Source organism: Allobosea sp. LC85, assembly GCF_000735605.1.
Lineage (GTDB): Bacteria > Pseudomonadota > Alphaproteobacteria > Rhizobiales > Beijerinckiaceae > Allobosea.
Genome location: NZ_JPKG01000028.1, coordinates 225,258 through 282,928, shown reverse-complemented (window position 1 = coordinate 282,928; position 57,671 = coordinate 225,258). Strand labels below are relative to the sequence as shown.

Genomic DNA, 57,671 nt, shown 5'->3' with positions numbered 1-57,671 from the left:
TCGCACAAAGCAGCGTGAAGCGTTTCAACGCGATCGTCCACATTCACGCGCCCCTTCCGTCCATGCGCCAGGCGGCAAGACCAATGATCTTGCCCCTGACCCCAATGTCGATCCGAACCGTCTCCGCCCAAGCGCAAACCACAGCATTAGCAAGGAACAGGCCACGGCATTCGGGCGCGGCGCGCATTCCAGCACAGCAGTGATCGCTCGACGCGTGTCAGGCGTAATTCCTGAAGTGTAGGTCGCAGCGATGGCGGCCGATGTCGTTCTCGATGACAGACCGACAACACCGTGCCGTTTTTACCCCTCGGCATGGCAGGCCATGCCGTCATCTGCGGCTCGCAGGATCGCACGGGCATTCCGATCGGGGGCGATGATCGCGGCAGGGCGACTGCCTCCGATGGGGCGATGATGCTGATGTGCCCCTCAGCGATGAAATAATGCAGAAACCCGCCGTGGAGGGGCCCTGCGTCAGAGCGCGCGGGCGCTGATCGCTGTGCCGAGCAGGGAGAGGTACTCAGCAGATCATGCCGTCTCGATCCGCTTCAGGCCCAGCGGAGGCGCTTTCCGGCCCCTCGCTTCGGCCAACCCTCCGGGGGGACCGGTGCGTGCGGCCGATCAAGGACCGGGGCGGAAGCGGGCAACCGGAAAGATGGTCCAATCCCGATGACGGCTTTGGCTCTAGCTTTGGACCTGTCGCAAGAACGTCTGGACGGCTCCACAGATGACATCGCCCGCCATCATACTGCTTCACCGCGCCAATGGTGCGCAGCCTGCCATCAGCCCCGGCACGGCGAGGCTAAGTGCCGCCGACCCATTTGCCGCAAGCCGCGAAATCGCCTGGACCGGCCCCGAATCCATGGCGGCGGGCCGCGCGGCATTCGAAGGGGCTTGCGAAAGCGCTTCGTTTCCTCACATCGAATTCGTGGTTGTGGTCGCTGGGCTGCTGCGTCTTGCCGAGACCGGCAAGACCGCCCTGGAGTTGACGCCTGGGCGCGGCGCCGTGATCGCGCGCGGGACCTCGCTGAAGATCGAGGCGGCGCCAGGCACTCGCTTCGTCTTCTGCGCCATGACCGGTGCGACCTCGGCTACGCCTGGCTTGCAGGAAATTCTGGCCGACGCGCCGCTCTCGCCCTCGGCGGCGCCGCCGGTCGAGATGCTCATCGGCCCGACGCCACAGTGCCGCAGCTTCAACGCCTTTACCGACGAGGCCTCGCGCTTCCGGGCGGGCACCTGGGATTCGACGCCCTATCACCGCATCTCGCGCCCGCATCGCGTCAATGAGCTGATGCACCTGGTCGCTGGCAGCGTCGAACTCACGGGAGCCGATGGCAGTATCACCCGTGTCGAGCAAGGCGACAGCGTCTTTGTTGTCCAGGATGCACCCTGCGCCTGGGAGAGCAGCGTTCATGTCGCCAAATTCTACGTCGTGCAGGAGGTCAGCGGCTAGATCATCGGACCGGATATCGTATCCGGTCCGATGATCTAGCCTTTTGTGTTTGCATCAGCTTTGCCCCGAAAACCGCAATCCACTTTTCGGGCCGATGCTTTAAGCCCGCGACCGTCCTGCCGATGCCCCTGACCATGGAACCGATGATGTCCGCTACCGCCCCTCAAGAGACGCTGCTTCTGCGCGAGATCTCGAAGGCCGACGCAATGGCCTGCCATGCATTGTCGCGCGCCGTGAACTGGCCGCACCGGGCAGCAGATTGGGAGATGGTGATCGGCCTTGGTCACGGCGTCGTCGCGACCCTCGGCGAGGAGATCGTCGCAACGGCGCTGTGGTGGCCTTATGGCGAGACCCATGCCACGCTCGGCATGATCATTGTTTCGCCCGCCCATCAGGGTGGAGGCATCGGCAAACGGCTGATGCAGGCGTTGTTCGAGCAGGCTCAGGGGCGCTCGCTGATGCTCAACGCCACCGCCGCTGGGGAGCCGCTCTATGCGAAGCTCGGCTTCGTTCCCTGCGGTGGGGTGCAACAATATCAGGGTGAGGCGCTGGCGATCGCGGCGCCAGTCCTGCAAGCGGGCATGTCGCTTCGCCTTGGTCGCCCAGCGGATCTGGCCCTGTTGGAGCGGCTTGATCTGCAGGCCACCGGACTGGCGCGCAAACCGGCGTTGGCAGTGCTGGTCGCCTGCGGCGAGTGCATCGTGCTGGAGCGGGACGGCCAGCCTGTGGGCTTCAGCATCCTGCGCCGCTTCGGTCGTGGCCTTGTGATCGGACCCGTCGTCGCCATGAAGCGCGAGGATGCGCAAACCCTGATCGCGCATTGGCTGCATGAACAGCGCGGCCAGTTCCTGCGCGTCGATATCCAGGCGGATTCCGAGCTCGAGGACTGGCTGACGGAATGCGGGCTGAAGCCTTCGGGGCTGGTTACGTCGATGGTGCTTGGCGAGACGCCAGACCGACCGGGGCCCATGCGCCTCTACGCGTTGGCCAACCAGGCACTTGGCTGATTTCCGGAGCAGGCAGGTACCATGACGCTGCTTTACAAGTCCGATCCCGCACGCGGCGCCGAATGGGCCAGACTCCTGGCGGCAAAGGCGCCGGATCTGGCGTTCCGCATCTGGCCGGATGTCGGCAATCCCACCGATATCCGTTATCTCGCTGCCTGGATGGCGCCCGACGACATCATGGCACAGTTCCCCAATCTGGAGCTGCTGATCTCGGTCGGGGCCGGCGTCGACCAATTCGATTTCTCGAAGCTGCCGCCGGAGCTTCCGGTCGTGCGCATGGTCGAACCCGGCATCGTCGATGGCATGGTCGAATATGTCACGATGTCGGTGCTGGCGCTGCATCGCGACCTCGTGCCGTATATTGCACAGCAGCGCGACCAGATCTGGCGTCAGATCAGGGTGTGGCCGGCTTCGACCCGTCGCGTCGGGGTTCTCGGGCTCGGCATGCTGGGGGAGGCCGCGTGTCGAAAGCTCGCAGGATTCGGCTTCCAGGTCGCGGGGTGGAGCCGTTCGTGCCGTGAGATCGAGGGCGTCATCTGTTATGCCGGCCCGGACGAAATGACCGATTTCCTCGGCCGCACCGATATCCTGGTCTGCCTGCTGCCCCTGACCGATGAGACGCGCGGCGTGCTGAATGCCGATCTCTTCGCGAAACTGCCGCGCGGGGCGAGGCTGGTGAGTTCCGGGCGTGGCGGCCATCTCGACCAGGATGCACTGCTCGCCGCGCTCGATAGCGGCCAGATCTCGGCGGCGGTGCTGGATGTCACCTCGCCCGAGCCGCTACCCACCGGCCACGTGCTGTGGAACGACCCGCGCGTGCTGATCACCCCGCATATCGCCAGCATGACCCAGCCGGAGACGGCGGTCGACGTTGTGCTCGACAATCTGAGACGCCATCGCGCCGGCGAACCGCTGCTTGGCCTGGTGGACCGCAAACGCGGTTATTGAGGAGAGATCAGTCCATGCTTATGGAACAGCTGAAGGATCGTGGCCTGTTCGTCCAGCGCGCGCTGATCGGTGGCGAGTGGGTCGAGGCCGCGTCAGGCGCGGTGCTGGCGGTGAGCGATCCCGCCGACGGTTCCGAACTCGGTACGATCCCGGCCTGCGGCGAAGCCGAGACGCAGGCCGCCATCGCTGCCGCGGAAGCCGCCTTCCCGGCGTGGCGCGCGCGCCCGGCAGCTGAGCGAGCCGCCTTGCTGGAGCGCTGGCACGATCTCTTGCTGTCGCATGCCGGTGATCTCGCCCGGATCATGACCGCAGAACAGGGCAAGCCGCTGGCGGAAGCCGAGGGCGAGGTGCGCTATGGCGCCGGTTTCATCAAATGGTTCGCCGAGGAGGCCCGGCGCATCTATGGCGGCATCGTGCCGGCTCCGACCGCTGACCGGCGCATCCTTGTGCTCAAGGAGCCGGTCGGCGTCTCCGCTGCGATTACGCCGTGGAACTTTCCCAATGCGATGATCACCCGCAAATGCGCGCCGGCGCTGGCGGCAGGCTGTACCGTCGTGGTCAAGCCATCGGAGCTGACGCCCTATTCGGCATTGGCACTCGGCGTGCTGGCGGCGCGTGCCGGCATCCCCGAGGGCGTGATCAATATCGTCACGGGCCTACCCCATGCGATCGGCGAGACGCTGACCGGCAGCACTAGCGTGCGGAAGCTCTCCTTCACCGGCTCGACGCGGGTCGGTGCGCTGCTGATGCGCCAGTCCTCGGACACGCTGAAGCGGCTCAGCCTCGAACTTGGCGGCAATGCCCCGTTCATCGTCTTCGACGATGCCGATCTCGACATGGCGGTTGCGGGGGCGATCGCCAGCAAGTTCCGCAATGCCGGCCAGACCTGTGTCTGCGCCAATCGCATCCTGGTGCAGGACGGTATTCATGACGCCTTTGCCGCGCGTCTTGCCCGGGCGGTATCGGCAATGCAGGTCGGCGATGGTCGCAAGGATGGGGTCAGTATCGGTCCGCTGATCAATGCTGCTGCGGTGGAAAAAGTCCGGGCGCATGTCGAGGATGCACTATCGCTTGGCGCAAAGCGGGTCGTCGGCGGGGAGGCTGGCTTCGATCCTGCCCGTTTCGTCGCGCCGACCGTGCTGACCGGGGCAAATACACGGATGCGCCTTGCCAATGAGGAGACATTCGGCCCGGTCGCACCGCTGTTCCGGTTCAGGCATGAGGCTGAGGCGATCGAGATCGCCAATGGCACGCCCTATGGCCTGGCAGCCTATTTCTACACCGAGAACCTGCATCGTGCCTGGCGCGTCGGGGAGCGGCTCGAGTTCGGCATGGTCGGGCTCAATACCGGCTCGGTCTCGATGGAGGTTGCGCCCTTCGGCGGCATCAAGCAGTCCGGAATTGGACGCGAAGGCGGCGCGACCGGTATCGAGGAGTATCTGGAGACCAAGAGTTTCCATATGGGCGGGCTGAAGCAAGCCTGAGCAGCGGCGCCTCTCTGAACGCGGAAAGCATGATGTGCTGTCGCTACGTTGCAAATGCGCAGGGGATACCATGTCGGCCCCTTCGCTGAGGCCGACATCATGGCGGCCCGGACCTAGGCTTCTGGCAAGGCGGCAATGCCGTCAGCAGGGAAGAGCCAGTCCATGCATGAGCCAGTTTCCAACGCCGGTGCAGCGCTTTCGGGTCGCATCAGCCCGGGTATCCAGCGTGCTCTCAGCCATATCGAGCGGCACTTCACCGACGCAGTCTATCTTGAGGATATCGCGGTTCTCGCCGGCCTGAGCGTCTGCCGCTTCGTGACGGTATTTCGCCGGCAGGTCGGGCTCACGCCACATCGCTTCATCTGCCACCGGCGTATCCGTTACGCAAAATCGTTGCTGCGCGATGGCGTACCCTTGGCGCTGGCGGCTTCCGAGGCCGGGTTCTTCGACCAGAGCCACCTGTCGCGCCATTTCAAGAGCATATGTGGGGTCACTCCGGGCCGCTACCTGCGCGAGCAGGCGCATGCTACGCGACTGAGGTCCGAGCCTGCTGCCTATGTGCAGGCCGGCGCTGCCTGACCCCTCATCCGCCTCTCGATCTAGAGATCCCCCAGCAAGGCCTGTCTCCATGACCGTCAATTCGCTCGAAGCCCTCGACCGCATGCATTGGGTCCACCCCGTCGCCAACTGGGCCGGGCACGAGAAGCGCGGCGTCACCATCCTGAAGTCGGCACGTGGAGCCTTCATCACCGACGCCGATGGTCACGAGCTGATCGATGGTTTTGCGGGGCTCTGGTGCGTCAATGTCGGCTATGGCCATGACAGCATCGTCGAGGCGGCTGCCGCGCAGATGCGTGAACTGCCCTATGCGACGGGCTATTTCGGCTTCGGCAGCGAACCCGCGATCCGGCTGGCCGCCAAGCTTGCGGAGATCACTCCCGGCGATCTCAACCACATCTATTTCTCCCTCGGCGGTTCGGACGCCGTCGACAGCGCGCTGCGCCTGATCCGCTACTACTACAACGTCACCGGACGACCGGCGAAGAAGCAGATCATCTCGCTGGAGCGGGGCTATCACGGCTCGAGCTCGACTGGAGCGGGCGTCACTGCGCTACCGGCGTTCCATGCCAATTTCGACCTGCCAGCCGAGGGGCAGCACTATATCGCCTCGCCCTATCCCTATCGTAACCCGGCGGGCTCCGACGATGCGGCCGTCATCGCAGCCAGCGTCGCGTCTCTGCGGGCCAAGGTCGAGGAGCTCGGCGCCGACACCGTTGCCGCCTTCTTCTGCGAGCCGGTGCAAGGGTCGGGCGGCGTCGTCGTTCCGCCGAAAGGCTGGCTGAAAGCGATGCGCGATGCTGCGGCCGAACTCGACATCCTCTTCGTCGCCGATGAGGTCATCACCGGCTTCGGCCGCACCGGTCCGATGTTCGCCTGCGAGGCGGAGGGCGTCGTGCCGGACATGATGAGCATGGCCAAGGGCCTGACCTCGGGTTACGCCCCGCTCGGAGCGCTCGCGATCGGCGAGAAGGTCTATCGCGCCATCGCCGACAATGCGCCCGCCGGCGGGCCGGTCGGGCATGGCTATACCTATTCGGGCCATCCCGTCAGCGCCGCTGTCGCGCTCGAGGTGCTGCGCCTCTATGACGAGGGCGGCATCCTCGCCAATGGCCAGCGCGTCGGCGCCTATTTCGAGGGGCGCCTCGCCACGCTCGCCGACCATCCCCTGGTCGGAGAAGTCCGGGCGCGCGGCCTGCTCGCCGGTGTCGAGATCGTTGCCGACAAGGTCACCAGGGAGAAGTTTTCGCGCGCGGTGAAGCTGCCCGACCATCTCTTTGCGCGTGGCTATGCCAATGGCGTGATCTTCCGCGCCTTCGCCGATGACATCATCGGGCTCGCCCCGCCGCTCTGCTGCAGCGAGACGGAGATTGATCTGATCGTCTCTCGGCTGCGCCAGACGCTGGACGACATGCTGGCGCTCCCTGAGGTCAAAGCCGAGTTGAAACTGGTTGAGCTGGCATGATCCTCGCTTTGCTCGGATAGAACGACGTGTTTAGTTTCACGCCACCGGAGTGGTGGCTCGACGTTCGGGTTTGCGCGGGGAGGGCTGGGGTGAGGCTTTCGTGGTGACTCCGGGCGTGCGGCTCGACCGCATCGACATGAAGATTCTGATCGAGCTCCAGAACAACGGCCGCGTGACGAATGTCACGCTGGCCGATGCGGTCGGCTTGTCTCCGAGTCCCTGTCTGCTGAGGGTGAAGCGGCTTGAACAGGCCGGCTTCATTTCTGGCTATGGTGCCACCATCAATCTGCAGAAGCTCGGCGAGACGATCACGGTCTTTACCGAGATCACGCTAGCTGACCATACGAAGGAATATTTCATCCGCTTCGAGACTGGCTTGCGCCGCGTCGACGAGGTGGTGGAGTGCCATATGGTCAGCGGCGGCTATGACTATCTGGTCAAGTTCGTCACCCGCGGGCTGACGCATTATCAGTCGCTGATCGAGACGCTGCTCGATCGCAATCTCGGCATCTCGAAATACTTCAGCTACATCGTCATCAAGACGCCGATCCAGAAATCCGGCTATCCGCTGCCTGTGCTGTTCGACGTTTAGCGGTCAACCCAGGGCCTGGTTGATCAGCCCGAAGGTGTGCATCGTGCCACGCGCAGCATGATTGTTGCCGCGGATCATCGTCGTCACGGTGTCGTGGATCATCATGCCGCAGGATTCGAGGAAACCGCCGAACAGACCCTGCTCCATGGCGGTATCGACCCGGAGGAACTCGCCCTCATGGGCCTGGACATGTGGCCGGGTCAGAGCGATCGCAGCCATATCGTCCTCCGCCACGATCGGCCCGACGACATGGCCGCGCCCGAAGCGGCGGCAAAGCGCGAACCCGACGGCCTCTCCGTTGCGTTCATGGATCGTCCCGATCGATTGCGGCATCAGGGCCTTGATCACCCGCGTCCGATCCGCGCCATAGGCCATCGCATCGAGACGGGCGATGGCGTCGAGATCGTCCACAACCACTGGCCGTACCGTGATCGTGGAATCGGTTGCGGGGCCCGCATCCTCGACGCGGCCCTGATGCTGAAAGACGCGGCCGATCGGCTCGAAGCCGAGCGAGCGGTAGAGCCGGTAGCCTTCACGCGTGGAGTTCAGGCGCAGATCGCGCTGCCCGGATTGTTCGAAGATCGTGTCCATCAGCCGCCGGCCGGCGCCTCGCGCCTGGAGGCGGGGCGAGGTGATCACCATGCCGATCGTGGCGAAATGTTCGCCAAAGGGCCACCACATCGCTGTCCCGAGCGCGCGGCCGATCCGGTCGCAGGCGATGAGGCCGTATCCGACCTCGAACACCAGCCGCCAGTCTTCTGGGCGGTGCGGCCAGGCGACGGCGATCGAGAGTTGGTGTGCCTGGCCGAGATCGGCCTCGGTCATCGCGCGGATATCGATCGCATAGTCGAGTGGGCGCTTGGCCGTTTTGTAATCCACCCTTGCGAGCCTCATCTGGAATGAAACCCAAGTATAGGTGCGCCGCTGGCTTTCGAGAATAGTAAAATTCATACAATACATAGGCTTAGAATGCCGCATGATCGGGCTTCCAAATCGGGCCGCGTCTGGGCAATAGCTTGCGCTGGCCGGTTCGGAACGCCTCTCTGGCCCTGATAGCTGACGCTGACCCGCGGACCGATCGCTGATGAAATTCGAACCCTATTGGCTTGCGACGGCGCCGCGTTTCGGCGCAGGTGCCACAGGTCCGCTGGCGGGCAGTGTCGATGTCGCCATCGTCGGTGGTGGTTTCACCGGGCTCTCCGCGGCCCTGGCCCTGGCAAAATCCGGCGCGAGCGTTGCGGTTCTGGAGGCTGGCCGTGTGATTGGCGAGGCATCCGGCCGCAATGGCGGACACTGCAATAACGGCCTCGCCCATGATCTCGGCGGTCTCGCCGCCAGCCTTGGCCAGGACCGTGCCGTGGCGCTCTACCGGGTCTTCGATGACGCGGTCGATGAGGTCGAGAGGCTGGTCGCGAGCGAGGCGATCGATTGCGATTTTGCCCGTACCGGCAAGATCAAGCTCGCGGCCAAGCCCGAGCATTTCGCCAAGTTGCAGAAGAGCGCCGAGCTGCTGTCGCGCACTGTCGAGCCCGATCTCACCGTGGTTCGGCCGGAGCATATCCGGCAGGAGATCGGCTCCGACGGATTCCATGGCGGACTGGTCTTCCCGCGCAGTGCCCATATGCATATGGGCCGGTTCGGTGTCGGCCTGGCCGATGCGGCTGCGCGGCGTGGCGCGAGCATCTACGAGAATGCCGCCGTGACGGAGCTTCATCGCCTCAATGGTCGTGCGCACAGGGTCGTGACGAGCCGCGGCGAGATCGAGGCCGGGCAGGTGCTGCTTGCGACCGGTGCCTCCCGGCAGGGGCCTTTCGCCTGGCTCAGGCGGCGCATCGTGCCGGTGGGCAGCTTCATCATCGCCACAGCGCCGCTTTCTACCGAGCTCGCCGCGTCGATCCTTCCGATGCGGCGCACCGCGACGACGACGAAGAACATCGGCAACTATTTCCGCCTCACACCGGATAATCGCCTGCTCTTCGGCGGACGCGCTCGTTTCGCACTGTCGAGCCCGAAATCCGACGCGAAGAGCGGCGCGATTCTGCAGGCGCGGATGATTGAACTCTTTCCGCAGCTTTCCGGCGTCCGCATCGACTATTGCTGGGGTGGTCTGGTCGACATGACCTCTGACCGGTTGCCGCGCGCCGGCGAGCGTGGCGGCGTGTTCTATGCGCTGGGTTACAGCGGCCATGGCACCCAGATGTCGGTGCATATGGGGCAGATCATGGCCCGCGTCATGGCCGGGGACGTGAATGCGAATCCACTCGCGGGGCTCGCCTGGTCGGCCGTGCCAGGCCATTTCGGTCCGCCCTGGTTCCTGCCCTTCGTCGGTGCCTATTACCGCTACCAGGACTGGCGCCACTGAGGATGCGTGACACTGGCGAGCCCCATCCTCATTCCGGCTCTCCGCTTCGCGGCTTGTCCGGAATGATGATGGGGCGCGGTGATGATGATGGCGCGCGGTGATTCAGCCGGTATGCTTCAACATCGCTCAAGCAGAACGGAAACTGCCGTCAGCACGGACCGGAATCGAGGCGATCGATCGGCTCTATCCCGATCGCGGCCTGCCGCGTGCGAGGGGCCCATAAGCCCTACGCACCGATGTCGATCAGCACCGTCTTGTGCCGCAGATTGGCCTCGACGGCTTGCCTTCCGAGATCCTTGCCGATGCCTGAGCTTTTGTACCCGCCGGTCGGCAGGATGAAGTCGAGCGTGCGGTTATAGCGATTGATCCAGACCGTGCCCGCCTTGATCTGGCGTACGGCCCGCAGGCCGCGGCCGAGATCGGAGGTGTAGACACCGGCTGCGAGCCCGTATTCGGGGTGGTCGGCGAGGGCGAAGCCTTCCTCCTCGGTTTCGAAGCTCTGGATCGTCAGCACCGGGCCAAAGACCTCCTCACGCACGGCTGCGGTGTCCGCATCGACGCCAGCGAGCAAGGTCGGCTGGTAGAAAGCGCCGCCATGGCCCTCGATCCTGCCGCCACCCATCAGCACCTCGGCGCCCTGGGCGCGGCTGCGGGCAAGGATCGCATCGATGCGCCGGGCCTGAATTTCGGAGATGATCGGCGCAAAGCTCGTCGACGATTTCCAGGTCGGGCCTGGCGCGATGCGCGAGAGACGCGCCAACAGAGCCGAGACCAGGGCGTCGGCGGCCTCCCGCTGAACGATCAGTCGCGAACCCGCCACGCAGGCCTGGCCGGCATTGGCGAGCAGCGAGCTGGCTATGCAGTCCGCTGCCTTGTCGAGATCGGCGTCTGCGAAGACGAGCTGCGGGCTCTTGCCGCCGAGCTCCAGCGTTACCGGCTTGATCCCGGTCTCGGCGGCGGCCTTCATCACGGCGATGCCCGTGCGGGTGGAGCCGGTGAAGGAGAGTTTGGCGATGCCGGGGTGACGGCTGAGTGCGTCGCCCGTCACCGCACCCGTGCCCTGCACGACGTTGAAGATACCAGCCGGAATTCCGGCCTCGACGGCGAGCTCAGCAAGCCTCACGGTCGAGAACGGCGTCAGTTCGGATGGTTTCAGGACGATCGCATTGCCGGCGGCCAGCGCCGGGCCGACCTTCCAGCTCGCCATGCTGAGCGGGAAGTTCCAGGGCGTGATCGCCCCCACCACACCATAGGGCTCGGAGACGATCATGCCGAAATGGTCGGCCCGCGTGGCGGCGACGTCGCCGCCGAGCTTGTCCGCCCATTCGGCGAAGAAGCGGATACCTTCGGCTGTGCCGGCGACGTCGCCGGTCACAGCCTGGGCGATCGGGCGTGTCGACCCCAGCGCCTCCAGCCGGCCGAGTTCCTCGCCCTTCGCCTCGATCAACTCGGCCCAGCGCCGCATGGCACGCGCCCGGTCGCGCGGCGGCTGCGTTGCCCAGCCACTGCGTTTGACCGCAAGCGTTGCATCCTCGACCGCCCGATCAACGACTGCCGCCGATGCGACCGGCAGATCGGCATAGGTTACGGCGTCGGATGGTCGGGCGACGCTGATCCTTTCACCGGGGCCATCGAGGTTGCTGCCGGCGATGAAATGGCCCGTGGCGAAGGTGATGGCGTCAGGGTCGAAATCGCGCATCGGCGTCAGAGCCCGAGCAGGCCTGGCAGGCCGCCGATGTCCTTGATTTCGTGGTAGCCGTAAGCGGGAATGCCGGGCTCATGACCGCGATTGACGAAGACCCGCTGACCGATCTTCAGGTCGTAGGCGCTCATCAGGTCGTAGCGCAGGCTGGACGAGCAGTGCACGACGTCTTCAGGTCCGCAGCCCAGCATGTCGAACATGTATTCGAAGGCCTGCAGGCGGGGCTTGTAGGCCTGTGCCTCCTCTGCGGTATAGGCCGCGTGGAAGGGAGCGCCGAGCTTGACGACCGAGTGCGGGATCAGCTCCTTCATCGAATTCGAGAGGATGACGAGGGGGAATTCCCTGGCGACCTTGGCGAGGCCTGCCGGCACATCCGGATGCGGGCTCCAACTTGGGATCTCGTCGTAGATCGCCTGGGCGTCGGCCGGGTCGAACGTGATCTTCCAGGCCTTGCAACTGCGCTCCACCGAATTGTGGACCACCTCGATGAACGGCTTCCAGGCGCCAAGGACCTCGTCCAGGCGAAACCCCCTGAAGCTCTCGCAGAAACCGTTCATGACCTCGGGGGACAGGCGTGCGCCATAGACGCGCCGCGCCGCCGGGCCCATTTCGAAATTGATCAGCGTGCCATAGCAATCGAAGGTCACGAATTTCGGCCGCAGGGTGCTCATCGCGTCTCCCATCATCAGAAGTTGTCGCGCCAGCACGATCTGCCGCGTTGCATCCAAGACTAGTGCCGACGGGCAGGCACGGACTTGGAATTGCGTCCGGCCGAACAAAGATTCTGCCGATCACCTACCCCGGATCAGCATGTATTGCCGCCGGCTGCGAGCGGGTCATTCCACTCTGATTGGCGCCTGCCATGACGGGCGGGGGCGTCTCGAGCATCGCAACGGTGGGGCAAACTGGGGCGGCCAAGCGGCGTTCAGAATTCGCCGATCTCGCCCCGCGAGCCATCGATCAGGCGCGAATGCCGGAAGGGTCGCGGGTCGACGATGGGCCTGTCCCCCACGGCGAGATCGGCAGCCAGATGGCCGGCCGCGGGCCCGAGTCCAAAGCCGTGCCCACTGAAGCCGGCCGCCAGCACGAAGCCCTGCAGACCCGCGACAGGCGAGATCACCGGCACGGCGTCTGGCGTTGAATCGATATAGCTGCCCCAGCTCTCGCGCACGGCGATGTTTTGAAGTGCGGGGTAGAGCGCCCGCGCCCGTGCCAGGGTCAGCGCAACGGACTTGCGGCTCGGCACGGGGTCGAGCACCCGGATGCGTTCGAAGGGTGTCTCCCTGTCGAAAGCCCAGCTTCCGAACGCTTCCGGCCCCTTGAAGAAGGAGGCGCCGAGGCCGAACTCGACCGCCTTCAGCCGTTTGATGAACATCGGCAGGAACTCGCGCGCATAGCGCAATCCCTGCGGCGTGACTTCAAGAGTGCCCTTGCCGCTGATGGCGATCGTGTAGCTGCCGTCGAGCCGACGCGTCAGGGCGCAATCGGGGGTGTAGAGCGCATCGAGCAACTGGGGCGCGACTTCCGTCCGCAAAATGGTCGAGCGGATGCTCGCCTGCGGAAACCGAATGCCATGGCGCCGGCAGAAGGCTGATGCCCAGGCGCCGCCGGAAAGGATCACCGAGCGCGTTCGAATCAACCCCTTCTCGGTGATCACGCCGGAGACCGCACCATTCGTGATGTCGAGGCCGCGCGCAGCACAATCCTGGTGGATGCTCGCGCCGTGCGAGCGGGCGCCTTCTGCGAGTACAGGTGCGGCGCGTGCGGGCTCTGCCGTGCCGTCGCTGACCGAATGGACCCCACCGAGCCAGGAGTGGCCCGTACCGCCCGTCATGGCCGCTGCCTCGCTGCCGGAAAGCATGCGGGTATCGATGCCGAACTGCCGCGCCGTTTCGCGCCACATTTCCCATTGCGCGATCTGGCCGGCGTCATTGCTGGCATAGATGAGTCCGCTGCGCCTGAAGCCGATATCACTGCCGATTTCGTGGCTGAATTTGGCCCAAAGCTCCATCGCGCGCATGGCAAGGGGCAGTTCGCGGGCGTCGCGGTTCTGCTGGCGGCACCAGCCCCAGTTCCGGCTCGACTGTTCGCCGCCGACGACACCCTTCTCGACGAGGGCTACGCTGTGCCCACGCTTCGCCAGGAAATAGGCTGCCGCGCTGCCGACGATTCCGGCGCCGATCACGACGATATCGGCCTCGGTGGGCAGGCGCGCATTGCTGGCGATGCGTTCAAGGGTCGGTGACATAAATGGGGAACTCCGGCAGGTTTCGTCGGAAGGTTAGCGACCGCGCTGCCGGCGGCATTGGATCATCTTTGCATCGATACCGGGCGCAATGCCGCAGTGCGGTCTCGATGCCGAACGCCGGATGCACCTGCGGCGAGATCTGCACGCGATGCCGTGGTTTGCCTTCAAGACATTGCAGGGCGCGGACGCGTCACATCATGCCGGGCTCGCCGAGATCGGTCCCATCGATCATACGGCTGTAGCGATAGGGGCGTGGGTCGACGATCGGGGTGTCGTTGGCCACGATGTCGGCGGCAAGGCGCCCTGCGGCCGGGCCGATCCCGAAGCCATGACCGCTATAGCCCGTCGAGATATAGAAGCCGGGCAGGGCGGCGACGCCGGATATGACCGGAATCCAGTCCGGGGTGAAATCGACCAGCCCGCCATATTTATGCGCGACCTTCACATTGGCGAGCTGCGGATAGAGTTGCCCGAGCCGCCTCAGGGCAAAGCTGATCAGCTCCTCCTGTGCTGGCGGATCGAAGGTGCGGATCCGCTCGAAGGGAGAGATGCCATCATTGCTCCAGCGGGAGATCGCCTCCGGCCCGGCGAAGAAGGACCGGCCGGCGCGGATGGTGAGGCCCCCGCGCCGCTTCTTGAAGGTGCGCCAGAACTGCTGGGCGTAGAGCATGCCCTGCGGGGTGAGTTCGAGCAGGCCGCGTCCACTAATGCCGACCGTATAACCGCCATCGAGCCGGCGGCGAAAGGTGAGGTCGGGCATCGACAGCCCGCCCTCGATCACCTGCGGTGCGGCCTCCGTGAAAAAGGAGGTTGAGCGCACGCCGGCCTGAGGCAGCTTGATGCCGTGGTGGCGGCAGAACATCGAGCTCCAGGCCCCGCCGGCGCAGAGCACTGCACTGGTCCGGATCGTGCCCTTTTCGGTGACGACGGCCGAAACCTTGCCGCCCTCGGTCTCCAGTCCACGTGCGGCACAGTTCTGATGAATGGTCGCGCCACGCTTGCGTGCCCCTTCGGCGATGGCGGGGGTCGCAAGCGCGGGCTCGGCCCGCCCGTCGGTCGGCGAATGCACTCCGCCGATCCAGTTCTCCGCGCTGCCCGGCGACATGGCCTTGGCCTCGGCAGCAGTCAGCATCCGGCTATGCATCTGATACTCGCGCGCGCGGTCGGCCCAGTTCGACCATAGGTCGAGATCGGATTGTTTGGTCGTGACATAGAGCAGCCCGGTGCGGCGGAAGCCCGTCTCGGCCCCGAGCTCCTTGTTCAGCCCGTTCCACATCTCGACGGCGCGCTGCGCCAGCGGCAATTCGCGCAGGTCGCGGTTCTGCTGGCGGCACCAGCCCCAGTTCCGGCTCGATTGCTCGCCGGCGAGGTGCCCCTTCTCGACCAGTGCGACCGAGTGCCCCTTCTTTGCCAGCTCATAGGCCGCGCTGGTGCCGGCGATGCCACCGCCAATCACCACCACATCGGCGGATTTCGGCAGCGTCTCGTTGCTGCGAACGCGCGTGACCGGAGGAGACATAGGCTGGCTTTCCTTGCGATGCGGGGCAGCGCCGCGCGGCCGACGACCAATCCCTCCGCACGGCTGATCCGAATTTGGTCGGTTCGATAAGACCCGATCCAGTGCAGAACCCTGTGCCAAAGACGATGGTTGAATCGGCAGATTCTACCTGGTCGACCGGCGTGATCGGCATCCGAAGCCGGTGGTCGAGGGCGTACCCTGGGTACGCGGTTGAGGGATCGGCCGCGCCCGCGAATGACTCGCCGGATGAAGCGGGCGGCGTGGATGCGCGATCGATTCCGCCTGAGCTGCCCGGATCGCCCGGGACTTCCGCAAAACAAGCAAAGAGGGGTTACCGGATGACCAAGCACTCCGACGGAACGACCGGTTCGGCCTTCCCGATGCCGGCATTGCATCGCCGGCATATTCTCGCGCTCGGAGCGGGTGGCCTTCTCGCCGCCTCGGGATTTGGCGCCAGCGCCCAGACCAAGCCTGCTCCGCCGCCGCCCGCCAAACCGACCGGCCAGGTCGTCGTCGGCTTGTCGCAGGAGCCGACCGCATTCAACCCGCTGATGCCCGGCATCGAGGTCGACGAGACCGTCTGGATGCAGGTCTTCAACACGATGTGGCTCGCCGACCCTCAGGGCAACCTGATGCCCGATCTCGCAACCGAGGTGCCGAGCGAGGCCAATGGCGGCATCTCGGAAGGAGGCCTGGCCTGGAAGGTCAAACTGCGCGAGGGCATCACCTGGCATGACGGGACGCCCTTCACCGCCGAGGACGTGAAATACACGCTCGAGCTGATCAATGCGCCGGGCTTCAAGAGCCGCACCCGCGTTGGCCATGCGCTGGTCAAGGATATCGTGGTCAAGGGACCGCACGAAATCTCATGGCGCATGGAGAAGGCCTACGCGCCCTATCTCGCGCTGCTCTCCAATACCTTCATCGTGCCCAAGCATCTGCTCGAGAAGGCCAGCGACCCGAATACCGCACCCTTCAACGGAGCTCCGGTCGGTACTGGGCCCTTCAAATGGGGGCAGCGCACGCCGGGCGACAACATCACGCTCGTCGCGAATGAGCGCTATCACGGCAAGGGGCCCTATCTGGAGAAGGCCGTCCTCAAATATGTGCCGGACCAGACGGCGCTCTATGCGCAGTTCCGCACGGGGCAAGTCGATCTCATCATCGGCACCGGCATCCCGGCGAATTTCTATGCCGAGGCCGTGAAGCTGCCTGGCCGCAAGATCGTGAAGATCCCGAACGCCTCGCTCGAAATCCTGATGCCCAATCTGGAGCATCCGGCCTTGTCCGAGAAGGCGGTCCGCCAAGCGCTCTACGCCTCGATCAACAAGCAGGCGATCATCGACGTCATCTTCTATGGCCTGCACAAGCCGACCGAGTCCTTCGCCCCTCAGGAATCCTGGGCCTACAATCCCAATTTGCCGCAGCAGAGCTACGACCTCGCCAAGGCCAACAAGCTGCTCGACGATGCTGGCTGGAAGCGCTCCGGCTCGGGCACGCGCATGAAGAACGGCGTGCCGCTCGAATTCGCGGTCTCGACGACCACCGGCGCCTCGCTACGCGAGCAGTGCCAGCAACTTATGATGCAGGACTGGCAGCAGGTCGGCGTCTCGATGAAGATCAACAACATGCCGGCTGCGGTGATCTGGGGGGAGTTCTATACGCGCTCGAAGTTCCAGTCGCTCCTGGTCGGCACCGCCTTTCGCACCGTGATCGATCCCGATCCCGCCTCGCGTTTCGCCTCTGATGCGATCCCCGCCAAGAGCGGCAGCGGCGCCAACCAGATGCAGTGGCAGAATGCCGAAGTCGACAAGTTGCTGAAGGAGGGGCAGGAAACTTTCGACCAGGAGAAGCGCAAGGCGGTCTACTGGAAATTGCAGGAGATTGTCCGCGAGGAACTGCCGATCCTGCCGATCTATCAATACGTTCCGGTCGAGGGCTACAAGGAAGGGCTCATCGGCTATGAACCCAATATCAATGCCCGCCAGAACACCTGGAACATGGGCAGCTGGTACTGGGCGCGCTGAGACCATGAACAGACCCGCCCGGAACACCGCGCCATGAGCACCTTTCTCGTGCGAAGGCTGCTGCAGGCGCTCGTCCTGCTGCTGATCGTCTCGATGATCGGTTTCGCGATCCTGCATCTCGCTCCGGGCGGGCCGCTCTCGCAATTCGCCGCCGGCGGCGACATGACCCAGGCCGATCTCGACCGCATCGCCGAACAGCTTGGCCTCAACCGCCCGCTGCCGGTGCAATATGCGGAATGGCTCTGGCGCATGCTGCGCGGCGACTGGGGGCTATCCTATCGCGACCATCAGCCGGTGCTGCACATCATCGCCTCCCATATCGGCGCGACGCTGGAGCTGATGCTGACCTCGACGCTGCTCGCCATGCTGCTCGGCGCCTGGGTCGGCATCCTCGGCGCGGTCAAGCGCTATTCGGTCTTCGACTCGCTGGCGACGATCGGCGCCATGATCGCGCTCTCGATCCCGACCTTCTGGTTCGGCCTCGTCATCATCTATGTCTTCTCGGTCGGGCTCGGCTGGCTGCCCGCCGGCAACCGCTACACGGTCGGCGATGGTTCGGTGCTCAACCGCATCCATCACCTGATCGGACCATGCATCGTGCTCGCGCTGGTCTCGACGGCGGTGTGGAGCCGCTACATGCGTTCCTCGATGCTTGAGGTCGTCAATCAGGACTATATCCGCACCGCCCGGGCCAAGGGCGTGCCGGAGCGCCAGGTTCTGCTACGGCACGCCTTTCGCAATGCGCTGCTGCCGATGATCACGATCACCGGCCTGCATGTGCCGACACTACTCTCGGGTGCGCTGGTGACCGAGACGGTCTTCACCTGGCCGGGAATGGGGAGGCTCTTCCTCGACTCGATCAGTTACCGCGACTACCCGACCGTGATGGGCATCCTGATGTTCACCGCCGTGCTGGTGCTGCTCGGTAGCCTGATCGCCGACCTGCTCTATGGGCTCGCCGATCCGCGCATTGCGAGGAATGGCTGATGAGCGCTGATCTCACCGGTGTCGCCGAAATCCGGACGGCAGCTTCGCCCTTCTTCTGGAACAGCCCAGGCTTTCGCCGTTTCCGCCAGCACCGGCTGGCGGTTTTCGGCGCCGTGGCAATCGTGGCGATGACGCTCGCCTGCATCTTCGGACCGATGCTGCTGCCCTATAGCGACACGTTCATCGACATCCGGCAGCGCTTCGCGCCGCCCTTCTCGGGCCCGCATGTGCTCGGCACCGATCCGCTCGGGCGAGATATCCTGGCGCGGCTACTGATGGCCGGGCGGATTTCACTCGCAGTCGGGTTTTCCGCCATGTTGATCAGCATGGCGACCGGCATCTGCATCGGCATGATCGCCGGATTCTACGAAGGTGCGGTCGGTGCCGCCCTGATGCGCTTCGTCGACGCGATGCTCTGCTTCCCCTCGATCTTCCTGCTGCTTGCGATTTCGGCCCTGATTTCACCGTCGGTGCCCTCGATCGTCATGCTGATCGCGATGACCTCGTGGATGGAGGTGGCGCGGGTCGTCGAGGCCCAGATAAAATCGCTCCGTACGCGCGATTACGTGGTTGCAGCGGTCGCGATGGGCGCCAGCAACGGCCGCATCATGTTTCGTCAGTTGCTGCCGAACGCGATTGCACCGATCGTCGTCGCCGCGACGCTGAACGTCGCCCATGCGATCCTGGCCGAGAGCTATATCAGCTTCCTCGGCTACGGCATCCAGCCGCCGACGCCGAGCTGGGGCAACATGCTGGAGAACGCCCAAAGCTATCTCACCAGCGCGCCCTGGCTTGCGATCCTGCCCGGCGCCGCAATCACGCTCGCCGTTACGAGCTTCAACTTCGTTGGTGACGGCTTGCGCGACGCGCTCGATCCCAGAATGGACCTGCCGTGACCTCGCAGGCTGGCGGTCTCGAAGGGGAGGCGCATCGCTGCGGGCTGCTCGTGCCACTCGATTGGATCATCGGACCGGATATCGTATCCGGTCCGATGATCCAATCTTCTGTGACTGCATCGGCTTTCCCAAAAACCGCGATCCACTTTTCGGGCCGATGCTTTGGGCCGCACGTTTCCCAAATGCGTTCCCGGCGTGCCTCTGTGCTGAGATGACGCGCGGATTTTGCTTGCTTGGCGTCGTGAAGGAGCGCTCATTGCATTGCCGCTTCCGTTCAATCTGAACCGAGGGCGGGCCGCGGTGCCAGGTTGGTACCGGTCAAGGCTGGAATTCTCGCCGTGCAAAGCGAACGCCAGGTCACCTGGCTTCAGGGCAAGGGCCAGATCATCTGGCGCGACGGCACACGCCAGCCTGTATCTTACAGTTTCGAAACATCCCGGAATGCAAACGGCGGGTGCCGTGGGCATTTCGAGCTCGATCTGCGCCGGATCCCAACCTTGCTGCTCTCCTATGAAATCAGGCTGATCTGCGAGGACGGGCATGTCGTGAACCTCGCGATCACCGACCATTGCAGCGATGGGGCTACCTTCGTTGGGAGCCTGCTCGATGAGCGCTGCGAGAGCGAGGAGTTGCTCCATGACCAGTGACTATAAGGAAGGTGATGTGATCAGCCTGAGTTTGGGCTTCCGCGACAGATCCGGCGTCGGAAACTACCAGATCATCCGGGTGCTGCCGGCCAGCGAAAACGGACAGCGACAATACCGGGTGCGAGGCTCCGATGGCCATGAGCGGGCGATCGAAGAGCACCAGATCCGGGCCGGCGTCACGCAGAAGAGCCTTTTCGGCAATCTGAAATAATCGGAAGAGCCGGGGCCGGCCGCGGAGAACGGCTGAAGGCCCTGGCGCTAAGCGCGGTTGCCCCCTTGCCTTCAGAAGCACGCAGCCCTGGCGTGACGGGCATAATGCCAGCGAGCGCGTCCTGCTCTGCGGCAGGCCCTTTCGTGGCGACATGCCCGAAACAGGGCCTGAGCGCGATGGTCGCGCTCAAACAATCTCGGAAACGAGCTTGGCGATCAGGCTGTTGGAGAGGATCACGGGCAACTTCGCCGCTTCCGTTCAACCTGAGCCGACGTGGGGGTAAGATGTTGGCGGTGGAAGGCTGCGTTGATCGGGTCAAGATCGCCTTCGACGAGCCAGGCATCCGGGAGCGGCACCTCGATCTCGAAGGACTGGCCGTGAGAAAGCCTGTCTACAACGCATTGATCCAAAGCACCCGCGTCCGGCCTTCCACCCCATTGGCGAAGCGGTGTGGGCGCGAGGACAGGAAGCGAAAGCTGTCGCCCTCCTGCAGCGTCCAGCTTTCGCTCTCGACGTTGAGCACCATGGCACCCTGCGTAACAAGTCCGGCTTCCTCGCCGTGATGGGTGTAGGGTTCTTCGCCGGTGCTGGCGCCGGGCTCCATCTCGACCAAATAGACGTTCAGTTTCGAGCCCTCTGAATGGGGCGTCAGCAGCTGCTTGCGGATGCCTGAACGCCAGAGTTGGAGTTCGCTGCGCTCCGAGCCGCGCACGATCGTCGCCGCCTGACCGTCGGGCGTTCCCATGGCCGGAAAGAGAGTGCCGAGGCTGACGCCGAGTGCGTCCGCTATGCCAGCGAGTACGCGCAAGGTCGGTGAGGAAAGGCCACGCTCGATCTGGCTCAGGAAGCCGATCGATAGATTGGTGCGGGCCGCCAGATCCACGAGGGAGAGCCGGCGCGCGCGCCTGAGTCTGCGCAAGCCCGCGCCGATCTCCTGATCGACTGGTTGGCTGTTTCCGGTAGCGGCTGGGGCGCTCATGATTTCTCCATCTTCGCCCATATTTCATGCACATGAAATTACTTGCGAGCAAGATCATCCTATGCTCGTATCTTCACGCACGTGAAAATTACGGCCGGACGCGCAGCAAGCACACCGAAAACGAGGGGATATCGTGATGGAACGTCGGACCTTTCTGTCGATCCTGGCCGGAAGCGCGCTGGTCGGCGCCTTCTCGCCAGCCCGGGCACAAGCCGTTCTGAAAGTGGGCTCGACCCCGACCGGAAGCCCCTTCACCTTCCTCGACACCAAGACAAACACGATCGAGGGCGTGATGGTCGATCTCATCAAGGAGATCGCCAAGACCGCCGATTTGAAAATCGAGGTCGAGGGCATGCAGTTCTCCACGCTGATCGCGTCGCTGACCAGCAACAAGATAGATCTGATCTCGGCAGCGATGTACATCACCGCCGCCCGCAAGGAGGTCATCGACTTCTCCGATCCGATCTACACCTATGGTGAAGGCCTGCTGGTGCCGAGCTCCGACACCAAGGACTACAAGGAATTCGCCGACATGAAGGGCTATACGGTCGGTGCCCAGATCGGTACCGCCTATGTCGATGCGCTGCAGAAGACCGGCCTTTTCGCCGAGGTGAAACTCTACAAGACCTCGCCCGACATTCTGGCCGATGTGAACGCCGGCCGTATCCAGGCCGCCTTCGCCGACCAGCCGATCATGGCCTACACCTTGAAACAGGGACAGTTCCCGCAAGTGCGGCTGGTGAAGTCCTACAAGCCGATGATCACCGGCTCGGTCGGCATCGGCGTGCGCAAGAGCGACGGTGAACTGCTGAAGAAGATCAACACAGCGCTTGCCAAGCTCAAGGCGGATGGCAGCGTCGACAAGATCCTGGCGAAATGGGGCCTCGAATAGGCCCGGGCCGCGACCGGCGTCACAGGGCGCCATTTCGTTCTGCGAGCCGCCGCTTGCGGCTTGCCCTGCTCAGTTTCTGACCCGTTCGAGCCCCATGCAGAACTTCATGCGGGACGCCGCACAATTCATGCCTCTCCTGCTGCAGGGGCTGAAATTCACGATTCTTGTCACGGCAGGCTCGCTGCTGCTGTCGTCGCTGCTTGGCCTCGTCTGGGCGCTGATGCGCGTCTCCGGCATCGCCTGGCTGGCCATGATCGCCAAGCTCGTCGTCAACACGCTACGCGGCATCCCGATCCTGGTGCAGCTCTTCTATCTTTATTTCGTCATGCCGGAGTTTGGCCTCAGGCTGACCGCGTTGGAGGCCGCGATCCTGGGGCTCGGGATCGCCTATTCGGCCTATCAGTCCGAGAATTTCCGTGCCGGTATCGAGGCCGTCGACCACGGACAGATCGAGGCGGCACAATCCATCGGCATGGGCTGGGGCCTGATGATGCGCCGTGTCGTGCTGCCGCAGGCGATCAAGATCATCCTGCCGCCCTACGGCAACATCATGATCATGATGCTGAAGGATTCGTCGCAGGCCTCGACCATCACCGTAGCCGAACTGACCCTGCAGGGTAGCCTGATCGCCTCCTCCACCTTCAAGAACATGACGGTCTACACGCTGGTCGCGCTGCTCTATCTTTCGATGAGCCTGCCGCTGATCGCTTTCGTCGGCTGGCTCGAGCGGCGCTTCGGCAAGGGGACGAAACGATGAGCCCCGCGATGATCGAACTCGGCTCCGTTACCAAGAGCTTTGGCACGCATCAGGTGCTGAAGGGAATCACGGCAAGCGTCGAGAGAGGCGAGGTCGTCTGCCTGATCGGGCCGTCTGGCTCCGGAAAATCGACCATCCTGCGCTGTATCAATGGGCTGGAAGCCTATGACGGCGGCCTTGTCCATATCGACGGTGTCAAGGTCGATCGCGATGCCTCGTCGATCGTCGGCATCCGCACCTCGATGGCGATGGTCTTCCAGCGCTTCAACCTGTTCCCGCACCGCACGGCGCTCGAGAACGTCGTCGAGGGGCCGATCTATGTGAAGAAGGAGCCGGCTGCAGAGGCGACGGCGCGCGGGCGCGATCTGCTCGCCCGCGTCGGGCTTGCCGCCAAGATCGACGCCTATCCAGCTCAGCTCTCGGGGGGACAAATGCAGCGCGTCGCCATTGCGCGTGCGCTCGCCATGCAGCCCAAGGCCATCCTCTTCGACGAGCCGACTTCGGCGCTCGATCCCGAGTTGGTCGGCGAGGTGCTGGAGGTGATGAAGAGTCTGGCGGAAGAGGGCATGACCATGTTGGTCGTCACCCACGAGATGGGTTTCGCACGCGAGGTGGCTGACCGCGTGCTCTTCCTCGATCAGGGCGTCATCGTCGAGGAAGGGTCGGCACGCGAGCTGCTCTCCGCCCCCCGCAATCCCCGCACCCAGGATTTCCTGCGCCGCGTCCTGCGGCCGATCTGAGGAATGCCCGCGCCATGGCCGAACCCTTTCCGCTCGCCCCCTCGCTCTGGCACGCTACGGCTCCGGCTGCCTCACCGACGCCGCCGCTCGCAACCGATCGACATGCCGACATCTGCGTCATCGGTGGCGGTTATGCCGGGCTTTCCGCGGCACTGCATCTGGCCGAAGCCGGTGCGTCGGTCGTCCTGCTGGAAGCGCAAGAACCTGGCTGGGGCGGCTCGGGTCGCAATGGTGGTCAGGTCATTCCCGGAATCAAATACGATCCGAGTGAGATCCGGGCCAAGTTTGGTCCTGAAGCAGGCAGGGCCCTCATCAATTTCGTTGGCTCCACCGCCGATCTGGTCTTCGCTCTGATCGAGAAGCACAAGATGGAGGTGCCGCATCGCCGCGCTGGCTGGATTCAGGGCGCACATACGCCGGCGATGGTGGAAGCCGTGAAGCGCCGTGCCGAGGAATGGGCGGACGAGGGTGCCGAAACGGCGTTCCTCGACCGCGACGAGGTGTCCCGTCTGCTCGGCACGGATCGCTATCTCGGCGGTTGGATGGACAGGCGCGGCGGCGGCGTGCAGCCGCTCGCCTATGCGCGCGCCCTCGCCAGGGCAGCAATTGGCGCCGGCGCTGTCCTGCACGGCCGGAGTCCGGTCAACAGCTTGCAGCGCAAGGATGAGAGCTGGATAGTGCGAACCACCCAGGGAGCCAGCGTGACGGCTGGGCGCGTGGTGGTCGCCACCAATGGCTATACCGGCGACCTGATCCCCAAACTGCGCCAGACGGTGATCCGGCCGAACTCCTTCATCGTCGCGACAGAGCCATTGTCGGACAACCTCGCCGGCACGATCCTGCCCGAGGGCCAGGTGACATCGGACACGCGGCAGCTGCTGCTCTATTTTCGCAAGGATCACACCAACCGCCTGCTGATGGGCGGGCGCGGTCCGTTCCGCGAACCGCACGATGCCAGTGACTGGGCTCATCTTGAACGTGTTGTCGCCAAGATGTATCCGCAGACCAAGGGGCTGCGCTTCGACTATCGCTGGTGCGGGCGCGTGGCGCTGACCCGCGATTTCCTGCCCCATCTGCATGAGCCGGAGCCCGGCCTGCTGATCGATATCGGCTGCATGGGGCGCGGGGTCGGCCTGCAGACCGCTATGGGCAAGGCCATGGCCGGTTATCTGGTGAGCGGCGACAGCGCCCTGCTGCCCTTTCCTATCGTGCCGATCAAGCCGCTGCCGTTGCATGCGCTGAACGAGCTTTATGTCTCGGCGATCATCACCTGGTACCGGATGACCGATGGCGGCATGAAGGACAAGGCGGCGTAGTCGTGCCGTCTCTCCGGCGGCGGCTGTACGCGGGGTTGCCTCCTTGCCTTCGAGCAAGGCTCAGTCCTGACGCGAGGACGAGCATGATAGGCGCCTTGTCAGCGAGCCGGTTTCGCTCTTCCGCATCCTGGTTCGTTGCTGCGGTGCCCGAGGTAGGGGCCCTGCGCGAGGGCCGTGCTCAGACAATCTCGGAAACGAGCTTGGCAATCAGGCTGTTGGAGAGGATCACGGGCAACTTCGCCGCTTCTGCGGCCTCGCGGCGATGGGCCTCGACGAAACCCATGCAGTCCATCAGGAGGAGCGTGGCACCGCGCTTGGCGAGGTCGCTGGCCGCCTCGGCCAGGTTAGGGCCGGACCCGCCATAGGGCGAGGCCGCAGCATAGAGCGGGCTGCGATCAAGCCTGGCCCATTTGCCGGCCTCGCTTGCGATCTGTTCGGCGAGCGGCACGATAATGCCGAGTTGCGCGCCCTGGGTGAGGGCGGCGACCGTTGGCGGCAGGATACGGTCAGGTTCGATCAGTTTTGCCTCGTCTGCTGCCAGGGTCTCGAAATGGCCCGTGCAGAGCATCAGGATCGTGCTGCAGCCCTCGGCCTCCAGCATGGCGATCTTGGCCTGCGCCGCAGCTTCGGTGCGGCTCCTGTCGATAATGACTGAACTGCCGTCGATCAGTTTCGTGATCAGCACCGCAGCTCCGGCGCGAGGGGAGAAGTCGCGTTCGATGTCGGCCTTGCTCAGCCCGTCCAGCACACCAGCATGGCGGCGCGGCAGGTCGGAGCCGATCACCGCGTCAAGGATGGGCGTGATGTCGGAGCGCGGGGCCTGGCCGATGGTCAGGGTTCCGAGTTTGCGCATGGCGCGACCCTCCAGTGTCCTATGGGACGCCCGTGCCGTTTCCGACACGGGCGCTTGGATCACGCTGCGTTTGGACGAAATCGTCCAAACGCAGAAAACGTGATCGATTGCGAAAAACCGTTGCCACTTTTTCGCAGCATGCTCTGGATCATCGATCGGATCTCGTATCCGGTCCGATGATCCAGCCTTCGGTGTTCGCATCGGCTTTCCCGAAAACCGCAAGGCACTTTTCGGGCCGATGCTCTAGCGCCTGAAGTTCTTGATCACCGAGTCGAAGAAGCTGAAGATCGCGTCTCCGGCGATGATGCCGGCGGCGAAGACCTCCATGTCCCCTTCGCCTGTGCTGCCGCGCAGCTTCTCCCAGACCAGCCGGCAGGCGATGCCGGCCAGGACGGCCCAGCCCGCCATCGGGAAATTGATCAGCAGGCCGGTGGCGAAGAGCACGCCGATCTGGCGCTTGGGGCCGCCGATCAACTGCAGGATCGCGCCCGGGATCGCCCAGAGGAAGAGCTGCCAGGCGACGCCTGGCGCCACGCCTGCCTTGATCGTCGCGGCATAGACCTTGTTCACCGGGGCGACGAGGTTCTGGTCGAAATAGGACTGGTAGGAGACCAGTACGACCGCACCGGCGATGACGAAGGCGAACATCGCAGCAAAAAGCTGCTGCCGGCGGCCGTCGCGTTCGAAGACCGGATCGGCGCCGTTGCCGCGCAGGATGTAGCCGGCCTTCAGATCATAGCCCATGTCGGCGAAGGCAGGCCCCGTCGCGGCGGAGAAGCCGACCAGCAAGGCAAGCGCCGGCATCGGGAAGCCGATCAGCATGCCGATGATCAGCGTGATCAACGCGACGGCAAAGGCGGGGAACCAGCCAGAATGCATCGCGGCGAGGCCGACGATGAGCTCATGCACATAGGCGGCAAAGGCCGCATAAAGCACGAACAGGATCAGCATCCCGATCGACATATCGCTCATCAGGCCGCCGACCAGCGCGATGAAGACCGCGATCGCGAGATATGCGACGGTGCCAAGTCCGAGCGCGCGCTTGACCTCCGCATCCGAGACGCCGGAGGCGGCTTCGGCCAGCTTTTGGGCTTCGCTGCGCCTGAACAGAAGCTGCGCGACCTGAAACAGGGCGACCAGTCCTGCACCGATCATGAAGCCGTGCGGGATATAGGCCGCCATCAGATCGCCCTTCGGGATGATGTCGGCGAAGAGCGGGCCGCCGAAGAGCTGGCTGGAATAGCCGCGCAGCAGCAGACCGACGCCGAACATTGAGAGCGCCCAGATATTGCCGATGAAGGCGACGCCGAAGGCGGACATCGGAATGCCGGAAACCGCCGTCGAGCCGACAAAGCCGATGGCCGCGAGCGGAACCTTGACGAAGGAGACCAGGATGCCGGTGACGAAGCCGACCCCCATCAGCACAGCCTTTCGCCCGCCCTCGTCGCCGGCCTTGATCGCCTCGGCGGCGGCAACCCCCGGGGGCCAGGCACCGGTCGCCGGAAACACCCGGGAATCGAACATCCGGTAGAGCAGGTAGGCGTCGAGCAACATCGCGGCGAAGGCGCCTGCCAGCATCGGCAGCACCAGATCCGAGCGACCGAGCAGGAAGGGGATGCCGATCGGCAGGAGCAGGCTGTTGGCAGCACCGAATGTCGCGGACGAGATGGCGCTCTGAGCCAGGTTCTGAACGTGGATCGAGCGATAGCGCGTGAACATCGCCACCGGCACACGTGCAAGCGCCATGGCGGCGAGCGCGCCAATCAGCGATGTGTTCGCCGTGATGCCCAGGGACACCAGAAGCTGCATGCCAATGATCGCGCCAAAGACGCAAAGAATGGCGATCAGCACCAGTGTCCCTGGCTCGAACAGGCTCGGGTGCCGCTGAGGCACTCCCTGCGGTTGGTCCATCATGCCTCAGTCCCCGTTATTGGCCCCTGCAGGGGCGGATGTGCTCGTTGATCTCAGCCGTCAGGCAACAAGGATGCCGGCCTTTGCCTCGCCGACGTCCTGCGTTGCATGGCTGGTCTGCACCCCGTAATCACGCTTGGCTGCGTCCGGCGAGACGAGGCCGAGTGCGATGTCGCGGGCGATGGCGTCACGTGAGCGCTCCGACGCCGCGCCGTAGCCCGCACCACCAGCGAGCACGAGCTCGACGATCTCATGCGGGTGCTTGACCTGGACGAGGTCGCCCGTCCCGACATCCTTGAGGACATGGCCCTGCTCATCGATGACACGCCCCGATGCTCCGCCGCCCGCCTTGCCGCCGAACAGACCCGGGATCGGGTTGTTGACGCCCTCCGGATAGAGCGAGACGAGGGTCGGGAGACCATCGTCGGAGAGCTTGCGCAGGCGGACGCGCTGGCCGAGGCCGCCGCGATGCTCGCCGGCACCGCCGGAGTCGGTGAGATAGGTCTTCTCGACGACGAGCACCGGCACGCGAGCCTCGAAGGTCTCGATCGAGGTGTTGGCGGCCGAGGTCGGGTAGAGAAGGCCGGACTTGCCGTCGCCATGGGCCGAGCCGCCCTGGCCGCCGCCGACGAAGAGCATGTCGGAATAGGTGTCGCCTGCCTGGTCCCGGCCGTAGACGCTCGCCGCCACGGGCAGGCCGGTGAAGGCCTGGACCTGGTTCGGCGCAGCCTGCGACAGGGCGCGGAAGATGTTCGGCGCGATGTACCAGCCGGTGCGCGTCCGCAGGTTGACCGCGAGCGGCTTGTCGCAGTTCAGGATCGAGCCCTTCGGCGCGTCGATCGAGAAGGCGCGGTAGCAGCCGGCATTGCCGCGGACATTCGGCGTCAGCATGCATTTCAGCGGGTAGGTCGCATGCGCCATCGTGTAGTTCAGCGTGCAGTTGAGCCCGCCCTGCGGCAGCTGCGGCGGTGCGCCGTCAAAGTCGAGATGGATCGTGTCGCCCTTGACGGTCAGCGCCAGTGGATAGGTCATCGGCGTGCCGAGCGGGTTGTTCGAAACCGTGCCGTGATAGGTCCCGTCCGGCAGCGCGGCGATGGCCTCGCGCATGGCCCGCTCGGAACGATCCTGCACCACCGAGGCGAGGGCGCGCAGATCCTGCATGCCGTAATCGCTGAGGAAAGACTGCAGGCGCTCGGCGCCGATCGCATTGGCGGCGACGAACGAGTGCAGATCGCCGAGAACCTGCTCGGAATTGCGGACGTTCTCGCCGAGCAGGCGAACCAGCGTCTCGTTGATCCGGCCAGCCTCGTAGAGCTTCATCGGCGGGATCTGGAAACCTTCCTCATAGATCTCGCGGGCCCTGAGGCTGTCCTTGGTGCCGCCGATGTCGGAGACATGGCCGACCGTGCCCATCAGGCCGACGACGCGATCGCCGAGGAACACCGGCGTAACCACGGCGATGTCGAAGAGATGGCCGGCGCAGAGCCAGGGATCATTGGTGATCAGAACGTCGCCGGGCTTCAGGGTATCGGCGGGATAGCGCTCCAGCAGCGCCTTGACCGCACGCGGCAGGGTCAGGTTGAACACCGGCATGGCGCGGGGAGAGTGCGCCAGCGTCTCGCCCTCGGGGTCGAGCAGCTCGCAGGCAAAATCCTGCGCCTCCGAGATCACCAGCGAGAAGGCCGTACGGCAGACGGTCAGCCACATCTCCTCGACGACGTTGACGAGGCGGCTCCACATGATCTCCAGCGAGATCGGGTCGGCTTCGATCCGGCGCGCGGCCTCGGCCAGCGGCATGTCGGCGCTGATCGTGGTCTCGGCAGCGCTGGCACGCCCGACGCTGACCAGCAGGTTGAGCACCTCGTCGATCGCGACCGTATCCCCGGGAGGAACGATGGTGGTCGCCTCGCGCTCCTCGATGATCGCGGGGCCGCTGATGGTGTCGCCCGGTCGCAGGGCGTAGCGATCATAGACGGTCGCTTCGCTCCAGCCGTTTTCGAACCAGGCCTGCCGGGTACCCTTCACCTTGGTGCCGGCGTCGCCGCCGCCGGCCGCCCCGGAGAGCGAGAGGCTCGGCACCGGACCGGCGCAGCGGACGCGGAAGTTGATCGCCTCGAGACGGGCGCCCTCGTAGACCGAGGTGTAGCGCGCCGAATAGGTGGTAGAGAAAGCCGTGCGGATGGCGTCCAGGCTCGATGTATCGATCGTGCCGGCCGGCAGGGTCACGGCGATGTCATGCATCTGGCCGACGAGGCGCATATCGGCCGAGCGCTCGACGGTGATGTCGGCGGGCTTCACGCCGGCCTCGATCAGGTGCTTGCGGCCCTGGGCCTCGAGCTCGCTGAGCACCGCGTTGACGGACTTGGCGTCAAAGCCTTCCGAGAACTCGACCGGCAGCGACTGCACCATGTCGAAGGAGAGCGGGGCGGCGAGGAAGCCGAGCGCCGAGGCGGCGCCGGAGGCCGGCGGAATGATGACCTGACGGACGCCGAGCACACGGGCGACATCGACGGCGTGGGCCGGGCCGGCCCCGCCGAAGCCGACCATGGCGTAGTGCCGCGGATCCTTGCCCTTCTCGACGAGATGGACACGCGCCGCAGCGCCCATGCTTTCGACGACAACCTTGTGGATGCCCCAGGCCGCTTCTTCCACGGAGAGGCCGAGCGGCTCTGCGACCGAGGCAACGGCCTTGCGCGCGGCCTCGAGATCGAGCGCCATGCGCCCGCCAAGGAAGAAGCCCGGGTCATAGTAGCCGAGCACGAGATTGGCGTCGGTGACGGTCGGCTTGGTGCCGCCCATGCCGTAGCAGGCCGGGCCGGGGTCGGAGCCCGCCGAATGCGGGCCGACCTTGAGCAGGCCGACTTCGTCGATGGCGGCGATCGAGCCGCCGCCGGCGCCGATCTCGATCATGTCGATGACGGGAGCCTTGATCGGCAGGCCGGAGCCCTTGGCGAAGCGGTTGACGCGCCCGGCTTCGAGCATCGGTGCGATCTCGGCGCGCCCGTCCTCGATCATGCAGGCCTTGGCGGTGGTGCCGCCCATGTCGAAGGAAATCACGTCCTTGTGGCCGGCAAGTTCGCCGAACAAGGCTGTCGCAAGGCCGCCGCCGGCAGGTCCGCTTTCGAGCAGGCGGATCGGGAAGGTGCGGGCGGTCTCGGGTGAGACGAGGCCGCCGGCCGAATGCATCAGCCGTAGCGAGCCGGTGAAGGAGCGGGCCGAGAGTTCGCGCTCAAGCCGCTCCAGATAGCGCCGCATCAGCGGCTGGACATAGGCGTTCGCCGCGGTGGTGACGAAGCGCTGATACTCCCAGATCTCTGCGACGACCTCGCTCGACAGGGAGACCGTGAGTTCCGGGCAGGCCTCCCGGACGATCCGGCCGGCTTCCTGCTCATGAGCGGAATTGCGGTAGCTGTTCAGGAAGCAGACCGCGATCGCTTCGCAGCCGGCAGCGGCAAGCTCGCGGGCGGCAGCGCGCACCGCCGCCGCATCGAGCGCTGTCACGACCTTGCCGTCTCGGTCGATACGCTCGGCGACTTCGAGGCGAAGCTCGCGCGAGACCAGCGGCTCGGGGAAGGTCAGGAACAGATCGTAGATGTCATAACGCTGCTCGGTCCCCATTTCGAGGATGTCACGGAAGCCGCGCGTGGTGATCAGGCCGAGCTTGGAGCCCTTGCGCTCGATCACCGCGTTGGTCACCAGCGTCGTGCCATGCACGATGTCGCCGATATCGGCCAGCGTGATGCCGGCCATCTCGGTCAGTTCGCCAAGGCCGATCAGCGCAGCCTCGGACGGGTCGTGCGGCGTGGTCAGGCGCTTGTGCAGCCGAACCGACCGCTCCTGGCCGTCATAGAGGATGAAATCCGTGAAGGTGCCGCCGATATCGAAGCCGATGCGCCAACGATTGCTCATGGAGCTGTCTCCGCGATTGAGGGATGGAGGGGAATGAAGAACGGGTCCCGGGTCAGCGCCGCGATCTCGGCGGCGCCTTCTCCCAGGGAACGGATGATGGCGAGGCGCTCCTCCGGCGTGACGATCGCCGCCGGGAAGGAGATGCAGAGCGCGACTTCGTCGCCGGTGGTGGGATCGCCGACCGAAACCGAGATGGCGCGCACGCCCCGGACCGCCTCGTCATGGGATTCGGCGTAGCCCTCGCGTCGGTTGATGGCGAGGCGCGCCAGGAGTTCGTCGAGGTCCTGCGGGGCTGTGTCGGATGGCGGGACGAAACCGCCGGCATAGAGGCGGCGGACTTCGTCGTCGGGAAGGCGGGCCAGCAGGGCGCGGCCCGTGCTGGAAGCGAAGGCGGCAATACGGTCGCCAATCGACGTGACGACGCGCAGGGCGTGGCGCCCGGGATGCGCCGTGACGCCGACGATGTCGGTGCCGCGCCTCACGCTGATATAGCCGGTATGTCCGACTTCGTCCGAGATGCGTCCGACCACGGCGTCGGCCCGGTCGATCAGCGAGGCGGCGAAGCGGTAGATATGGCCGACCTGACTGAGCAACAGGGAGGGGCGGTAGCGCTTGCTGTCGCCCACCGTTTCGAGCAGCCCCTCGTCGCGCATCGCCCGCAGCAGTCGCGACGCATTGCTCTTCGGCATTCCAAGCAACGAAACCAGATCCGTCACGGTCACATCATGACGCGTGCTGGAGAAGCAACGGAGCACATCGACGGCCGCCGACAGAATGGACATCCGGCTGAGTCCAAGAGAGTTCCATAAAATGGAACTTGAGTTGCAATAATAGGAACAATATCGCGACTGACTGAAGAGTCAACAGGCGTTAAGGATTGTGTGCGGGATGCCGGCCAGTGGGGTCGCGATGGCTTTAAAGGTGCCGGATCGATGGCGGTGATGCCTTTGGGGCCGGTGCGCGTCGCTTGAAGCCGCAGGCAGTCCAAGCCGCGCTCAATCCTGCGCAGACCAAGCTTCCTCGCGTGGGGCGGGGCGCCGCCATTCCTGCTGAGGGTGCGCGCTAGGTATCGGACGATGCCGGTCGGTCCGGCCGGGGCAAACGCGACGCGTCTCCGTACGCGGGGGCAGGGCCGCCTTCGCCTGTCAGGCTCGCCCGTGCGGGGGCGGCAGAAATCAGCCTAAAGCATCGGCCCGAAAAGTGGATTGCGGCTTTCGGAAAAGCCGATGCAAACACAGTAGGTTAGATCATCGGACCGGATACGGTAACCGGTCCGATGATCTAGGCGGGCTTGCGTGCGGAGATCAGGAAACGGTTCTGTGCCGCGCGTTCGAGGCGCTGGAAGAGCGGCATGAATCGCCCCTGGGCGCGGTGGATCGAGCCAAGGTCTCGGTCGACGACGATGTCCTCGAAGCCGGCCTGATTCAGCAATTCGGCGACGGCATCGGGGCGACACCCATCAGAGAAATAGACACGCGACAGGATGCTTGCATGGGTATCGGCATAGGGCGGGGGAGGCGGCACATTCCTGCTCAGGCGCCTGGCAAGCCGTGCGAGCCATTTGAGCAGCCGCCTGTCCGGAGGGGTGTTGATGGTGTCCGCATCGATGATCGCGACGCGCCCGCCGGGTTTGAGCACCCTGTGCCATTCGGCGAAGGCGACCGGCGGGTCGGGCAGCGTCCAGACGAGATGCCGGGTGACCACTGCATCGTAACTGTCCGAGGGCTCCAGCGTATTCTCGGCATCGCCGAGGAAGAGCTTGATCGGTCCTTTGCCCGAGACCTTGGCGCGGGCACGCGTCAGCATGGCCTCGGAGAGATCGAGGCCGGTCACTGCGAAGCCGAGTTCCGACAGCAGCAGCGAAATCACGCCGGTACCGCAGGCCAGGTCGAGCGCCCGGCGTCCCTGATCGGTGCCAAGGTGCCGCGACAGAAGCGCGAGCCATGCGCGCCGCTCGTCGAGGGAAAAGATCTCATGGCCCGGCGTCGTATCGAATGTCTCCGACCTGATGGACCAATAGTCCCGGATTTCATCCTTCAGGTTGCGATTTGCGATCATGGTCGACATCGATCATTCGCCTTGTCTTCGTCCGTTTCCGGCACCTTTCACCACGCCGCGCAGCGCCTCACAAGCTTTTCCTTCAGCGCGTGCCTTGTTGTATTGCGAGGCATCGGCTTGATCTTCAGTTTAGAATTCTTTTAATGAAATAGATTGGATGTATTCTAAAAGATATTTCTTGACCGACCTTGTGCCATTTCCTACGAGCCGCGCAGTTCACGCGAGGCTTAGGGTGGTGTCATGGCATTGCTTCATAGATTTATTAGAGCAGCGACCCTGACCATTGGCCTCATGGCGTCGGCGTTGCCTGCGTTCGCGGAGAAGGTCAGGGTCACAGATGTTCTCGGCCGGGCGGTCGAGGTCAACACGCCGGTCGAACGTGTGATCCTGGGCGAAGGGCGACAGATGTATTTCGTCGCCGCGCTCGACAGGGATGATCCGTTCAAGCGTGTCGTCGGCTGGCGGGACGATCTGCCGAAAGCGGACCCAGACAGCTACAAGGCCTATCTCGCCCGCTATCCCGCCATTGCCAAACTGCCGAATTTCGGCGGCATGAAGGAGGGCGCATTCGATGTCGAGCAAGCGATAGCGCTGAAGCCCGACGTCCTCTTCCTCAATGTCGAGGCGAAGGTCGCCAGCGACGAGGCCAAGCTTGTCGAGAAACTCGCCTCCGTCGGCATTCCTGTCGTCTACGTCGATTTTCGTGAGAAGCCGTTCCAGAATACCGAACCCTCCATGCGACTGATCGGCAAGCTCTTCGGCAAGGAGGCGCTCGCGGAGGACTTCATCACGTTCCGGGCCGAGCAGATCTCGCTGGTGACGGACCGTCTTGCCAAGGCTGCCGCACTGAAGCGGCCGATCGTGATGATCGAGCGCGCCGGTGGCTATTCCGACGATTGCTGCATGTCATTCGGCAACGAGAATTTCGGCAAGATGGTCGAGATCGCCGGGGGCAAGAATTTTGCCGCCGACCTGATCCCGGGGACCTTCGGTACGGTCAATCCCGAGGCAATCGTCGCGGCCAATCCCGATGTCGTCATCGTCACCGGGGGTAACTGGGAGGCCTATGTCCCGGGTGGGGCCTGGGTCGGTCTTGGACCCGGCGTCGACCTGATCGAGGCGCGCCGCAAGCTCGCTGCGCTGTCGCGTCGGCCCGCATTCGCCCAGACCGCTGCCGTGAAGAACGGCCGTGTCCACGGCATCTGGCACCAGTTCTATAACAGCCCCTACCAGTTCGTCGCGATCCAGGAGATTGCGAAGTGGCTGCATCCTGACCTGTTTGGGGATGTCGATGCCGATGCCACGCTGAAGACCCTGCATGAGCGCTTTCTGCCCTTGCCTTATCAGCCCGGCTACTGGGTGACCGTCGAGGCGAAGGGGTGAGTGAGATCGGCATGACCGGCGCTGCCGCCGAGGCGGTGCGCGAGAATGGGGCGCGGTCGAGCTACCGCGCCCTGAACGCGCGCCGGCGCATGATCCTCGCCGGACTTTTCCTGCTGCTGCTGCTGAGCTTCATCGCCGATCTGATGATCGGTCCGGCCCGCTATGCGGCTTCGGATGTCGTGCGTGCATTGGTGATGCCGGACAGCGTTCCGGTGGCCGTGCGCGTCGTGATCTGGGATATCCGATTGCCGGTGGCCCTGATGGCGGTTGTGACGGGAGCGTCGCTTGCCATGGCGGGTGCCCAGATGCAGACGATCCTCAACAATCCGCTCGCTAGCCCGTTTACCCTTGGGATATCGGCTGCCGCCAGCTTTGGCGCGGCACTCGCACTCGTGTTCGGCGTCGCCATCCTGCCGTTCGCTGTCGATTATATCGTGCCGCTGAACGCCTTCATTGCCGCGATGGGGGCGGCCATGCTGATCCATGTGCTCAGCCAGTCCCGCGGTGTGACGACCGAGACGGTGATCCTGCTCGGCATCGCCCTGGTCTTCACCTTCAATGCCCTGCTCGCATTGCTGCAATTCTTCGCTTCCGAGCAGGCGCTCGGCGCTGTCGTCTTCTGGATGATGGGGAGCCTGACCAAAGCAAGTTGGCACAAGCTTGCGATCACCAGTGCGGTGGTTGTCCTGTGCGTGCCCCTGTTCATGCGCCGCGCCTGGGCCCTCACCACGCTCCGCCTCGGTGACGAGAAGGCGGCGAGCTTCGGCATCGATGTCAGGCGGCTGCGGCTGGAGATCATGCTGCTGGTCAGCCTGCTGGCGGCTGTGCCCGTGTCCTTCGTCGGCACGATCGGCTTCATCGGCCTCGTCGGTCCGCATATCGCCCGCATGGTGATCGGCGAGGATCAGCGCTTCTTCCTGCCGGCGTCTGCGCTTGCCGGTGCCGCGATCCTCTCGGCATCCTCGGTCGTCAGCAAGTCGCTGATACCTGGCCTCATCTTCCCGATCAGCATCGTAACGGCGCTCATCGGCGTGCCGTTCTTCTTCAGCTTGATCCTGACCAATCGGAAGCGGTCATGGTAGTTGGCTTGCAGCTTCGCGATGTCGGCGTCCGCTACGGCCGCAAGGTCGTGCTGAGCGAGGTGACCACGCCGCTGCTCAGCGGAGGCGAGGTCATTGCCGTGATCGGCCCGAACGCAGCCGGCAAGTCGAGCCTGTTCCGGCGGATTGCCGGCCTTGTGCCGGGTCCGGGCGAAGTCAGCATTTCCGGCGACAGTTCCGTGCCCGGGCGTCGCGCGCCTTTGTCCTGCTACCTGCCGCAGGATACGGCGGTGAACGCAGTGCTCACGGTCTATGAGTCGATCCTGCTGGCCTTCAAGCAGGGCGGGACATGGTCGGTCAGCGATGACGAGCTCAAGCGGATCGATCGTGTGCTGCGCGATCTCGAGATCGAGGACCTCGCCTTCAGGGGGCTTGGGGAGCTCAGCGGCGGCCAGCGTCAGCTGGTTTCGATTGCCCAGACGCTGGCGCGCGAACCGGACATCCTCCTGCTCGACGAGCCGACGAGTGCGCTCGATCTGCATCGCCAGTTCGAGGTGCTGTCGCTCGTGCGTCGACTGGCGCGCGACCGAGGCATCTGCGTCCTGATCTCGATCCACGACCTCAATCAGGCGTTGCGCGTTGCCGACAGGGTCCTCGTCCTGGCCAAGACGCGCCTGGTCGCGCTCGGCGCGCCGCGCGAGATCGTGACGCCGTCGCTGCTGGACGAGGTCTATGGCGTCAGGGCGCGTGTCGAAGGCCTGTCGAGCGGCGAGCCCTATGTCGTCGTCGAGGGGTCCACGCGCCACGCCGCATAGAGATCGGTCGTCCGATCCCGTGTTCTGTGGGAGATGGCGGACGCTTCCCTCGGCACGTCCCCACGTGGCTGAAAGCCCATCGACGAGGGTGCTCGCAGTGCTCCCTTGACGCCTCGCGGCTTGGGCAAGTTCTTGCCCGGATAGAATCCTGCGCTGGCCGCATGACGCGATCGTGCACATGCTTCTTGCCGGTTGGCCGCGCTCGGCGTTTGGTCGCAACAGCGAGACGCACGTTTGCGCCGAGACCGATCCGGATGATCGGCCGCGCGGCGGCATGGGCAGGAAAGAGCCAGGAGCAGGATATGACCGATCAACAGAACACTGCCGAGATCTGGCGGTTGGCGGATGCCAAGAGCCCGGCTTTTTTCGAGCTTAGCGACCGCGTCTGGGCCATGCCCGAGCTGAACTATCAGGAGGAGCGATCGGCCGCCGAACACGCCGCGATGCTGGAGAAGGAGGGCTTCCGCATCGAGAAGGGCGTCGCCGGCCTTCCGACGGCGCTGATCGGCGAGTCGGGCGAGGGCGGTCCCGTCATTGCGATCCTCGGCGAATATGACGCGCTGCCCGGCTTGAGCCAGGAGGCCGGCGTCGCCGAGCAGCGCCCGCTCGTGTCGGGGGGCAATGGCCATGGCTGCGGCCACAACATGCTCGGCTCGGCCTCGCTGCTTGCTGCGACCGCTGTCAAGGACTGGCTTGCTGCGAACGGCATCAAGGGACGTGTGCGCTATTACGGCTGCCCAGCCGAGGAGGGCGGCTCGTCCAAGGGCTTCATGGTGCGCGCCGGGCTGTTTGACGATGTCGATGTCGCCATCTGCTGGCATCCGGCCTCATTCACCGGTGTCAGCAAGCCGATCTCGCTTGCCTGTGTCGAGGTCGAGTTTACCTTCCGGGGGCGTGCCTCCCATGCCGCTGCCTCGCCGCATCTCGGTCGCAGCGCGCTCGATGCGGTCGAGTTGATGAATATCGGCGTCAACTACATGCGCGAGCACATGCCGAGCGATGCGCGCGTCCATTACGCGATCATCGACGCCGGCGGCATTGCGCCGAATGTCGTGCAGGCGCAGGCGACTGTGCGTCATTTGATCCGCGCCCGGACGCTCAGCGAGATGTGGGACCTGGTGCGCCGGGTAAAGGCCATCGCCGATGGCGCGGCCCTGATGACGGAGACCACCGTCGTTGCGCAGCAATTGTCGGGCGATGCCAATCTCGTCGGCAACCGTCCGCTCGAGGAGGCCATGCACGCCAACCTCATCCGACTCGGCGGGCCTGGTTTCGATGCCGCTGATCGCGCCTTCGCGGCAGAGTTCCAGAAGACCTTCTCGAAGGAGGATATCCGCGCCTCCTATGGCCGCTTCGGTCTGCCGGTGCTGGAGGGTGAATCGCTCAGCGACGACATCTATCCGCTGGACTATGTCGCCGCCCTTTCCGTGGGGTCCACCGATGTTGGAACGGTGAGCTGGGTCGTTCCAACCGTGCAATGCCGCGTCGCCTGCTATGCTGTGGGCACGCCCGGACATTCCTGGCAGCTGGTTGCCCAGGGCCTCGCGCCGGCGGCGCATAAGGGGCTCTCGCTTGCGGCCAAGGCCATGGCCGGCGTCGCGGTCGATGTCCTGTCCCAGCCGGCGCTGCTCAAGGCGGCCAAGGCTGACTTCGCCGCGTTCCGCGCCGAGAACCCGTTCCAGAACCCGATCAGCGACGATATCGAACCGCCGCTCGACATGGCGGCTCACTGAGCGGGCATCGGGCCACGAGCGATTCTGGCTATGCAAGGATCGCCCGGACAAACGTCCGGGCGATGATGTTCGAAATGGCACCGGAGCTCCGGATCGATCGGTGCGGGCGCTGCCGTGCCACCACTGTGCGAGGAGTGCTCAGACCTCGGCCGCATCCAGCCGCCGATAGAGGGGCAGTGCCAGCGGCGCGATCCGGCGCACGATCGCTCGGAACGGCTGGGGCCTTGGCTCGGACAAGGGCAGACCGAGCGTCTCGATCGCCGTGCCTTGCGTCGCCCTCGCAAGCTCGCGACCGAGCGAGATGGACAGAGCCACGGCCCGGCCATTGCAGCCGACCCAGGCAAAGCCGTCCGGTCCGAGACGGTGGATGCGCGGATAGCCCGGCACCTGCGGCTGGAGCAGATTGTCGGGCGTCATGCCGACATAGCCCGACCAGACATAGTCGAATTCGACATCGCCCAGCTGCGGCCAGAGTCTTTTCAGCCGCGCTGCGATCTGCGGCCGCAGATTGACACCGCCATCGCCCGGCAGCACGGCCGCGCCGCCGGTGACAAGACGGTTGCGGGCGTCCCAGCGGGCGAAATAGAGCTCGCGATGCGTGTCCGACATCGCCTGGCGGCCCGGGATGACGGTCTTGGCGATGTTGTCGCTGACCGGCTTTGTCGCCATCTGCCAGGACAGGACCGGGATGACCTCGTTGGCGATCTCGGGGGCGAGATCGCGTTCGAACTCACCGGTATAGGCATTGGTCGCCAGCACAAGCGCGCGAGCGGTGACCGTGCCGCGCGCGGTCTTCACGGTCCAGCGGCCATTTGCATGGCTCATCGACGTGGCTGGCGAACGCGCATAGATGGTCGTGCCGAGCTTCAGCGCGACCTCGGCCAGTCCGCGGGTCAGCGCGAGCGGATTGATATGACCGCCGGTGCGGTTCCAGAAGCCGCCGAACCAGGCATCCGAGCCGAGCATCACCGCCGCAGCGGCCCGATCGAGCAGTTCGACCGGCGCCCCGATCGCCGACCATTCGCGCACACGCTTCTCGGCGAGCTTGAAACGGCCGGGCGAATGGACGGGCTGGATCCAGCCGGCCTGTTCCGCCTCTGCTGGTATGCCGTATTTCCGCACGAGGTCGAACAGGTACTGGGCACTGTCGCGCAGCACCGCGTTGAAGCGTTCGCCGGCTTCGCCATGGCGTTTCACCATCGCCGAGGGATCGTGGCCGGCGAGCGTCGGGATGACTTGGCCATTGTTGCGCCCCGAGGCGCCCCAGCCGGGCTCAGCCGCTTCCACGATCGTGACGTCGACGCCGCTCTCGCGCAGATGGATCGCAGTCGAGAGGCCGGTGAAGCCGGCACCGATCACCACGACATCGGTTTGAACATCCCCGTCGAGCGCACCGAGCACAGGGCCGGGCTGGGCAGTGGCGGCCCAGAGAGAGGGCGGCCAGGCGACGGAGGGCGAAGCGGTCATCGGTGGCGGTCTTTCGCAAGGCGGGGTGGTCAAAGCGCGTTTGGCAGGAGCTTTGCGCATACTTGCCGCCAGGACCGCCCGCTCGCAAGTAGGTTGGTTCCAGCGATTTACCTGGTGGAGAACAGTTTTCTATTTTTCTTGCTGACGACGAACAAAATCTACCAAATTTAGGCTTTCTCTCTCGGGTTGTTGAAAACACTATTCTCCGGACGCTATGTGTGCCGCGCAGCGGGGGCTGCTGGAATCGTCACCTCGAAGTGGTTGCGCCCCTCTGTTCATTCGGATGAACTCCGCTTCCGTTGGGTTCTTGGTCAAAGGGGGCGTCATGTCGCTCAAGCACATTCTCGGTCTCGATCATGTCGTCGTGACCGTCAGCGATCTCGACGCTTCTGCCCGGCAATGGGAGCGCCTCGGCTTCACCGTCTCGCCGCGTGGCACCCATTCGCCGATCCTGGGGACCGGAAACTACACGATCATATTCGGAGAGGATTATCTCGAGCTGCTTGGTGTGCTGACCGAGACGGATCAGAACAAGCCGACCCGCGACTATCTGAAGAACCGGGAAGGTCTTGAGCGCGCTGCTTTCACGACGGACGACGCCGCTGCCGGCGCGGCTGAACTCAAGAGCGGTGGCCTCGAAGCCCTGGGTCCCGTGCATTTCGGCCGCCCGGTGGATCTGCCGAATGGCGGGACGGGCGAAGCAAAGTTCAATGTCTTCCGCTGGCCGCTGACCGAGAGCCCCGGTGGCCTGCGCATCTTTGCCTGCCAGCACTTGACACGCGAGACGGTCTGGCTCCCTGAGCTCCAGAAACATGCCAACGGCGCGAGCCGCATCGTCCGGGTCGAGGTCCTCGCTGCTGATCCGAAGGCGTCCGCCGGGCATCTCAGCCGGTTGATCGACGAGCCTGCGCGCGCGCAGGATGACGGCTGGCTGGTGCCGTCGGGCGGCAAGCGGGCCGATTTCCTGTTCTATGATGCGGCCGGTTTTGCGCGGCGCTATCCTGATGCGGTGCGGATCGGTGCGGCGCCTGCCGGGGCAACCGCGATCGTCCTGGCGAGTGCCGATCTCGACGGCGCTGTCAAAGCGCTGGGCTCGCTCGCGGTGCGCCACGGCAGCGCCGTCAGCGTGCCGGCCGATTCCGCCAATGGCGTGATTGTCAGCTTCGTGCCGTGACGGGAGCCTTGGCTCCCTTGAGAACAGCCTGATGGCCGGATCATCGTGAAGTCCGGCTCTGCCCTTATCGAACACCGGACCCAGGAGGTCTCCATGGACATGACCCGCCGCGCCGCGCTGCTGACAAGCGCCGCCATCGCTTCCAATGTGCTGTTTCCGATGCGGTCCTTCGCCCAGGAGACGCCGCGCAAGGGCGGGGTCTTCACCGTCCATTACGGTGCCGAGCAGCGCCAGCTGAACCCGAGCCTGCAGGCCTCGACCGGCGTGTACATCATTGGCGGCAAGATCCAGGAACAATTGGTCGATCTCGATGCCAGCGGCCAGCCGGTCGGCGTGCTCGCCGAGAGCTGGGAGGCTGCGCCCGACGGCAAGACGATCACGTTCAAGCTGAGACCGGGCGTGACCTGGCATGACGGCAAGCCCTTCACCTCCGCCGACGTGCAGTTCACGGCGATGGAGATGTGGAAGAAGATTCTCAACTACGGCACCACGCTGCAGCTCTTCCTCATCGCGGTCGATACGCCCGACCCGCTGACGGCGGTGTTCCGCTACGAGCGCCCGATGCCGCTCAACCTGTTGCTGCGCGCGCTGCCCGATCTCGGCTACATCTCGCCGCGCCATCTCTACGAAGGCAAGGGCGACATCCGCCAGAACCCGGTCAATCTCGCGCCGGTCGGCACGGGGCCGTTCAAGTTCGCGCAATATGAGCGGGGCCAGCACGTCATTGCCGACCGCAACCCGAACTACTGGCGCGCCAACGCTCCCTATCTCGACCGGATCGTCTGGCGCGTGGTTACCGATCGCGCTGCCGCCGCCGCCCAGATGGAAGCGGGGCAGATCCACTACAGCCCGTTCTCGGGCCTGACGATCTCGGATTCCGCCCGTCTCGGCAAGGATCCGCGCTTCATCGTTTCGACCAAGGGCAACGAGGGCAACGCCCGCACGAACACGATCGAGTTCAATTTCCGCCGCAAGGAACTCGCGGATATCCGGGTCAGGCGCGCCATCGCGCATGCGCTCGACATCCCGTTCTTCATCGAGAATTTCCTCGGCGATTTCGCCAAGCTCGGTACAGGCCCGGTACCCTCCGTCTCGACCGATTTCTACCCGGCCGATAACGGCCCGCAATATCCCTTCGACAAGGCACGTGCCGCGAAGCTGCTCGACGAAGCCGGATTCAAGGCCGGTGCCGGCGGGACGCGCTTCTCGGTACGCCTGCTGCCGGCTCCGTGGGGCGAGGACATCACGCTCTTTGCCACCTTCATCCAGCAGTCGCTGGCCGATGTCGGCATCAAGGTCGAGATCGTGCGCAACGACGGCGGCGGCTTCCTGAAGCAGGTCTATGACGACCACGCCTTCGACCTGGCTACCGGCTGGCACCAGTACCGCAATGATCCTGCGGTCTCGACGACGGTGTGGTATCGCTCCGGACAGCCCAAGGGTGCGCCGTGGACCAATCAATGGGACTGGACCGATCCGACGATCGACAAGATCATCGACGACGCGGCGACGGAGGTGGATCCGGCGAAGCGCAAGGCGCTCTATGGCGACTTCGTGCGGCGCGCCAATACGGAGCTACCGATCTGGACGCCGATCGAGCAGATTTTCCTGACGGTGATCAACGCCAAGGCCCGCAACCACTCCAACACGCCGCGCTGGGGCTCGAGTTCCTGGCACGATCTTTGGCTGGCGGAGTGACGCTTCCACCAACCTCCGCAGTCGAAACCGGCCAGTTCCCATGCGCGTACTAGCTCTTGCGGGGCGGCGTCTTGCCGCCTCGATCCCGACCCTGATCCTGATCCTGATCGGGGTGTTCCTGCTGCTGCAATTCGCGCCGGGCGATACGGTCGATGCGATGATGGCGCAAATGGGCGGGGGCGATGCCGCCACCGCCCGCCAGCTGCGCGAGTTCTACGGGCTCGATCTCTCGGTCTGGGCCCAGCTCGGCAATTATCTCTGGCGGCTGGTCAGGCTCGATCTCGGCTTCTCCGCGATCTACGGCAAGCCGGTCGTGACCGTGATTGCCGAGCGGCTGCCGGCGACGATCCTGCTGATGAGCGCCTCGCTCTCCTTCGCCTTCTTCTTTGGGCTGATCTTTGGGGTGATCGCGGCGCGCGGCGTCAACAGATGGCCGGATACGCTGATCTCGACTCTCGGGCTGATCTTCTACGCCATGCCGACCTTCTGGTTCGGGCTGATGGCGATCGTCGTGTTCTCGATCTACCTGCAATGGCTGCCGGCTGGAGGTTTCGAGGACATCACGGTCAGCCTTACCGGGCTGCGTCGGACGCTCGACATCGCCCAGCATCTCATCCTGCCGACCCTGACGCTCGGCCTGTTCTACATGGCGATCTATCTGCGCATCATGCGCGGCTCGATGCTCGAGGTGCTCAATCTCGATTTCGTCCGCACCGCGCGCGCCAAGGGCATGGATGAGACGCGGGTGGTGGTGCGGCACGTCCTGCGCAACGCGCTGCTGCCGATGGTGACGCTGATCGGCCTGCAGGCGGGCACGATGCTGGGCGGTTCGGTCGTGGTGGAGAGCGTGTTCTCGCTGCCGGGACTTGGGCGGCTTGCTTATGAATCGGTCGTGCAGCGCGATCTCAACACCTTGCTCGGCATCATCTTCGTCTCGGCGCTGCTGGTCATCGCGGTCAATTTCATCGTCGACCTGCTCTATGCCCGGCTCGATCCGCGCATCACGGCGGGAGCTTGAGCCATGGAGTTCGCAAAGCTCTATTTCCGCAGTCCGTCGGCCGTCATCGGCCTGCTGCTGCTCATCCTTGTCCTGGCCATGGCGGCGACGGCTGACTGGCTCTATCCGCGCGATCCGCTCGCCCTCGCCGGGCGGCCGCTGATCTGGCCCTTCAGCAATCCGCGCTTCCTGCTCGGGACCGACAATTCCGGCCGCGACATCGCCGCGCAGATCTTCCATGGCGCACGCATTTCGCTGCTGATCGGCCTGGTCGCGACCGTCATCTCGGTCATGATCGGCATCACGATCGGCGCCTTCGCCGGTTATTACGGCAGCTGGGTCGACACTGCACTGATGCGCGTGACCGAGGCCTTCCAGACATTGCCGAACTTCCTGTTGCTGCTCGTGCTCGTCGCCGTGTTCGGCTCGACCATCACCACGGTGACGGTCGCCATCGGTATCGTCTCATGGCCGGCTTCGGCGCGGCTGACGCGCGCCGAGTTCCTCTCGTTGCGCAACCGCGAGTTCGTGCAGGCGGGCCGCACGCTCGGGCTGAAGGACATCAAGCTGATCTTTGGCGAGATCCTGCCGAACGCGCTGCCTCCCGTGATCGTCTATGCCAGCGTCGTGATGGCGGTCGCGATCCTGCTCGAGAGCGCGCTCGCCTTCCTGAAGCTCTCCGACCCCAACGTCGCCTCCTGGGGCAACCTGATCGGTGCAGGGCGCGATGTGCTGCGCGTGCAGTGGTATGTCTCGGCCATTCCCGGCATCGCCATCCTCGTCACCGTGCTCGCCGTCTCGCTGGTCGGGCAGGGCCTCAATGACGCGCTCAATCCGAGGCTGAAGAGCCGATGACCCCGATTCTTGTCCTCGATGATGTCAGCGTGAAGCTGCCGGCCGGCGCCGACAGGTCGCACGCGATGGCGAATGTGTCGCTCTCGCTGGCGGCCAATGAGATCCTCTGCGTCGTCGGCGAATCCGGCTCCGGCAAGTCGATGACGGCCAATGCCATCATGCGGTTGCTGCCGGGCGGGGTCGCGATCGACGGTGGGCGCATCCTGTTCGAGGGTCGCAATCTTGCCGATGTGAGCGAGGCCGAGATGCGCAAGGTGCGCGGCGCCGGCATCGCCATGATCTTCCAGGAGCCGATGACCGCGCTGAACCCCCTGCGCAGCATTGGCGACCAGATCGGCGAGATGTTCGAGATCCATACGGATCTGCCGGCCGGCGAGATTAGGACGCGGGTCCTTGCCCTGCTCGAAGAAGTGCGGATTCCCGATCCGGCGTCGGCGATCAAGGCCTATCCGCACGAACTCTCGGGCGGCCAGCGCCAGCGCGCCATGATTGCCATGGCGCTCGCGCTCGATCCCAGGGTGCTGATCGCCGACGAGCCGACGACTGCGCTCGACGTCACCACCCAGGCGCAGATCCTGGAACTCATACGCGACCTGCAGCGGCGCAAGGGCACGGCCGTGCTGTTCATCACCCATGATTTCGGTGTCGTTGCCGAAATCGCCGACCGCGTCGCGGTGATGAGCCAGGGCCGCGTGGTCGAAGAGGGTACGGCCAGTGCGGTGCTGGACAACCCCCGGCACGCCTATACGAAGCAACTGATCGCGGCAGTGCCGCCGCTGAAGGCTCCGCCTGCGCGCCCGCTGTCCAGCGATCCGATCCTGACCATAGAGCACGTCTCGAAGACCTATCGCACCGGGGGATTCTTCGGTCGCGGCCAGCGTATCACTTACGCGGTCAAGGATGTTTCGCTGGTGCTGCCCAAGGGCGGCACGCTCGGCATCGTCGGGGAATCCGGTTCCGGCAAGTCGACATTGGCGCGTTGCCTCGTGCGCCTGATCGATCCCGAGAGCGGCGAAATCCGGCTGAACGGCCGCGACCTCGCCTGCCTGACGCGCGAGCAGATGCGGGCCGAGACGCGTCATATCCAGATGGTCTTCCAGGATCCGTTTGCCTCGCTCAACCCACGCCGCAAGGCGGGGGAAGCGGTCGCGCAAGGGCTCATTGTTCACGGCATGCCGCGTGCGCAGGCACTGGCGCGCGCCAAGGAACTCTTCGGGCTCGTCGGTCTCGATCCTGCTGCGGCCGAGCGCTATCCGCATGAGTTCTCGGGCGGCCAGCGCCAGCGGATCGGGCTTGCCCGTGCATTGGCTCTTGAGCCGGAGGTGCTGGTGGCGGACGAGCCCGTCTCCGCGCTCGACGTTTCGGTGCAGGCGCAGGTGCTGAAACTGCTGGCGGAACTGCGCCAGCGCCTGGGCCTGTCGATCGTCTTCATCACCCATGACCTGCGCGTGGCGGCGCAGGTCTGTGATCTTGTCGCTGTCATGAAGAGCGGAGAGGTCGTGGAGGCCGGGCCGATCGGCGCTGTCTTCGGCAATCCGCAGCACCCTTATACCCAGGCGCTGCTCGCCTCGATTCCAGGGCGCGAGTTCGGGCTGGAGCGGCGGGCCGAGCGGCAGGAGGGCTGACCTTCTCAGACGTCTGTCGTGACTCTCGTCCCGGCGGGACGAGGGGCCGTCATTTTCGGCTTGAACAGCACAAACTGGTTCTATATTGGTATCGTACCAGAGGGCGGTTGTCGCGCTGAGCGCGCGAAGCGGGAGCACGCGGAACGGTGGAAGGCGAGGGGTCTTTTTCAGGGTCCGCAGAACGTCCCGCTATATGTGCTGTTCCGAAGGCGTCGGTCGGCTGGCGCATCCTGTCGCAGGTCAGCATCAAGGGCAGTGCGCCCTTCAACGAGGACATGGCGGGATCTGCCGGCTCGCATGCCTGGATCATCGACGGCTCGGCCTTCTTCTCAGGGGCGTCCAGAACGGAGCATCAGTCGGAAGGAACCTGGTTCGCGCAGCGTGTCGATGAGATTCTGCGCTCCGCCGCGCGTGAAGAAGTGCCGCTTTCCGAGATCGCGGCAACTCTCGAGACAACCCTCGCCCGAGACTATGCGATGTTGGGTGACGGTCAGCCCGAGCGCGTCGGAGGAGAGGGGCCTTCAGCTGTCCTAGGTCTTTTGCGCTTATCGGCCGTGGGGCAATCCTGTCGTATCGAGGGCGCGGTGATCGGCGATGTGTCGATCATCATTCTCGATGGCGAGCGCATGGAGCGCTGGACGGACCCTTCGGCGGGCCCCTTCGAGGCCCGGACAATCGCAGCAGCCGGAACCGGCCCGCGGCCTGAAGGTGAGCCGATTTCAGCCCCCGCTCTGGCGCAGATTCACGAGAACCGCCGTTTCCTGAACAAACCGGACGGCTACTGGGCTGTTCATCCCGTGCTTTCGTGGCGACGGGGGGTGCGTTCCTTCATCGCGACCGTGTCTCCAACGGCGACGGTGCTGCTGGCTTCCGACGGGTTCATGCGCCTGGTCGATGTCTTGAAACGCTACGACGAGGCTGGTCTCATGCAGGCGGTGGTGAGCGAGGGCGCGGCGGCGCTCGTCGCAGAACTGCGCCGACTCGAGAGCGGAGATCCACGGACGGAACGGTTCAACCGCGTCAAAATTCACGATGATGCCACGGCGCTCGTCGTGATGCCGGGCCTGCCGGCGGCCGAATTCATCCAACAATAACAAACGTGCCATTCAACGAGGGAGAGCAAACATGTTGGCCGGGATTCTGACCAGATCCATCTTGAGGCGGGCGCTTGGCAAGCTTGCCCTGACGGCTTTCGCCGCCGCGACTGTCCTTGCGGCACCGGTGCAGGCGGAGGATCTCACGCTGTGGAGCTGGCGCCAGGAAGACAAGGCAGCCTACGCCAAGTTCATCGAGTCGTTCCGCAAGATTCATCCAGACATCAATGTGAAGTTCGAGGCCTTCGAGGCTGCGAACTACCCGACCGTCCTGTCGACCGCTCTTGCCGGCGGCACGGGGCCGGACATCGTGCAGGTGCGCGCCTATGGTACCCTCGGCGTCGGCAAGCCGGACTATCTCGTGCCGCTCGACAAGACGATGGTACCCGAGTTCGACAATTTCCCCGCTTCGGCGGTGGCGGCGGAGACCATGCGTTCGGACGGCAAGCTCTATGCGGTGCCCTTCGCCTCGCAGACCATGCTGATCATCTACAACAAGGATCTGTTCGAGAAGGCCGGCGTCACGCCCCCCGCGACATGGGACGAACTCGTCGCCGTTTCGAAGACGCTGAAGGAGAAGGGCATCACCCCCTTCGGCAATGGCACCGCCACCTCCTGGCAGAACGAGACCATCGTCGGCGCCTTGCTCTCCTCCCAGATCGGCAAGCAGTTCGAGCAGGACGTGCTCGCCGGCAAGGCCGACTTCACCGATCCGCGCTTCGTTGGGGCACTTACCAAGCTGAACGAGCTGAAGGATTACTTCGCCCCGAATTTCTCGGGCGTGGATTATGCCGCGTCACAGCAATTCTTCGCAGCCGGGCGCGCAGCGATGTTTGCCGGCGGCTCGTTCGAGCTCGCCAATTTTCTGCGCCAGAATCCCAAGCTGAAACTGGGGATTTTCGCCTCGCCGGTCGCCAAGACCGGGGATGAACGGCTGGTCGCGCTCTATTACGATGGCGGCTACGCGATCAACGCTGCGTCGAAGAAGAAGGATGCAGCGCTCAAGTTCCTGCGTTTCCTCGGTACGCCTGAATTCGGCACCGCCTTCTCGAACGATCTTCAGAACATCTCGCCGATCAAGGGCGTGAAGTTCGAGAACCCGTTGCTGAAGGAGGTCGCGGTGCTCAACCAGCAGGCGATGTCCTACATCATGCTGGTCAACTTCCGCTATCAGGAGCCGACGGGCTCGGTGCTGCTGCAGTCCGGCGTGCAGAAGATGCTGGCGGGCAAGGCGACCCCTGCCGAGGTCGGTGCGGAGGTCACGAAGGGCATCGCGACCTACTACGCGCCTTTCAAGAAGTAAGCCCCGGGGCTGCAGCGCTCATGATGCGCATGGCCGGGAGAGCCCGACCATGCGCTTGGACAGGCGCGCCGGGCTTCCCCCTTAGATCATCGGATCGGATATCGTATCCGGTCCGATGATCTAACCTTCTATGATTGCATCGGCTTTGCCCCGAAAACCGCAATCCACTTTTCGGGCCGATGCTTTAGTGCGCTGCTTCAACAGGCCAGGTCTCATGAAGACGGATTATCGAAGCCGCGAGAGGCGCAAGCGCGCGGCCTGGATCGCGTTTCTCATCGTGCCGCCGATGGCGATGATGCTGACCTTCGTCGTCTGGCCGCTGCTGCTGGCGCTCAGCTCGGCCTTCTATCGCTGGGAGGGGATGGCGCAGGGAGAATTCGTCGGCCTGCAGAATTTCAGCGATGTCCTGTTCGGTGATCATTTCGCGGCGCTGACCTGGCGGGCCTTCCGGCACAACCTCTTCGTCTTCTTCGCGCTTTTCGTGGTGCAGAACACCGCCGGATTCCTGCTCGCCTGGTTCATCTATCGGGAGCCGTTCGGCTTCCGCTTTCACCGGATCGCGATCTTCATGCCGGTGATCCTGTCCACCGTCCTGGTCGGTTTCCTGTGGAAGCTCTTCCTCGATCCCAATTTCGGCCTCATCAATCAGCTGCTCGACATGATCGGGCTCGGCGCGCTACGCCAGCCCTGGCTCGGGCAGGAAACGACGGCGCTGCCCGCGCTCGTCATGGCCAATGCCTGGCATTGGGTCGGGTTTCCCGCCCTGGTCTATCTGGCCGGAATGCAGCGCATTCCCCGTGAAATCCTCGAAGCTGCCAAGCTCGACGGCTGCAGCAGCTGGCAGATGCTCACCCGCGTCGTCTGGCCATTGGTTGCACCTTCCACGACCATCACACTCACGCTGCTCTTCATCGGCGCGTTCAACTGGTTCGAGCTGCCCTACATCATGGCAGGGCTTGACGGCTCGCCCTACGGTTCCACGGATGTGCTTGGGCTCTATTTCTACCGCACTGCTTTCGGCAACCAGAGCGGAGGCCTTCAGGATTTCGGGCACGGCAATGCGCTTGCCGTCTTGATGTTCATGTTCATCGCGGTCGTCGCCACGCTCATCACCCAGTATCTGCGCCGCCGGGAGATTGCGCTGTGACGGCAATGGCCCAAAGTCCGGACCCACTATTCCCGCGCAGCAGCCCCGGCAGTCTGATTGCCGCGGCGCTGCTCGTGGGCAACTCCGTCCTGATGCTCTACCCGATCGTCATCATGGTGTTCTCGGCCTTCAAGACGACGGGGGAGATCTTCGACGCACCGTTTGCCGTTCCTGATTTCACCTATGTTGCGAATTTCACCCGCATCTGGGGCGAGACAAGCCTGCCGGGTTACTTCATCAACTCGGTGCTCATCACCGGCTCGTCCATCGCGCTGATCCTGCTGCTCGGTACGATGGGTGCCTATGCGCTCGCGCGCTACGATTTTCCCGGCAATTCGGCCATCTTCATGTTCTTCCTGGCCGGCCTGATGCTGCCCTTGAAGCTCGCGGTGATCCCGCTCTTCCTGCAGATGCGCGATTTCGGCCTGCTCGACACCCGTTTCGGCCTCATCCTGATCTATACGGCGATGGGCCTGCCCTCGACGATCTTCATCATGACCGGTTTCCTGCGGACGCTGCCGACGGAACTCGAGGAGGCTGCACGCATCGACGGGGCGTCCGAGCCGCGGATCATGCTGTCCATCATGCTGCCGCTGTCCGTGCCGCCGATGGTCATCTCCGCGATTCAGAATGCCGTGCCGACCTGGAATGATTTCTTCTTCCCGCTCGTCTTCATCCAGACTGATTCACGCAAGACCCTGCCTCAGGGCCTGTCGGTGTTCATGGGCGAATATACCACCGACTGGGGCATGCTGTTTGCCGGCCTCACCATCGCAGCCCTGCCGCTGACCATCATCTACATCGTGATGTCGCGCCAGTTCATCCGGGGCATGACCGCGGGGGCGGTAAAGTGACACTTGCAACCAATCATAACCTGATACCGCCCGGCAGCCTCGCCGTGTCCTGCCAGGCGCGGGCGGATAACCCGTTGCATGGGCCGATTTTCATGGCGGCGATGGCGCAGGCGGCCGAGCATGGCGGCGCGCTGGCCCTGCGTGCCAATGGCGCTGCCGATATCGCTGCGATCCGTGCGGTCAGCAATCTGCCGATCATCGGCATCCTCAAGCGCTGGGACGATCGCTTCCCCGTCTACATCACGCCCGATTTCGCCGCTGCCACGCTGATTGCCGCCGCAGGTGCCGACATCATCGCGCTCGATGCAACCGACAGGCCCCGCGATGGCGAACCGCTCGAGGTCCTGATCGCGCGCATCCGCGGGGAGCTGGGCAAGCCCGTCTTCGCGGATTGCGCGACATTCGAGGACGGCGTGCGGGCGGCCGGGCTTGGCGCCGACTACATTGCCACGACTTTGTCTGGTTACACCGATGAAACCGCTGCGTTGAAGGCGACGGGGCCGGATATCGCCCTGATTTCCGCTCTCGCTGGCGCCATATCGACACCGATCGTGGCCGAGGGGCGTTTCGAGCGGCCAGAGCAGCTCGATACGGCCTTCGCGGCCGGTGCGCATGCCGTGGTCGTTGGCACGGCCATCACCAACCCTCGTGAAATCACCCGCCGTTTCGTCGCACATGCCCGGATTTGAGCCTCCGCTGGGCCTGGGCATCGAGACGGGCGGGACGGCATCGCGCTGGTGCCTCGTCTCCGCAGCCGGCGAGGTCATGGCACGAGGCGACGTGGCGCCGATGACGGGCCATGTCTTCAGCGAGGCGGACCACGAGCGCGTCCGAAGCATCTTTGCGGATCTTGCGGCTCAACTCGCAGACCATGGCCGGCCCAGTGCCATCGTGGCGGGCGTCACGGGCATTGGATCCGCTTCTCAGACGACGGCTCTCTTCACGCGGATGCTCGCGGACGTGTTCCAATGCGTTGAGAAATCCGTGCTTGTCGTAGACGACATGTGGCTCGGTTACCGCGCCCGCTTTGCGCCCGGTGAGGGCATCGTCATCTATGCCGGTACCGGCTCCATCGGCTACCACCTCACGGCAGGCGGCGAGATCATGCGGGCCGGCGGGTACGGCGTGCTGGTCGACGATGGGGGGGCGGCGACTTGGATCGCGACGGAAGCGTTGCGGTTCGTCCTGCGGCGCGAAGATGAGGTGCCCGGTTCCGGCTGGAGCACCCTGATCGGCCGGGCGCTCTCCGAAGCTGTTGGCGGAAGCTCCTGGGATGCGGCCCGCGTCTCCATCTATGGAGGCGACCGCGGCAGCCTGGGGCTCTTGGCCCGCGCTGTAGGCGCTGCCGACGAGGCCGGGGATCCCGAGGCGCAACGGATCTTTGCGCGGGCAGGACAGGAACTCGCCCGCCTCGCTCTGGCACTGCGCGGGCGTGTCGGCCTCAAGCCGGTGGCTCTGGCCGGCCGCGCGATCACGCTCTCGCCAGCCATTGCCGAGAGTTTCGCGGCCGCGGTCGCGCCGCCGGTGCGCCTCGCCGATGCCAGCCCCGATGTGCCGGCGGTCGCCGCGCGACTGGCCGTTGAGTTCGCTGCAAATCCTGGTCGTGGAGAGCCGGGCACAGGGCGTTGAAACTGCGTCGTGTGCGCGGCCATCGGCAAGACCCGGAGTGCGGTGCTCAGCGGAAACGAACCGGCATAGAAGACGCTTCGAGTTGCTCGAAGACGAAGGCAGCAAGGTAGCCATAGGTCGCGTGCCCAATCAGGCTCATGAGGGAGAGGCGCGGCACGTCGGTGAGAAGGAAGGCCTGACCGGCAAGAGGCGCGAAGAAGCCGAGCGCGATGAAATAGGTGATCACCCCCCAGATCCAGCCATCGGCCGGCATGCCAAAACTCTTCACAAAGCGCGTCAGCGCGTAATAGCCGAGCGGGTAGAACAGGAAGCCCGTGAGGAAATGCAGCAGCTTCGCGACCGGCGTCGAAATCGCCAGGCCGAGCTGGTGGGAAAACAGCGACTTCACCAGTTCCGGCGGCTCCAGCGGGAATTCGGCGAACCACGCGGTCGGGACGGCCGAGAACAGTTCCCAGAAGCCAAGCCCGGCAAAGCCGCCAAGGGCGAGGTTCGCGATTGTGCGCCCTGATGGAAGGCTGAGCGTCCGGGGCAGGGTGGTGGTGATCATGGCTGCTTTTCCTGTGGCGGCGTTCAATGGGCGAGCGCGAGTGGAGTCGCCGCGACGGCAAGCGCGGCGGTGCGGGCGGCCGGCCGATTGCGCAGCAGCGCCAGCCGGCGCGCGGCGAAGAGGTTGGAGCCGCCGCGTTTCGTGATGCGTTCGCCGAGAAGCTGGGCTGCGCGCTCATGGCTGCCCGAGCGGATCAGGCTTTCGATATGGGCTTGCTCGAAGAGGTCGCGCTGAGCATGGCTGCCGCCAATCACGACCAGTCCGTTGCGCGCGGCGCCCAGCAACCTCGCCGCCTCGGCATAGTCGCCTTCGTGGAAGGCGAGCAGGCCGAAAGCCGCGAGGGCGCCATTGCGAGCCGCCTGCCTGCGCTCGCTGCTTCGATGCGCCCGACCATCCTCGACGAGCGTGCGGGCAATCGCCACCGCGCCGCTTGCATGCCCGGCGCCGAGCAATGAGAGGGCATAGTGCAGGTCGGCAAAGACGAGGCGGCCATCATCGATCCGCCCCTCGGCGAGTGCGGCCAGTTCCTCCCAACGCGTCCCGACATCGACTCCGGCATATTCGAGCCGGGCGAGCAGCGAGGCGCCATTGGCGATGTCGCGATAATCATCGGTGGGCTCGCCCCGGATATCGATGTCATAGAGGCGCAGAACCTCGGCAGTCTCGCCGCGCTCCAGCCGGAACAGCGCGAGGTGCCAGACGATGTGGAAGCGCAGGTTATTGGCATGGGACCAGTTCCGGGGATTCCCGAGCCATGCGATGCCCTCGTCGGCGCGGCCGGTCATTTCCAGCACATGCGCGACGGCGTGGCGGCCCCAGGCATCGCGCGGGGCCAGGGTCACGGCACGGCGGCCCGCGTGCTCCGCCTCGGCATAGAAGCCCTGCTCTTCGAGTGCGAAGGCGTAGCAGCCATGGACATAGCCGGCGAGCGGGTGGCTTCCGGTGAAACCCGGCGCGGCGCGGCGCAGGCAGGCCAGCATCTCGGCCTGATCACCGAGCATGAAGCGCAGGCCATGAGAGAGTTTCAGCGCCAGAACATCGAGGGGATGGGCCTCCAGGATCGCTTCCAGGCGCTCGGCGGCCAGACGCGGCGCATCGGCCAGCCAGAACGCCAGCGCCTCGGCCAGCATGCACTCGCGCCGCGTGACGGGGCGCAACGCGATGGCCGCCTGGGCCTTGATGAGGCAGTCGCGTGCCGGTCCGAGCAATTCGGACCTGGCAAGCGAGAGCAGCATCAGGCCTTTGGCTGCATGAGCCAGCGCGAAATCCGGATCCGCTGCCAGCGTGCGGGCGAGATGTTCGGGCGTCGCGGCAGCATGGGCCAGCACGGCTTCGAGCGTGTCGTTCCAGGCGAGGCGTGCAGCGTCGTTCGCGACTGTGACGCGCTCGCCTGAGAGATCATGATACATGAGGCCACTCCGTTCGAGCCCATGAAGGGCATCTTCGGGGAGTTCGCTGGCGAGCGATCAAGCGGCGATCAACTCGCTTCACGGACCCGTGTTGGCAGGCCGTGCTTGGGCGTTTCCGTCTCGTCCAGCCGTTGCGGTTCAGCCTTCGCTGGCGCAGCGGGACCAGCCCACGGTGTGCTCTTGAACCAGCCGACGACAACCGTGACGCCGAGGATTGCCGCAAAGCCGGCGAGATTGAGCAGCGCCATGCTCAACTCGCTCCGGCCCAGCATATCGGCTGCTGTGCCGGCGAGCCGTGCCAATACGACGCTGGCAAGGAAGGCGGCGAGCGATTGCCGCCCGATCAGGATGAGCAAGTGGCCAACGCCCTGATCGAGATTCCGGCGCCAGGGGTCGATCAGACTGAGCACGAGATAGGCCAGTGCCAGGAAATGCAGCACGCGCAGGATGTGCAGATTGCTCTTCTCGCTCGCGGGCAGGATCAGGTCGCGCAGCGCCTGCATTGCCGGCCAGTGCTCCAGGAAGCCCCAGAAGGAGAACGGCACGGAAAGGAGCAGGAAGACGCCGGCGGCGAGCATCAGCCTGTGCTCGCCAAGTCGTGGCACCGGCAACCATTTCATCCCGATGAAGAAACCGATGAAGAAGATGAGCTGCCAGGCGAAGGGGTTCAGGAACCAGCCGGCGCCGTTCCAGGGATTGCCGGGAAGATTGAGGTCGGTCGCCCAGGCGAGCCCATAAAGCAGCGCCACCATCAGGAAGGGCAGGGCAGCATTGATCCGGTGCAGCGCCATGGCCACCGGAACCAGCGCCAGGATCACCAGGTACATCGGCAGGATGTCGAGGTAATCCGGCTGCCAGGTCAGCGTCGCAAGGCCGAGCAGTGCCGTTTCCGGGGCGCTCAGGAGCGGCGCGAATTGGGACGCGACCAGGCCAAGGCCGAAACTGTGGTCGAGCAGCGCGGCGAGTGCGATCAGCGCCAGAACGAGGCCGAGCTGCGCCCAATAGACCTGCCAGATGCGCAGCATGATGCGCGCGGTTCCGAGCAGCAGGCCGCGGCGAACAAAAACGCCGCCGAAGGCGAGTGCGCTGGCGACGCCGGAACAAAAGACGAAGAGTTCGGCGCCTGACGAGAAGCCGAAGCGAGCAGGGATGAAGGCGTTCCAGCTGTTCTGCGGCCAATGCGCGACGAAGATGATCAGCATTGTCAGGCCCCGGAAGAGGTCGAGCCGTTCATCGCGCGGGCGTTTGCCCGCCTTCTGTTGAAGCGTGCTCATCAGAAAGCCCCTTGGTAGTTGCCTGCATCGATCCTGCATGCGAGCACGGTGAAACCACTGCGCTGGAATGCGGCGCTCGCCTCGCGCCTGAGGCTGTCAGGGTTCGAGATCGTGCCGCCGGTGCCGCCCATCGCGCAGGCAATCGCCGCGAAATCGGTGCCGCCAAAGTCGACCCCGGCGCGGGCCAGGCCAAGCTGGCGCTGTTTCAGCGCAATGAGGCCAAGGCTCTCATCGACAAGGACGACGAGGACGACCGGAAGCGCCAGATCGCGCAGGGTTGCGAGCTCACCCAGGACCATTTCGAGGCCGGCATCACCGACGAAGCAAAGTGCGGACCGTCCCGTGCCGAGCGCCGCGCCAGTCGCCAGAGGCAGCGCGCAACCCATCGTGCAGAGCCCGGTCGACTGCAGCAGGCGGCGCGGCCCGTCGCTGCGCCACATCTGGCTGAGCAGAATCCGATGCGCACCGGAATCGGCCGTGACGATGGTTCCCGCCGGTGCGACCTCGCGCAGGATGTCGAAGACGGCATGGGGCCCCCAGTCCGATGGCGGAGCGAAGGCCTCCCTGAGCGCCCTGCGGATGGCGGCGGGGCGCCCGTCCGGCCAGGTGCCCTGTGGCATCGCTCCTTCGCTGAGCCGCGACAGGATGGTGCCGACATGACCTTCGAGGAGCAGCGTCGCGCTGTGCATGCCGTGGCCGACATCCTCGGCGACGATGTCGATCACGCGCTTGGCCGGAGGCCAGGGATTGCGCCAGCCCTGGCGCATTTCGATCGGGTCATAGCCGGCGAGCACGATGAGGTCGGCCTCGTCCAGCAGCGGTCGTGCCAGCGCTTCGGCCTTCGGCGACAAGCCGACTCCGCCGATCACGCGCGGATCGCTTTCCGGCACCAGACCCTTGGCCTTGTAGGTGGTGAGCAGCGGGGCGCCGGTCCGGGCGAGGAACAGATCGAGTGCGGCGGCGGCGCCTTCGTTGACCAGGTCGAGCCCGGCGATGACCAGCGGCCTCTTCGCGGTCGCGATCATCTCGCGTGCAGGACCGAGATCGGCGGGAGCGCTGTTGCAGGGAGGCTTTACGGTCTGGACTGCGCGCTGGGCCGTCTTCGCCTCGGCGACCGCGATTGGCAGATCGATATGGACAGGGCCGGGGCGACCGCTCCTGGCGATGGAGAGAGCCTTCTGCACCACCAGATCCTCGGTGCCCTGCGCGGCGCGAAAGCTCGCCTTCACCAGCGGCCGCAGCACGGCCTGATGGTCGAAGATCTGGTGCGTGTAGCTTTCAGCCAGGGCCTGATCGACGCAGCCGGTGATGAAGATCAGAGGGACGCGGTCCTGCCGGGCATTGGCGACGACATTGACGGCATTGGCGACGCCGGGGCCCAGTGTGGCGACCAGCACTGGCAAGGCGCCTGTCGCGTGCCACAGTCCTTCAGCCATGAAACCCGCCGCATTCTCGTGCTTGGCGAGCAGGAAGCGGATGCCGGCACGTTCCAGCGCATCGACCAGCGCCAGAATCTCGCCGCCGGGAATGCCGAAGGCGTGTGTCGCGCCTGCGGCAGCAAGCTGCTGCGCGATCAGATCGGCGCCTCGCACGCATGCAGCCTCCGCCGCTTTCGGCATCGTCTCGGTTAGGCTTGTATCCTGGCGCATGGCGTCTCCTTCGGCATCGGCAGGAGAGATCGTGCGAGGTAGGCTCCTGGTTACGGCTTCACGGAAAAGTGAGCCTGGCGCCCGCCGCGGCTGTCGGCTTTTCGGGAGGCATGGCAAGTTGCCAGGCCCGCTCGACCCAGGCCGGGTCGGACATATGTCCGCCGCCATGGAGGCAAAGTTCCAGCCGCGCGGGCCCGGGACAGTCTGTTGCCAACCGACAGGTCAAGGCTTCCGGCCGCGGCGCCTTCCGGATCTCACCCGCCCAGGTGAACGTGCAGCCCGGTGCCAGGACCGCGAGGCTCCTGAAGAGATCGCCCTGCCTGTCTCCGGACCGGAGTGGGCGTCCCGCCATCGGCACGGTTGTGTCGCTCGTGCCATGGATATAGATCAGATTGGGCCGGGGCCCGACGCAGGTCTGCGGAAGTGGCTCCCAGAACGCACCGGCGATCGGCGCGAAAGC

At 64.8% G+C, this 57,671-nt stretch carries 50 protein-coding genes (2 of these 50 cut by a window edge); 32 read left to right on the top strand and 18 right to left on the bottom strand.

The window, feature by feature from the left end; all coding sequences use genetic code 11:
* Window positions 1-43, bottom strand: the start of a protein-coding gene (locus FG93_RS14895) for an ABC transporter permease (protein WP_043235540.1). 902 nt of this gene lie to the left of the window's left edge; the window shows 43 of its 945 coding nt (coding positions 1-43); its start codon is at window positions 41-43; its stop codon lies off the left edge, out of view.
* Window positions 44-724: 681 nt separating this feature from the next.
* On the opposite strand from FG93_RS14895, the gene FG93_RS14890 reads away from it, so the two are divergent.
* The 7 genes from FG93_RS14890 to FG93_RS14860 all read left to right on the top strand — a co-directional run bounded on the left by FG93_RS14890 (window position 725) and on the right by FG93_RS14860 (window position 7,504).
* Window positions 725-1,450: a cupin domain-containing protein gene (locus FG93_RS14890; RefSeq protein WP_043235538.1), complete on the top strand. Its 726-nt coding sequence runs from the start codon at window positions 725-727 to the stop codon at window positions 1,448-1,450.
* Between the two features lie 146 nt (window positions 1,451-1,596).
* Window positions 1,597-2,457 carry a GNAT family N-acetyltransferase gene (locus FG93_RS14885; RefSeq protein ID WP_043235667.1) on the top strand — a complete coding sequence of 287 codons (861 nt, stop codon included), beginning with the start codon at window positions 1,597-1,599 and terminating at the stop codon, window positions 2,455-2,457.
* A 21-nt stretch (window positions 2,458-2,478) separates the two neighbouring features.
* Window positions 2,479-3,405, top strand: a complete 927-nt coding sequence (locus FG93_RS14880; RefSeq protein WP_043235535.1) for a glyoxylate/hydroxypyruvate reductase A — start codon at window positions 2,479-2,481, stop codon at window positions 3,403-3,405.
* Between the two features lie 20 nt (window positions 3,406-3,425).
* On the top strand, window positions 3,426-4,889 hold the full coding sequence (locus tag FG93_RS14875; protein WP_043235533.1) for an NAD-dependent succinate-semialdehyde dehydrogenase: 1,464 nt from the start codon (window positions 3,426-3,428) through the stop codon (window positions 4,887-4,889).
* A 162-nt stretch (window positions 4,890-5,051) separates the two neighbouring features.
* Window positions 5,052-5,468 carry a helix-turn-helix transcriptional regulator gene (locus tag FG93_RS14870; protein ID WP_052513778.1) on the top strand — a complete coding sequence of 139 codons (417 nt, stop codon included), beginning with the start codon at window positions 5,052-5,054 and terminating at the stop codon, window positions 5,466-5,468.
* 49 nt (window positions 5,469-5,517) lie between these two features.
* Complete coding sequence (locus FG93_RS14865) at window positions 5,518-6,912, top strand: aminotransferase class III-fold pyridoxal phosphate-dependent enzyme (RefSeq protein WP_043235531.1); 1,395 nt, start codon at window positions 5,518-5,520, stop codon at window positions 6,910-6,912.
* 103 nt (window positions 6,913-7,015) lie between these two features.
* Entirely contained in the window at window positions 7,016-7,504 is a 489-nt protein-coding gene (locus FG93_RS14860) for an Lrp/AsnC family transcriptional regulator (protein ID WP_043235663.1), read from the top strand.
* A gap of 3 nt (window positions 7,505-7,507) precedes the next feature.
* Here the strand turns inward: FG93_RS14860 and FG93_RS14855 are convergent, their stop codons facing one another.
* A complete protein-coding gene (locus tag FG93_RS14855; protein ID WP_161783824.1) occupies window positions 7,508-8,383 on the bottom strand; it encodes a GNAT family N-acetyltransferase in 876 nt (291 codons plus the stop codon).
* Window positions 8,384-8,588: 205 nt separating this feature from the next.
* Between FG93_RS14855 and FG93_RS14850 the strand changes: the two genes are divergently transcribed.
* A complete protein-coding gene (locus FG93_RS14850; protein ID WP_043235526.1) occupies window positions 8,589-9,866 on the top strand; it encodes an FAD-binding oxidoreductase in 1,278 nt (425 codons plus the stop codon).
* Between the two features lie 226 nt (window positions 9,867-10,092).
* Here the strand turns inward: FG93_RS14850 and FG93_RS14845 are convergent, their stop codons facing one another.
* The 4 genes from FG93_RS14845 to FG93_RS14830 form a co-directional block, all read right to left on the bottom strand.
* Complete coding sequence (locus tag FG93_RS14845; protein ID WP_043235525.1) at window positions 10,093-11,565, bottom strand: aldehyde dehydrogenase; 1,473 nt, start codon at window positions 11,563-11,565, stop codon at window positions 10,093-10,095.
* 5 nt (window positions 11,566-11,570) lie between these two features.
* Entirely contained in the window at window positions 11,571-12,239 is a 669-nt protein-coding gene (locus FG93_RS14840; RefSeq protein WP_043235660.1) for a haloacid dehalogenase type II, read from the bottom strand.
* Window positions 12,240-12,493: 254 nt separating this feature from the next.
* Window positions 12,494-13,816 (bottom strand): FAD-binding oxidoreductase, encoded by a 1,323-nt coding sequence (locus tag FG93_RS14835; RefSeq protein ID WP_043235524.1) that lies wholly within the window; start codon window positions 13,814-13,816, stop codon window positions 12,494-12,496.
* Window positions 13,817-14,006: 190 nt separating this feature from the next.
* On the bottom strand, window positions 14,007-15,335 hold the full coding sequence (locus FG93_RS14830; protein WP_043235523.1) for an FAD-binding oxidoreductase: 1,329 nt from the start codon (window positions 15,333-15,335) through the stop codon (window positions 14,007-14,009).
* Between the two features lie 338 nt (window positions 15,336-15,673).
* On the opposite strand from FG93_RS14830, the gene FG93_RS14825 reads away from it, so the two are divergent.
* The 5 genes from FG93_RS14825 (at window position 15,674) to FG93_RS14805 (ending at window position 20,103) form a co-directional block, all read left to right on the top strand.
* A complete protein-coding gene (locus FG93_RS14825; RefSeq protein ID WP_081881554.1) occupies window positions 15,674-17,362 on the top strand; it encodes a peptide ABC transporter substrate-binding protein in 1,689 nt (562 codons plus the stop codon).
* Window positions 17,363-17,395: 33 nt separating this feature from the next.
* Window positions 17,396-18,349 carry an ABC transporter permease gene (locus FG93_RS14820; RefSeq protein ID WP_043235521.1) on the top strand — a complete coding sequence of 318 codons (954 nt, stop codon included), beginning with the start codon at window positions 17,396-17,398 and terminating at the stop codon, window positions 18,347-18,349.
* On the top strand, window positions 18,349-19,245 hold the full coding sequence (locus FG93_RS14815; RefSeq protein ID WP_052513777.1) for an ABC transporter permease: 897 nt from the start codon (window positions 18,349-18,351) through the stop codon (window positions 19,243-19,245). Before FG93_RS14820 ends, FG93_RS14815 begins: the two co-directional genes overlap by 1 nt.
* 338 nt (window positions 19,246-19,583) lie before the next feature.
* Entirely contained in the window at window positions 19,584-19,892 is a 309-nt protein-coding gene (locus FG93_RS14810) for a hypothetical protein (RefSeq protein WP_152579443.1), read from the top strand.
* Window positions 19,882-20,103, top strand: a complete 222-nt coding sequence (locus FG93_RS14805) for a hypothetical protein (RefSeq protein WP_043235516.1) — start codon at window positions 19,882-19,884, stop codon at window positions 20,101-20,103. Before FG93_RS14810 ends, FG93_RS14805 begins: the two co-directional genes overlap by 11 nt.
* Before the next feature lie 391 nt (window positions 20,104-20,494).
* On the opposite strand, the gene FG93_RS14800 is transcribed toward FG93_RS14805, so the two are convergent.
* Window positions 20,495-21,082, bottom strand: coding sequence for a helix-turn-helix domain-containing protein (locus FG93_RS14800; RefSeq protein ID WP_244448622.1), 588 nt, complete (start codon window positions 21,080-21,082; stop codon window positions 20,495-20,497).
* 136 nt (window positions 21,083-21,218) lie between these two features.
* Here FG93_RS14800 and FG93_RS14795 point away from each other — a divergent pair, with 136 nt between their 5' ends.
* From FG93_RS14795 to FG93_RS14780, 4 genes are all read left to right on the top strand, one after another.
* Window positions 21,219-21,974, top strand: coding sequence for an ABC transporter substrate-binding protein (locus FG93_RS14795; RefSeq protein WP_043235514.1), 756 nt, complete (start codon window positions 21,219-21,221; stop codon window positions 21,972-21,974).
* Between the two features lie 94 nt (window positions 21,975-22,068).
* Window positions 22,069-22,731 carry an amino acid ABC transporter permease gene (locus FG93_RS14790; protein ID WP_043235511.1) on the top strand — a complete coding sequence of 221 codons (663 nt, stop codon included), beginning with the start codon at window positions 22,069-22,071 and terminating at the stop codon, window positions 22,729-22,731.
* An 8-nt stretch (window positions 22,732-22,739) separates the two neighbouring features.
* Window positions 22,740-23,471 carry an amino acid ABC transporter ATP-binding protein gene (locus FG93_RS14785; RefSeq protein WP_043235510.1) on the top strand — a complete coding sequence of 244 codons (732 nt, stop codon included), beginning with the start codon at window positions 22,740-22,742 and terminating at the stop codon, window positions 23,469-23,471.
* 14 nt (window positions 23,472-23,485) lie between these two features.
* Window positions 23,486-24,787 (top strand): FAD-binding oxidoreductase, encoded by a 1,302-nt coding sequence (locus FG93_RS14780; RefSeq protein WP_043235508.1) that lies wholly within the window; start codon window positions 23,486-23,488, stop codon window positions 24,785-24,787.
* Window positions 24,788-24,965: 178 nt separating this feature from the next.
* On the opposite strand, the gene FG93_RS14775 is transcribed toward FG93_RS14780, so the two are convergent.
* The 5 genes from FG93_RS14775 to FG93_RS14755 all read right to left on the bottom strand — a co-directional run bounded on the left by FG93_RS14775 (window position 24,966) and on the right by FG93_RS14755 (window position 33,527).
* On the bottom strand, window positions 24,966-25,640 hold the full coding sequence (locus tag FG93_RS14775) for an AroM family protein (RefSeq protein ID WP_043235507.1): 675 nt from the start codon (window positions 25,638-25,640) through the stop codon (window positions 24,966-24,968).
* A 243-nt stretch (window positions 25,641-25,883) separates the two neighbouring features.
* Window positions 25,884-27,554, bottom strand: coding sequence for an OPT/YSL family transporter (locus FG93_RS14770; protein ID WP_152579442.1), 1,671 nt, complete (start codon window positions 27,552-27,554; stop codon window positions 25,884-25,886).
* A gap of 57 nt (window positions 27,555-27,611) precedes the next feature.
* Complete coding sequence (locus FG93_RS14765; protein WP_043235506.1) at window positions 27,612-31,460, bottom strand: hydantoinase B/oxoprolinase family protein; 3,849 nt, start codon at window positions 31,458-31,460, stop codon at window positions 27,612-27,614.
* Complete coding sequence (locus FG93_RS14760) at window positions 31,457-32,242, bottom strand: IclR family transcriptional regulator (RefSeq protein ID WP_043235504.1); 786 nt, start codon at window positions 32,240-32,242, stop codon at window positions 31,457-31,459. The genes FG93_RS14765 and FG93_RS14760 overlap by 4 nt, the downstream gene beginning before the upstream one ends.
* 499 nt (window positions 32,243-32,741) lie before the next feature.
* Window positions 32,742-33,527, bottom strand: a complete 786-nt coding sequence (locus FG93_RS14755; RefSeq protein ID WP_043235502.1) for a class I SAM-dependent methyltransferase — start codon at window positions 33,525-33,527, stop codon at window positions 32,742-32,744.
* Window positions 33,528-33,758: 231 nt separating this feature from the next.
* On the opposite strand from FG93_RS14755, the gene FG93_RS14750 reads away from it, so the two are divergent.
* The 4 genes from FG93_RS14750 (at window position 33,759) to FG93_RS14735 (ending at window position 38,489) form a co-directional block, all read left to right on the top strand.
* A complete protein-coding gene (locus FG93_RS14750) occupies window positions 33,759-34,901 on the top strand; it encodes an ABC transporter substrate-binding protein (RefSeq protein ID WP_043235500.1) in 1,143 nt (380 codons plus the stop codon).
* 11 nt (window positions 34,902-34,912) lie between these two features.
* Window positions 34,913-35,983: an iron ABC transporter permease gene (locus FG93_RS14745; protein ID WP_043235499.1), complete on the top strand. Its 1,071-nt coding sequence runs from the start codon at window positions 34,913-34,915 to the stop codon at window positions 35,981-35,983.
* The gene (locus tag FG93_RS14740) at window positions 35,977-36,756 is read left to right on the top strand and encodes an ABC transporter ATP-binding protein (protein WP_043235497.1); all 780 of its coding nucleotides are present in this window, start codon (window positions 35,977-35,979) and stop codon (window positions 36,754-36,756) included. Before FG93_RS14745 ends, FG93_RS14740 begins: the two co-directional genes overlap by 7 nt.
* A 302-nt stretch (window positions 36,757-37,058) precedes the next feature.
* Window positions 37,059-38,489, top strand: a complete 1,431-nt coding sequence (locus tag FG93_RS14735; protein ID WP_043235653.1) for a M20 family metallopeptidase — start codon at window positions 37,059-37,061, stop codon at window positions 38,487-38,489.
* A gap of 138 nt (window positions 38,490-38,627) precedes the next feature.
* On the opposite strand, the gene FG93_RS14730 is transcribed toward FG93_RS14735, so the two are convergent.
* Window positions 38,628-39,956, bottom strand: coding sequence for an FAD-binding oxidoreductase (locus FG93_RS14730; protein WP_043235495.1), 1,329 nt, complete (start codon window positions 39,954-39,956; stop codon window positions 38,628-38,630).
* Between the two features lie 325 nt (window positions 39,957-40,281).
* Between FG93_RS14730 and FG93_RS14725 the strand changes: the two genes are divergently transcribed.
* The 11 genes from FG93_RS14725 (at window position 40,282) to FG93_RS14675 (ending at window position 52,332) form a co-directional block, all read left to right on the top strand.
* Window positions 40,282-41,130: a VOC family protein gene (locus tag FG93_RS14725; RefSeq protein WP_043235494.1), complete on the top strand. Its 849-nt coding sequence runs from the start codon at window positions 40,282-40,284 to the stop codon at window positions 41,128-41,130.
* Window positions 41,131-41,223: 93 nt separating this feature from the next.
* Window positions 41,224-42,828, top strand: coding sequence for an ABC transporter substrate-binding protein (locus tag FG93_RS14720; protein ID WP_043235493.1), 1,605 nt, complete (start codon window positions 41,224-41,226; stop codon window positions 42,826-42,828).
* Window positions 42,829-42,868: 40 nt separating this feature from the next.
* Window positions 42,869-43,846, top strand: a complete 978-nt coding sequence (locus tag FG93_RS14715) for an ABC transporter permease (RefSeq protein ID WP_043235491.1) — start codon at window positions 42,869-42,871, stop codon at window positions 43,844-43,846.
* Between the two features lie 3 nt (window positions 43,847-43,849).
* Entirely contained in the window at window positions 43,850-44,680 is an 831-nt protein-coding gene (locus FG93_RS14710; RefSeq protein ID WP_043235490.1) for an ABC transporter permease, read from the top strand.
* Window positions 44,677-46,305, top strand: a complete 1,629-nt coding sequence (locus tag FG93_RS14705) for an ABC transporter ATP-binding protein (RefSeq protein ID WP_052513776.1) — start codon at window positions 44,677-44,679, stop codon at window positions 46,303-46,305. Before FG93_RS14710 ends, FG93_RS14705 begins: the two co-directional genes overlap by 4 nt.
* 419 nt (window positions 46,306-46,724) lie before the next feature.
* Window positions 46,725-47,399, top strand: a complete 675-nt coding sequence (locus FG93_RS14700; protein ID WP_161783823.1) for a hypothetical protein — start codon at window positions 46,725-46,727, stop codon at window positions 47,397-47,399.
* Window positions 47,400-47,430: 31 nt separating this feature from the next.
* Window positions 47,431-48,702: an extracellular solute-binding protein gene (locus tag FG93_RS14695; RefSeq protein WP_043235487.1), complete on the top strand. Its 1,272-nt coding sequence runs from the start codon at window positions 47,431-47,433 to the stop codon at window positions 48,700-48,702.
* A 214-nt stretch (window positions 48,703-48,916) separates the two neighbouring features.
* Complete coding sequence (locus tag FG93_RS14690; RefSeq protein ID WP_043235485.1) at window positions 48,917-49,849, top strand: carbohydrate ABC transporter permease; 933 nt, start codon at window positions 48,917-48,919, stop codon at window positions 49,847-49,849.
* Window positions 49,850-49,923: 74 nt separating this feature from the next.
* On the top strand, window positions 49,924-50,703 hold the full coding sequence (locus FG93_RS14685) for a carbohydrate ABC transporter permease (RefSeq protein ID WP_244448621.1): 780 nt from the start codon (window positions 49,924-49,926) through the stop codon (window positions 50,701-50,703).
* Between the two features lie 74 nt (window positions 50,704-50,777).
* Window positions 50,778-51,392, top strand: a complete 615-nt coding sequence (locus FG93_RS14680) for an N-acetylmannosamine-6-phosphate 2-epimerase (protein ID WP_244448620.1) — start codon at window positions 50,778-50,780, stop codon at window positions 51,390-51,392.
* On the top strand, window positions 51,379-52,332 hold the full coding sequence (locus FG93_RS14675; protein WP_043235480.1) for a BadF/BadG/BcrA/BcrD ATPase family protein: 954 nt from the start codon (window positions 51,379-51,381) through the stop codon (window positions 52,330-52,332). The genes FG93_RS14680 and FG93_RS14675 overlap by 14 nt, the downstream gene beginning before the upstream one ends.
* Before the next feature lie 46 nt (window positions 52,333-52,378).
* On the opposite strand, the gene FG93_RS14670 is transcribed toward FG93_RS14675, so the two are convergent.
* The 5 genes from FG93_RS14670 to FG93_RS14650 all read right to left on the bottom strand — a co-directional run.
* Window positions 52,379-52,879, bottom strand: a complete 501-nt coding sequence (locus FG93_RS14670; protein ID WP_043235478.1) for a hypothetical protein — start codon at window positions 52,877-52,879, stop codon at window positions 52,379-52,381.
* Between the two features lie 23 nt (window positions 52,880-52,902).
* Window positions 52,903-54,288 carry a tetratricopeptide repeat protein gene (locus FG93_RS14665; protein WP_043235476.1) on the bottom strand — a complete coding sequence of 462 codons (1,386 nt, stop codon included), beginning with the start codon at window positions 54,286-54,288 and terminating at the stop codon, window positions 52,903-52,905.
* Window positions 54,289-54,356: 68 nt separating this feature from the next.
* Window positions 54,357-55,562, bottom strand: coding sequence for an OpgC family protein (locus FG93_RS14660; RefSeq protein ID WP_052513775.1), 1,206 nt, complete (start codon window positions 55,560-55,562; stop codon window positions 54,357-54,359).
* Window positions 55,562-57,211 (bottom strand): thiamine pyrophosphate-binding protein, encoded by a 1,650-nt coding sequence (locus FG93_RS14655; protein WP_244448619.1) that lies wholly within the window; start codon window positions 57,209-57,211, stop codon window positions 55,562-55,564. Before FG93_RS14655 ends, FG93_RS14660 begins: the two co-directional genes overlap by 1 nt.
* A 58-nt stretch (window positions 57,212-57,269) precedes the next feature.
* Window positions 57,270-57,671, bottom strand: partial view of a PHB depolymerase family esterase gene (locus FG93_RS14650; RefSeq protein WP_161783822.1) — the 3' end only. It continues 507 nt past the right edge of the window; only the last 402 of its 909 coding nucleotides appear in the window; its start codon lies beyond the right edge, outside the window — the gene reads right to left on this strand; its stop codon occupies window positions 57,270-57,272.

Bases quoted from the DNA above. Each gene is read 5' to 3' on its own strand.
- FG93_RS14795 (WP_043235514.1), top strand. From the start codon at position 21,219: ATGGAACGTCGGACCTTTCTGTCGATCCTGGCCGGAAGCGCGCTGGTC.
- FG93_RS14695 (WP_043235487.1), top strand. From the start codon at position 47,431: ATGTTGGCCGGGATTCTGACCAGATCCATCTTGAGGCGGGCGCTTGGC.
- FG93_RS14800 (WP_244448622.1), bottom strand. From the start codon at position 21,082: ATGAGCGCCCCAGCCGCTACCGGAAACAGCCAACCAGTCGATCAGGAG.
- FG93_RS14815 (WP_052513777.1), top strand. From the start codon at position 18,349: ATGAGCGCTGATCTCACCGGTGTCGCCGAAATCCGGACGGCAGCTTCG.
- FG93_RS14675 (WP_043235480.1), top strand. From the start codon at position 51,379: ATGCCCGGATTTGAGCCTCCGCTGGGCCTGGGCATCGAGACGGGCGGG.
- FG93_RS14830 (WP_043235523.1), bottom strand. From the start codon at position 15,335: ATGTCTCCTCCGGTCACGCGCGTTCGCAGCAACGAGACGCTGCCGAAA.
- FG93_RS14750 (WP_043235500.1), top strand. From the start codon at position 33,759: ATGGCATTGCTTCATAGATTTATTAGAGCAGCGACCCTGACCATTGGC.
- FG93_RS14710 (WP_043235490.1), top strand. From the start codon at position 43,850: ATGGAGTTCGCAAAGCTCTATTTCCGCAGTCCGTCGGCCGTCATCGGC.
- FG93_RS14745 (WP_043235499.1), top strand. From the start codon at position 34,913: ATGACCGGCGCTGCCGCCGAGGCGGTGCGCGAGAATGGGGCGCGGTCG.
- FG93_RS14845 (WP_043235525.1), bottom strand. From the start codon at position 11,565: ATGCGCGATTTCGACCCTGACGCCATCACCTTCGCCACGGGCCATTTC.
- FG93_RS14725 (WP_043235494.1), top strand. From the start codon at position 40,282: ATGTCGCTCAAGCACATTCTCGGTCTCGATCATGTCGTCGTGACCGTC.
- FG93_RS14790 (WP_043235511.1), top strand. From the start codon at position 22,069: ATGCAGAACTTCATGCGGGACGCCGCACAATTCATGCCTCTCCTGCTG.
- FG93_RS14760 (WP_043235504.1), bottom strand. From the start codon at position 32,242: ATGTCCATTCTGTCGGCGGCCGTCGATGTGCTCCGTTGCTTCTCCAGC.
- FG93_RS14770 (WP_152579442.1), bottom strand. From the start codon at position 27,554: ATGATGGACCAACCGCAGGGAGTGCCTCAGCGGCACCCGAGCCTGTTC.
- FG93_RS14660 (WP_052513775.1), bottom strand. From the start codon at position 55,562: ATGAGCACGCTTCAACAGAAGGCGGGCAAACGCCCGCGCGATGAACGG.
- FG93_RS14765 (WP_043235506.1), bottom strand. From the start codon at position 31,460: ATGAGCAATCGTTGGCGCATCGGCTTCGATATCGGCGGCACCTTCACG.
- FG93_RS14785 (WP_043235510.1), top strand. From the start codon at position 22,740: ATGATCGAACTCGGCTCCGTTACCAAGAGCTTTGGCACGCATCAGGTG.
- FG93_RS14665 (WP_043235476.1), bottom strand. From the start codon at position 54,288: ATGTATCATGATCTCTCAGGCGAGCGCGTCACAGTCGCGAACGACGCT.
- FG93_RS14820 (WP_043235521.1), top strand. From the start codon at position 17,396: ATGAGCACCTTTCTCGTGCGAAGGCTGCTGCAGGCGCTCGTCCTGCTG.
- FG93_RS14655 (WP_244448619.1), bottom strand. From the start codon at position 57,211: ATGCGCCAGGATACAAGCCTAACCGAGACGATGCCGAAAGCGGCGGAG.
- FG93_RS14835 (WP_043235524.1), bottom strand. From the start codon at position 13,816: ATGTCACCGACCCTTGAACGCATCGCCAGCAATGCGCGCCTGCCCACC.
- FG93_RS14755 (WP_043235502.1), bottom strand. From the start codon at position 33,527: ATGTCGACCATGATCGCAAATCGCAACCTGAAGGATGAAATCCGGGAC.
- FG93_RS14865 (WP_043235531.1), top strand. From the start codon at position 5,518: ATGACCGTCAATTCGCTCGAAGCCCTCGACCGCATGCATTGGGTCCAC.
- FG93_RS14715 (WP_043235491.1), top strand. From the start codon at position 42,869: ATGCGCGTACTAGCTCTTGCGGGGCGGCGTCTTGCCGCCTCGATCCCG.
- FG93_RS14850 (WP_043235526.1), top strand. From the start codon at position 8,589: ATGAAATTCGAACCCTATTGGCTTGCGACGGCGCCGCGTTTCGGCGCA.
- FG93_RS14885 (WP_043235667.1), top strand. From the start codon at position 1,597: ATGTCCGCTACCGCCCCTCAAGAGACGCTGCTTCTGCGCGAGATCTCG.
- FG93_RS14875 (WP_043235533.1), top strand. From the start codon at position 3,426: ATGGAACAGCTGAAGGATCGTGGCCTGTTCGTCCAGCGCGCGCTGATC.
- FG93_RS14705 (WP_052513776.1), top strand. From the start codon at position 44,677: ATGACCCCGATTCTTGTCCTCGATGATGTCAGCGTGAAGCTGCCGGCC.
- FG93_RS14840 (WP_043235660.1), bottom strand. From the start codon at position 12,239: ATGAGCACCCTGCGGCCGAAATTCGTGACCTTCGATTGCTATGGCACG.
- FG93_RS14805 (WP_043235516.1), top strand. From the start codon at position 19,882: ATGACCAGTGACTATAAGGAAGGTGATGTGATCAGCCTGAGTTTGGGC.
- FG93_RS14825 (WP_081881554.1), top strand. From the start codon at position 15,674: ATGACCAAGCACTCCGACGGAACGACCGGTTCGGCCTTCCCGATGCCG.
- FG93_RS14780 (WP_043235508.1), top strand. From the start codon at position 23,486: ATGGCCGAACCCTTTCCGCTCGCCCCCTCGCTCTGGCACGCTACGGCT.
- FG93_RS14880 (WP_043235535.1), top strand. From the start codon at position 2,479: ATGACGCTGCTTTACAAGTCCGATCCCGCACGCGGCGCCGAATGGGCC.
- FG93_RS14870 (WP_052513778.1), top strand. From the start codon at position 5,052: ATGCATGAGCCAGTTTCCAACGCCGGTGCAGCGCTTTCGGGTCGCATC.
- FG93_RS14720 (WP_043235493.1), top strand. From the start codon at position 41,224: ATGGACATGACCCGCCGCGCCGCGCTGCTGACAAGCGCCGCCATCGCT.
- FG93_RS14740 (WP_043235497.1), top strand. From the start codon at position 35,977: ATGGTAGTTGGCTTGCAGCTTCGCGATGTCGGCGTCCGCTACGGCCGC.
- FG93_RS14670 (WP_043235478.1), bottom strand. From the start codon at position 52,879: ATGATCACCACCACCCTGCCCCGGACGCTCAGCCTTCCATCAGGGCGC.
- FG93_RS14890 (WP_043235538.1), top strand. From the start codon at position 725: ATGACATCGCCCGCCATCATACTGCTTCACCGCGCCAATGGTGCGCAG.
- FG93_RS14735 (WP_043235653.1), top strand. From the start codon at position 37,059: ATGACCGATCAACAGAACACTGCCGAGATCTGGCGGTTGGCGGATGCC.
- FG93_RS14690 (WP_043235485.1), top strand. From the start codon at position 48,917: ATGAAGACGGATTATCGAAGCCGCGAGAGGCGCAAGCGCGCGGCCTGG.
- FG93_RS14775 (WP_043235507.1), bottom strand. From the start codon at position 25,640: ATGCGCAAACTCGGAACCCTGACCATCGGCCAGGCCCCGCGCTCCGAC.
- FG93_RS14730 (WP_043235495.1), bottom strand. From the start codon at position 39,956: ATGACCGCTTCGCCCTCCGTCGCCTGGCCGCCCTCTCTCTGGGCCGCC.